A 57,671-nucleotide genomic window follows, 5' to 3' on the forward strand; every position below is an offset into this window, starting at 1 on the left:
TGCATTGTTTCAATATCACCACGCATGAGCGTTAATTGTTGCTCATGACGTTCCACGGCTTGAAATAGCTCCATAAGTTTTTGGTTATTGAGTCGACTTTCTAATTCATTGAGGCGCTTTGTAGTGTTAAAGTTAATCTGTTCGACTTCACCGCTAGTTGCGCAAGCAGTAAGTAATAAACAAAAAAATAAGGAGAAAATAGTTTTCATGAGCGTATCATAGGACGAGTTGCGCTTAAGGTAAAGCCACTTTCTGATGATTGAGCGTGAGCTTACCATTTTTTAATATGATTTGCGTGATTAACTGTTCATTGTTTTCTTCAATAAAACCTCTTGCGTTCAACATTTGAATTTGTAAGCCAAATAAGCTTCTCGTGAGATTTTCTACTTCAATCAATGCGGCCCTGGAAGGGTTTTTTGTTTGCATTAAAAATAAGTGATTGGCTTGTGCGACCACTAGGTCTTCAAGTGTTTTGCGTGGCATTTTGATATCAACTTGGATTGCTAAACGCTTAAATAACTGTGTGCTATTAAATTGAAGCGGTAATTTGGGTATTAAGATATAACCTGTTATGGTAGTTACGCCATCTTTCCTTTTTACGGTAAGGGTATTGAGCGTAATTTTTGGTTCATGTAGCAGTAACGTTGAACCATGTTTTTTGAGGGCAGCAAGATAAATTGTGCCTATTTCATCGTATTCTGTAAACGGCGTTAGCGTTTCCTTTAGTGCCGCCCATATTTTCGATAGAGCTGGTGCGTAAAGATGGCTTGCTGTTACATCTAGCTTCATTGCACCGCATGCTTTGTCATCTAGTACCAATTGATCAAATTGTAAAATACCTCTTGTATCGACGAATTGATGGATCGTTTTGGTGTCTAGGCGATACCGAAAATTTTTTAAAGAAACGGCAGATGGATAAGCGGAGTGCTGCAAATCGATAAAATCAACTATCTTTTTGGCATAATTAAGCCAAGGCATCCACTTATTGAACTGATCATGTTCTGTAATATGGAGCTTCCATTTTGTGTTGGCTTGTTGAATGTTCAATTCAGATTTGAGTAATGTAGCGTCGTTAGGCAAGTTTTCCTTTTGGATAAGGTGGCGTAACTGATCAATTTGTATATTGCCAATGTTAGGGATAGTTAATGCTGCATGAGGCAGAGTAATCGTTGCGCTGTAAGTCGAAAAGTCTTTCTTATGATCCACTGCAATATGCATGCCATGCCATATTATATTGATACCAGACAAAATTTCGTTGTAACTAAAAGCAGGAATTCGAATAGAAAGTTGTCCATTTTGCGAAAAGCGAATGAGATGTTTGATGACAATCGGTTCTACTTTATTAAATAGATGTTTGAGTGCTGCTTGAGTTTGAGCACTCATCTTAAAGCGAACCGTTGCCAAAGCTTGCCCAAAGTGAAAGCGCAGGCCGCTTTCATACAAAATAGGTCCATGCTGAATAGTTTGTGAACAACGAATAGTTTGTTGGAATAATGTGCGCAAATGGCTGGGTAATAAATCTTTGTAAGGCTTTAGCGCATGTGGTTTTATGCCTAATTCCATCTGAGCATAGGAACGTAAGAGACCACGCTGATAAGCGTAACTCTTAACTTCAAAAAATGGTGAATCTTTAACAAGATGGTACTGGTGCCAAAAAGTTTCTTCTGCTTTTTTGCCAAACCAGTAGGTAGCTCCCCCGTATAAAACGAAAATAATGGCAATAATTGCTACCAAAAGCCTCGCATTTTTTTTGAAGAAAGGCTGCCTGATCTGTTTTTTGATTTTCAGAATGGGCAATTTTTTTTTACGTGCATTGTCCATACAGGTTTTATATCTTGCCTACATATCTAGGTAATAAATATTACTGAGCCATTTTACCTTGATTTTGCGACAGCTTGATAACAAAAAATTAGCGTCTTTTGATAACTTAATGCTATACACTAATACCCAATGCTAAGATTGAACTGGGGTTTGCCCAATATTATCTACCCACTTACCCATTAAACATAAAAAATTTTGACTTATCATAAAAATGTTACGTCCTCATTAGTATGAAACCAACTAAGTGGATAGGAAAAACATTGGTTAATAAAACGATATACCGTGTAGTTGGTATGGAATGCCCGATGGAAGAAATGCTTATTCGCGATAAGCTGAGACGATTGTCGGGCATCGAAAACCTGGTATTTGATTTAGCAAAAAGTGAACTTACTGTTTATCACCGTCTTGCTAATACTGATGTGTTGGTGAAAGAAATAGCGGCACTAGGTCTTCGGGCAGAAATGCCATCTCAATCCAACAAATGGAAATGGCATAGTGGTTGGTTGCGATTAATTGTGGCTGGCATTTTAGCGCTTAGTGCGGAAATTTTGGAATGGACTCCAACATCAATACCTTGGTTGGGCGCTTCGTTATCTATCATAGCATTACTCATGGGTGGGCTAACTACCTATCAAAGAGGGTGGATAGCTTTATTGCATGGAAACATCAGTATTAATGCGTTAGTTAGTGTGGCAGCAACGGGTGCATTCTTGATACAAGAATGGTCAGAAGCGGCGATGACCGTGATTTTATATGTTGTAGCGGAGCAAATTGAAACAAGATCGGTTGTGCGCACTCGACACACTATACATTCGCTCATGGCGCTTGCTCCTAAACAAGCTGAAGTTATGCAACCTTCTGGCTGCTGGCAACTGATTGCTGTTTCTGACATTAAAATAAAAAACAAAATACGCTTGAAAGCTGGTGAGTGTGTACCGTTGGACGGTGTTATAGATACCGGATTCTCCACGGTGAATCTTGCTTCGATTAGCGGAGAAAGCGCCCCAGTAGGTGTCAAGCCGGGCGATAAATTATTTGCGGGATCTATCAACCAAGAAAATGAGTTGGAATATACGGTTACCGCCGATGAGCGTCATTCAACGCTAGCGCGTATGGTGAATAGTGCTGAATCTTGGCAAGTTAATCGCGCGCCAACTGAACGCTGGATTGAACGTTTTGCGTGTATTTATACACCTGTTATTTTTTGTTTTGCAGCATTACTTGCTATTGTCCCACCCATTTTTGATCACAAATGGTTAGATTGGTTATACCGCTCGCTTGTTCTATTAGTTACAGCTTGCCCTTGTGCACTGGTTATTGCTATTCCTGCGACGATTGTAAGTGGTCTAACGCTTGCTATGCGGAAGGGCATTTTGATCAAAGGGGGTGTATTTTTGGAACAGGGAAGATTACTTGATTACTTAGTTTTTGATAAAACGGGTACCCTTACTCTTGGCAAACCTGTTGTTAATGAATTTGTTTGTGTTCAGTCGGATAAAACAGTGATATTAAATATTGCAAGCTCTTTAGCGAAACGTTCTGTTCACCCATTTTCCAGGGCAGTTGTTGCTTACCAACAACAGTATAAGGAGCTGCCCATTGAGCTTAAGATACATAGCGTTTCTGCCAAGCCTGGTTGTGGTGTTGCGGGTCATTTTGATAAAAAATGTTATTACTTGGGTAGTGAGCGATGGATCCGATCTCTTCATATATCTACCCAGCGCCTTGATGACAAACTTAATGCCTTCAACAAAGCAGGGGAAAGCACTGTGCTTTTGGCAGACAACAACACTATTTTAGCGATATTTAGCATTACTGACCCGATTTGCCCAACCAGCAAATCAGTTGTTAATGGGTTACGCAACATGGGCTTAAAAACCTTGATGTTATCAGGAGATAATGCCGCTATTTCCAAAAATATTGCCAGCCAAGTGGGCGTTACGCAGTTTAAAAGTGACCTTTTACCAGCTCAAAAAGCAGAAGTTATTGCTGATCTGATACGGCAACATCACCATGTAGGCATGGTTGGAGATGGCGTAAATGATGTACCGGCACTTGCTTGTGCAAATGTTGGTTTTGCTATGGCAAAAGAAGGTGCTGACGCGACAATCGGTGCGGCAGATGTGGTGTTTATGGATAACGATTTACGTAAAATTCCGACTTTTATATTGTTATCTCGTTATACGATGTTTGTGCTAAAACAAAATATTGCGTTAGCGCTGGGCGCCAAATTGTTGTTTATCATCGCTACAATTTTTGGTTATAGTGCTATGTGGATGGCGGTTATAGCAGATATGGGAACCAACTTGTTGGTTGCTGCAAACGGCCTAAAAATATTACGCAAGACACTACCTTGTGATAGACATTGACAGTTTTTTTCGTAAAATAGTGAGGCGGCCTAATGTTGCTAGACAAAGAAAATGAATGAATAGTTTGCTATTTCCTTATTAAGGAAATGTTACTGATCAACCGCCAGATTTTATAATAAGGCAAACTAATTAATATGCGGTTGTGATAAAAGTTGGATTGCCATTAAGGCGGCAAATATATATCCATAGTCAGTTTTGAAATTTCTAGCCAACCCTAGAAATGTTGCCTTAATTTTATGTTATACGTGATGTGCGAGTCTTGAAACATTATTCCTTATACATCATCAATTAATGATAGTGTTTTTCTCTTCTATGCTCAATGGTTGTATTATTCGACTACGCTATTTAGTGCGCAATTAAATTAAGGGTTTTTTACTCAAAAACACAGTCATTTAATTTGAATTATTTGAACGATAAATAGCTTCGTGATTACAATCGCTAGGCCATATTCATCTACTGATGATCCTAAAGTGTTTTAAAGGGATAGCGGTTACTTCGAAATATACATTGCTTAATGGAAGAAAAAACTACTATGATAGCACCCACATTTCTTTGAAGCATAAAACTATGTCACAACTTCCTGTGGAGCTTATTAAGCAACGCCCTATTCGATTTGCGCTTGTGGGGTGTGGTCGTATCGCAGCCAATCATATTAAAGCACTAACAGCATTTCCTAATGAAGCAGATTTGGTGGATATTTGTGATGTGAATCGAGATGCTTTACAAGCTGTACAGCAGCAGATGCCAGTTAATATATATGCTGATTTGGAGGCATTACTAGAACGAACTACAGCTGACGTTGCGATTCTTGCTACACCATCAGGGCTGCATGCACCACAAGCGATACGATGCTTGAGTCGTGGATTACATGTGGTCAGCGAAAAACCGATGGCCACATTGTGGCAGGATGGTTTAGCAATGGTCAAAGCGGCAGATGATGCTCAGCGACTGCTTTTTGTTGTTAAACAAAATCGTCACAATGCTACCTTACAATTGCTCAAACAAGCTTTAGAAACCGGGCGTTTTGGGCGCATATTTATGGTAACTATCAATGTATTTTGGTATCGTCCCCAGTCTTATTATGATTTAGCAAGTTGGCGTGGAACATGGCAGTTGGATGGGGGCGCCTTGATGAACCAAGCCAGTCATTATGTTGATTTATTAACATGGTTATTGGGTCCTGTTGAGAGTGTGCAGGCTTATACAGCAACATTGGCACGAGATATTGAGGCCGAAGATACGGGTGCAGTGAGTATCAGGTGGTGCTCTGGTGCTTTGGGTAGCATCAATGTGACGATGTTAACGTACCCTAAAAATTTTGAAGGATCTATTACCGTCATCGGAGAAAAAGGCACGGTTCGCATAGGTGGTGTTGCTGTTAATAGGATACAACACTGGGAGTTTAGTGAGCCGAGCCTGATGGATGAACAAGCAAAAGCGGCAAGCTATGATACAAACAGTGTCTATGGATTTGGCCATACTTGTTACTATAAAAATGTGATAGATGTTTTTAAAGGTCGAACACAACCTTACACAGATGGCAAAGAAGGACTAAAATCCCTGGAATTGCTCACAGCTATGTATCGCTCTGCAAAAATGGGGCAAAAAATTAGTTTGCCGCTGGAGCGCTGATGTTTTATAAAGATTTATAAGGGTTGGTCAGTATTTTGCGATATCAAAACTTTTAATCGTTGAAATCATTGAAGTTAAGGCGCATGAGAGCATTAGTAACAATACATCCAACAGCTATTATTGATTCAGGTGCCCACATTGGTGCTGGAAGTTGCGTTTGGCACTGGGCGCATATCTGTGGCGGGGCTGTGATTGGTGAGCATTGTTCTTTCGGGCAGAATGTCTATGTTGGTAATGACGTTGTCATTGGCAACCATGTTAAGGTACAAAACAATGTTTCCATTTACGATGCAGTGACTTTGGAAGATCAGGTTTTTTGCGGACCATCAATGGTTTTTACGAATGTGCTGAATCCACGCAGTCATATAAGTCGCAAGCATGTCTATCGGCATACTCTCGTTAAAAAAGGCGCTTCTATTGGTGCTAATGCCACAATCGTATGTGGTTATACTATCGGAGAATACGCTTTTATAGGTGCAGGAGCTGTTGTAACACATGATGTGCCATCTTATGCGGTTATGTTGGGTGTACCTGCAAGATTAGTCGGCTGGATATGTCAGTGTGGAGAAAGACTGGTTAATCAAACAGGCCAGCAACAATGTGCACAATGCCAAAAGACATATCGGCTAACTGACTTGTCCTGTCAGCTTATGACTGCTGGATAAGTTTGTGCATAAAAAAAACAGCAAACCTTTAATGGATTTGCTGTTTTCAAAAATAATACCAATTAAGCCGTACCCGCTAACTCAAGCACTGCATGTAATAACACATTGCCACCCGCTGTGACTTCTTCTGGTTTGGTTTCTTCGATCTCATTATGACTAATACCATCTTTACAAGGAATAAAGACCATACCAGTTGGTACCATATGTGCCATATATACTGCATCATGACCTGCACCAGAGACCGCGTCCATATGTGAGTAACCAAATTTTTCAGCGGCCTTCCGCACCGCTTTAGTGCAACTTTCATGGAATGGGGTAGGAGCAAAGTAAGATACTTCGGTTAGTGTAATGGTAAGTCCCGTTTGTATGCTGACTTGATCAATAAATGCGCGAATGTCCTTATCCATTTTATTGAGTAGGTCATCATTGATGTTGCGCAAATCTACTGAAAACTTCACTTGCCCAGGAATGACATTACGGCTGTTGGGAAACATCTGCACAAACCCTACTGTACCACGGCCATGTGGTGGATACCGATTGGCGACAGTAATGACTTCTTGCATAATGCGTGTTGCAGCTTGCAGGGCATCTTTGCGCTGATTCATCGGGGTTGGGCCTGCGTGAGCTTCTTGACCTTGTACGATGCAATCGTACCAGCGCAAACCTAACACAGCTTGAACGACGCCGATGGTTTTATTTTCTGCTTCTAAGACGGGACCTTGCTCAATATGTGCTTCAAAGTAAGCGCCAATCGGATGATTTCCCGGTTCTTGATCACCAATATAACCGATCCGTTTGAGTTCCTCGCCAACGCTTTTCCCATCAACATCTTTTGCAGCGTAAGCATGTTCCAATGTAAACGCTTTCCTAAATACACCAGAACCCATCATCACCGGCACAAAGCGTGATCCTTCCTCGTTTGTCCAAGCCGCTACTTCAAGTGGTGCCTTTGTTTTAATGCCTTTGTCATTAAGAGTGCGAATGACTTCCAATCCAGACAATACACCGAAGTTCCCATCAAATTTGCCACCCGATGGTTGCGTATCAATATGACTACCCATCACAACAGGCGGTAAACTGGGGTTTTCTCCTTGGCGACGCATGAAGATATTCCCAATTTTATCAATGGTAATTGTTAAACCCGCTTCGCGTCCCCAAGCGATCAGTTGATCGCGGGCTTGCTTATCAAAATCAGTTAACGCTAGACGACATACACCACCTTTTTGTGTGGCACCAAATTTGGCCAAATCCATCAAAGATTGCCATAAACGGTTGCCGTCAATTTTTATTGAACTATCAATCTGCATGGTAACTCCTAAAATTTATGTGCAAAAACGATCAATCTTGCCAACTAAATAATAGAACGAAGCACGCTTTATTTTCTAAACTTGGGTATCACATGTTTGCCGTAATTAAAGACAATGTTTTCTTCATCGCCACTGTCTAAGTAAATGTTAAATTGTGTGACACCTGCTTCTTCAAGTTGTTTAATTTTCTTAACATGCTGTTCGGGTTCACCCAATATACAGAAACTTTCGACAACATCTGGTGTGATAAAATCAAGGAAAGGATTGTCGCTTTGTCCATGTTTGGAGTAATCGTATCCACGACGTTTTTCAATATAGCTGGTTAGACTTTTTGGTACCAAGGCTGTGTCTTTACCGTATTTATCAACGATGTCAGCAACATGGTTACCAACCATTGCTGGGAACCATTTTGTTGCTTCAAGACACTTGTCTAGAGAGCCAAAGTAAGCGGGTGCTGCTGACATCACCTGGTATTGAGACATGTTTCTACCCGCTGCTTTTCCTGCAGCGATAGCTTGTTCAGCAAACCATTTACACAACCCAACGTCAGCAATCTGTAGAACGACTCCATCTGCATGTTCGCCTGCACATTTGAGTGCTTGAGGTCCATAAGCACCGATCCAAGCTGGCATATCGTAGCCTACTGACCAAGGAAATTTAACTGGGTTAGGGCATTCTGGATAAGTAACTTCTTCGCCGCGCACCATTGCCTTGACTTTATGTACAAACTCTGCAACGCGCTCTAAGGAGGCAGGTTTATTACCCATAACTCGACGGGAACTATCTCCGCGACCTACTGCAATTTCAAAACGACCACCACTTTGCTTTGCTAATGAACCAAAAAGCGAAGCGGCAAGAGACCAGTCTCTGACATCTGGATTTGTAACAAGCGGCCCAAAGCGCAATTTAGTGGTGTGTTCCATACACATGGCGATTGCAGGATAGCATTCTCGCCAAAGAATGTGCGAATCATAAAACCAGCAATATTCAAATCCCGCATACTCTGCCATACGCGCTAAATAACGTGCACGATCAGCTTCAATGAAGCCTTTAAAACAGATACCAAATTTCATAATATTACTCCAATAAGATTACTCCAATAAGTTACAATCAATTTAACAGGACAACAACGATAGAACAGCGCATTATTGTCGATGTGTAAAGATGCTATTTACTCGGTGCCCATATTTTAATACCAGCATGTGAAAAAGGGACTTTTTTGGATATGTTTAAGCGAATCAAAATAGGCGTGATAGCCTCAATACATCTTGCGTTAACTGAAGATCCACCATCGTAAGCTTGGACATTTAATTTGCTAACCAATGCGATCGTTTCGTCCTTAGCGAATTGATCATCTCCGCATACTAACACATCGCAATTTATCAATGTTGCTAAATTATTTAGTGTATGAGCAGAGACATTGTGTAGCGCACCAACGACTTTTATGTTTTCGCCGAGGAGATTTTGTGCTTGTTCAGTTGCTGATCCTGCTTTAGGTGGTGCGTAAACACGTGGATTGCCCTCTGCGAGCGGCACAACAACATCTACCAATATTTTACCTGATAATGCTTGTTGTACGGTTTTGAGGGTTACGTCATGCCCACTAAAAGGAACGGCCAGCAAAACAAATTGTTCTGAAGTTTTTGTGGCGCTGATATTATCCATACCTTGGATAGCCTGATAAGCTTTTTGGTGTTGCTGCAAGGTTTGATTTAAATGGTTGGCAATTTCTTGAGCACGCAGCGTGTCTCGAGAGCCTAGAGCAACTTCAACGCCAGCCAAAGCAAAACGCATGGCCAATCCCTGTCCTTGTGGACCTGTTCCGCCCAAAATAGCGATTTTCATGTAAATAACTCCTCTTCGATTGATCTGATAAAATCATTTGCAGAAGCTTTTGTTGTGCTTTGCCATTTAAGGCCACGTATCACTACAACAGGGGTGCTTGATGCTTTTTGCATCAGTAGTCCAGCTGCTGCTGCTAACTCATCAGCAAAAGCAGGTTGTGTAACTGTCAAGAGTCTACCATAAGCATCGTACTTGCCTATTAAATCAATAATTGCTGGTATTCCCGACAAGCCAAGCGCAACATTCACTTGACCTTTTCGCCACGCACGACCAAAAGTATCGCTGATGACAACACCAATCGGTGTGCCATATATTTTTTCAATCGCATTTTGTAAATGTTGCGCTGAAGCATTAGGATCTTTCGGCAGTAGAAGTGCTGTATCTTCATTTGAGAACGGACCAAGATTTGATTCATCAATGCCAGCATTAGCACAAACCCAACCTTGTTTATGGCGCACGATAATTGTGCCGTTAGGGGGCGAATTGGTAACCCGCATGACACAAGCGCTTTCTTCCAAGATAGCCTGTACTTTATGTGGATTTTTACCACTTGTTTCTGCTATTTCTTGGGCATTTTTAGAAATAGGGAACGTTGATAACTTAACAAAACGCCCTTCGCTTTTTGAAACAATTTTTTGTGCCACAACGATGATATCATATGGCGCAAGATGTAGCTTAGCGTTGAAGAGCGATTGCTTGATCAATGCTGATAGCGAATCGTTGGGACGCACCTCTGGAAAATCAGGTATGGCAAACAGGGTAAAAGATGGATATGTGTTATGCATGTCAACTATGCCATATGATTATTCTGTGGTATGCAAGAAGGTAGGTGCGTTGTATGCCAAGCACAATCATTTGGCAGTACACTGCTAAGTGCTATTAGATCAGGCAGTGTATCAATATCGCGGCTTAGGTGACGGCATTGCAACTGGTAGTAATCTAATTGAGTGCGTTTTGCTAGGGTTGCATGGGCTTTGGCAGAGTTTTTACCATATTGGAACACTAAACTATTCGGCGGTGAAATAAGTAGCGCGTTGGTTCCGCCGTGAACAGACTCTACTATCACAACAGCATAACGTTTGCTCAGCTGGAAAAGGTTATCCATTTCTGATTTTTGCAGTACAGGAATGTCTGCTGGGACGATCAATAGCGCTTGGAATTTGTTTTGCATTGCCCAATTTTTTGCAAGGTTTGCAGCATTATTAAGCCCATTTTCTACTTTTTCATCTAATACATATGCCGCCAACGATGTGGCGATCTGTGCAACCTGTTGTGAGGCCGTCACAACAATAGTTGGGAATTCGGGGTAAGTTTGTCGAAAAAAAGCAACGGTATGTTCGAATAAACCGATGGCTAACTGTTGTCGTTGCATCACGGATAAATTTTCTGCCAACCTTGTTTTAGCCAAAACTGGACTTTTCATCGGTATGGCTATGATCAGTTCGTGATTCATTGTTATATATGCTGTGTGTTTGGTAGTTCAATCAGCTGTTTGGCTAATTTTATCGCTTGGCGAATAGTTGGTATCACAATGTCTGTTACCAGTACTTGTAGCCCCATGTCTTGTAGTACTTTTTTTTCTTGTTGATCGCAACGATCAATAACTATCCAGTCAATCATGGACTGATATTGTTTTGCAATGGACTGAATAGTCACGGGTAATGCTAGGTCTGTCATCAGTTTTACTAATGGACCCTTAATAGCTCGTTGGCCAACGAGTGGGGATACTGCCACGCAAGGCACCTTTCTATTATGTAAGCGATCACGCAACATAGGTATGTTCAAAATTGGCTCAATGGATAACCAAGGGTTGCTCGGTGCTAAAATAATAAGGTGCGCAGCCTCCAAGGCTGACAATATCTGTAAGCTTGGTTGTGCGTCGGTAATACCTATGTAATCAATCTTTAATACGCTCGGTAGGCAACGTTCACGTACAAACCATTCTTGGAAACATAATGAACCGTTTGCTGTAGTAAGGGTTGTTGTGATTTTATCATTGGTAGCTGGCAGCACCTTCGCTTTTGCCTGTAAATATTGTGCGGCTTCTAGAGTCACCTCAGTTAAATTTTTGCCTTGAGATAACTGTAAGCTGCGCCAAATATGCATACCCAAATCACTGTCACCTAGCTCCATCCATACTGGTAATCCAAGCTGTTTAAGCATGTTTTGGGCGCGATACCGATCTCCTGAAATGCCCCAACCCTGTTTATTAATGCGATTACAAAGCGTATACAACAAAGAATCAGTATCGGGAGAAACATATAAACCATAAAACGTCTCATCATCTGCTACATTGCTAATAACAGTCAAATATTCCGCTGGCAATGTATGCGCAAGACCTTTGGCCATGCGTGCCCCACCACTGCCACCTGCTAGTAACACAACATGGGGCATATCTACATTCATCATTAAGCTCGCATAACAAAACATCACTCAAAACTAACCAGCCCACTTGCTATAATGCACAGTGGGCTGGTTAGATAGACAATACCTAAATCACTTCTTAGCTTACGACCGACTTACTCTTTTTACTGCAACAGGCTTACTGTGCTGATTGGCGATTTTGACAGCATCAAACATCTGGCTAAAAGGTGGACGTTTGAGATATTGACCAGCACCTGATTCGGCACGCAAATCTCCTTTTTCGAAAACCACCCTACCGTGACTGATTGTATAGGTAGGTATGCCTTTTACTATTCTGCCTTCAAATAAGTTAAAGTCGCCTTTACTGTGATGGGTTTTGGTTGAGATCGTTTTTGTGCCTTCTGGATCCCAAATAACCAAATCGGCGTCTGCGCCGACAACCACAGCTCCTTTACGTGGATAGAGATTAAATATCTGTGCAGCATTGGTTGAAGTAATTTTTACAAATTCTGAAGGCGTTAGTCGACCCGTATTAACACCAGCATCCCATATGACGGTCATTCTTTCTTCAACACCGCCACAACCATTTGGGATTTTTGTGAAGTCATTTTGCCCCATTGCTTTTTGTTCAGCGCAAAACACACAGTGGTCTGTGGCTGTGGTATGTAAATTACCACCTGTTAAGCCTGACCACAGTGCTTCTTTATGCTCTGGAGCACGAAATGGTGGACTCATGACATGAGCAGCTGCGAAAGTGAAATCTGGGTTACGATAAACGCTATCATCAATCACAAGATGCCCTACAACCACTTCTCCGAAAATGCGTTGCCCGGCTAAGCGTGCACGAGCAATGACCTCCATGGCCTCGCGACAAGAGACATGCACGATATAAAGTGGAACGCCAAAAACTTTAGCAATGGTTGCAGCACGATGTACTGCTTCACTTTCTACAATAGGCGGGCGGGACAATGGGTGACCTTCCGGTCCCGTAATGCCTTGTTTGAGTAATTCTTTTTGTAGCCGAAATACCAGTTCACCATTTTCAGCATGCACGGTAGGTACAGCACCAAGCTCCAAACAACGACGGAAACTGTTAACCAATGTTTCGTCGTCAGCCATAATGGCATTTTTATAGGCCATGAAATGTTTAAAGCTGTTGACACCCTCTTCTTTGACGAGGGTGCCCATATCCGTATGTACGCTATCATCCCACCAAGTAATTGCAACGTGAAAACTATAGTCTCCCGCTGATTTTTTTGCCCAGTCACGCCAAGTATGGTAAGCCTCCATTAGTGGCTGTTTAACGCCTGGAATCACAAAGTCAATGATAGTTGTCGTACCACCCGCTAGTCCTGCTGCGGTGCCCGTGAAAAAATCATCCTTTGTTACGGTGCCCATAAACGGTAATTGCATATGGGTATGTGGATCAATACCACCTGGCATAACATACTGTCCTGATGCATCAATAACTTGCGTGTCAGCAGGTACGGCTATATCCGTACCAATGGCATGGATATGCTGTCCGACACATAATACGTCGGCACGTGCGGTACAGTCAGCATTAACAACTATTCCGCCTTGGATTAAAATATTTTTCATCATCTCACCCCATTCAAACATTAGGCAGCGCGATTCACCAATTATCCCAACCAGCTAAATCAAATTATATCTAGCTGGTTGGGGGAATCTTACGACATCTGCGGGAAGGCAAATTCCACGCCTTTCGCAATGCTATCAGGCCAACGCTGCATGACAGCTTTATGTTTCGTGTAGAAACGTACACCTTCTGGACCATAGGCATGGTGATCACCAAACAAGCTCCGTTTCCATCCTCCGAAGCTATTAAAAGCCATTGGTACAGGCAGTGGTACATTGATACCAACCATACCGACATGAACATTGCGGGCAAACTCACGTGCTACACCACCGTCACGTGTGAAAATAGCAGTACCGTTTGCATACTCATTACTTGCAATGAGCTTTAATGCGCTCGCTAAATCAGGGGTACGCATGATACATAGTACGGGTCCAAAAATTTCTTCTTTGTACACACACATATCGGTACTGACATGATCTAGCAGGGTTCCCCCTACAAAGAATCCTTTTTCAAAACCAGGAACTTTGTATTGACGACCGTCAACAACGACCTTAGCACCCTCTTGGATCCCTTGAGTAATTAAGTTTTCGATGCGTTGCTTGTCGTTTGCTGTGACAATCGGACCCATCTCAATGCCTGATTGGAAGCCTTCACCAACCTTTAATGTACGAACTCGGTTCTCTAGTCGTTTGACGAGTTTATCCCCCACATCGCCAACCGCTACAGCTACAGCAATTGCCATACAGCGCTCGCCAGCTGATCCATAGGCTGCGCCCATTAGAGCATCACATACTTGATCCATATCTGCGTCTGGCATGATGATCGCATGATTTTTTGCGCCTCCCAAAGCCTGAACGCGTTTTGTTTTGGCAGCCCCTGTTGCGTAAATATACTCTGCAACAGGTGTTGATCCTACAAAGCTAATCGCTTCAATATGTGGGTTTTGCAAGATTGCCTCAACGATTACTTTATCTCCTTGCACAACATTAAATACACCATCTGGTAAGCCTGCTTTTTTAAGTAGATCCGCTATGATCAAACTAGCAGAAGGGTTACACTTGGCAGGTTTTAATACAAAAGTATTGCCACATGCAAGCGCAAGTGGGAACATCCACATAGGTACCATAGCCGGGAAATTAAATGGCGTAATGCCGGCAACAACACCCAAAGGTTGACGGATTGACCAAGCATCTATGCCACCAGAAATTTGTTCAGTGTATTCCCCCTTTAAAAGTTGAGGGATACCTGTTGCGAATTCAACAACATCAATCCCACGAGCTACTTCGCCCAGTGCATCGGGCAGCGTTTTACCATGTTCTTTGACAATTGCTTTGGCAATGGATTCGGATGATTCTTGAATCAGTTGCAAAAATTTGAACAACACCCTTGCTCGCTTAAGGGGCGGTTCACCAGCCCAAGCTGGGAAAGCGGCACGTGCTACTTCTACTGCTTTATCCAATTCGCTCGCTGTGCCAAGATGTGTTTGGCCTTGTACTTCACCCGTTGCTGGGTTGAAGATACTCGCAAATTTTCCGGAGGCAGAAGGGATGCGTTTACCGCCGATATAATGTTCAACTTCATAAATGCTCATTTTATAATTAACTCCAAAATATAAATGATTAAATAATTTAATAGGTTCCGCGTTTTAAGCAGCAGGTACCGCTCGAATAACTTGGCGTAGTACTTCTGCCATATCTTCCAATTCTTGCTTTGTTGAAATGAAGGGCGGACCAACAGCAATTGCATCACCTGCGATACGTATCAAGAATCCTTTTTTAATCGCTTCTTGAAATATAGTAAAGCCACGAAGACCGGGTTTGCCAGCAATGGGTTTTAAATCAATGGCAGCAGCCAAACCAATATTTCTAATATCGGTAATGCTCTCTTCGCCCTTCAAGCTATGCATGGCTTCCTCTAAAATGGGCTCCAGTTTTCGAGCTTGTTCAATAAGTCCTTCGTCGCGCATAATTTCAAACGTAGCGTTACCGACTGCTGCGGCCATTGGGTGACCGGAGTAAGTATAACCATGGAAGAATTCAGGAGCATATTCTGATGCTTGGATGCCCATGAACGTTTCATAGATATCATTTTTGACCAATACGCCACCCATTGGGATAACAGCATTGGTTACGGCTTTAGCAAAGGTGATCATATCAGGCGTTACATTGAATCGCTGAGCACCAAAATAATGACCCATTCTGCCGAAACCTGTGATGATCTCATCAAAAATTAACAAAATGCCATGGGCTGTACAAATTTCCCGCAGACGCTCTAAATAACCAATGGGCGGTACCAATACACCAGTAGAACCAGCGACGGGCTCTACAATAACAGCAGCAATGGTCGAAGCATCATGCAGAGCCACTAATTTTTCCAGTTCATTAGCTAGGTGAGCGCCCCATTTAGGTTGGCCACGCGAAAAGGCCATTTCACTGGCGTTATGAGTATGTGGCAAGTGGTCTACACCAGGTAACATGACTGTTGAAAACATCTTACGATTAGCTACCATACCGCCTACCGAAAGACCGCCAAATCCAACGCCGTGATAACCCCGCTCCCGCCCAATCATCCGACACCGTTGACCTTCTCCACGAATACGATGGTAGCCTACAGCAATTTTCAATGCTGTATCGACCGCCTCAGATCCAGAGTTGGTAAAAAATACTTTATTTAAATTTTTAGGGGCAACACTGGTAATTCGACCAGCAAGCTTGATTGCATCAGGATTGGCAGCTAAAAATGCTGTGGTATAGTCCAGGTTTTTGGCTTGGTGTGCAATAACTTCAGCAATTTTAGGGTGACCATGTCCCAGTGGACAACACCACAATCCAGATAGACAATCAAATAACTTTTGACCCTCTTCAGTGTAATAGTAAGCGCCTTTAGCAGAAGCAAGAATAGTTGGCGACTTCTTAAAAAAACGATTGGAGGTAAAGGGTAGCCAATAAGCATCCAGTCCTGCTTTATCGTGCTGAGCCATCATATGTTCCTTATGTAAATAGAATTAATTCTTTGCCAAAAAAGTTTATCAAGTTGGATATTGTTGCAAAGCCTCTTTAGGTGCTACAAATTGATACTTCAGTGCTTCTGCAACAGTTCTACTGGTGACCAGGCCGCGATGTATATTTAGGCCATTCAATAAGTGTGGGTCATGATGCAATGCCTGCAAACCTTTATCAGCAAGAGCGAGTTGATAAGGTAGCGTTGCGTTACTCAGGGCGTAAGCTGAAGTACGTGGTACAGCACCTGGCATGTTAGCAACGCAATAATGTATGACACCACACACATCAAAAACAGGATCATCATGTGTAGTTGCACGAGAAGTTTCACAGCAGCCACCTTGGTCAATAGCTACGTCTACGATGACAGAACCGGGACGCATTTTTTCGACAATGGTACGCGTGACTAACTTAGGTGCAGCAGCACCAGGAATTAGTACGCCACCGATAACAAGATCTGCCTCAACACAATGATGCTCAACAGCATCTTGCGTCGAATAAGCAGTCAACAAATGATTGCCAAATTGTTTCCATAGATTTTTTAATGCATTGATATTGCGATCAATAATGGTGACTTGTGCACCTAATCCCAATGCCATGGTTGCTGCGTGAGAGCCGACCACACCGCCGCCTATAATTGTTACTTTGGCTGGTAAAACGCCTGGTACACCGCCCAATAAAATGCCAGAACCGCCATATGGTTTGCCTAAAAAATAAGCGCCTGCCAATACAGATAAACGCCCCGCTACTTCAGACATGGGCGCAAGAAGTGGCAAACTACCATCGGGTGCCGTGACACATTCGTAGGCAATGCAAGTAGCGCCCGACTTCACTAAGTCAGCTGTTTGCTCTGGATCAGGGGCAAGGTGTAAGTAAGTAAACAGAATCTGATCACCGCGTAGCATTTTTCTTTCAACAGCTTGTGGCTCTTTAACTTTGATGATCATATTGGATTGATCAAATACTGACTGAGCAGAATTTGCTATGGTTGCACCAGCTATTTCATAGTCTTTGTCGGTCGCACCAATACCCAGCCCAGCACCCTTTTCCACAATGACTTTGTGACCACGCTTAACCAACTCCCGAACACTAGTTGGCACGGCACCAACCCTGTACTCTTTTGTTTTAATTTCTTTTGGAATACCTATTAACATGCCTGTTCCCCTGTAGCCACTTTAAATTTGAAGATTGTCATGATGACGAAGGTTATGTTGCGATAAAAGCAGGATACTTGCACATTGTTTGCTTGTGGAAGATATAAGCCGCCAATGTGTTATGCCGCTACGCTCAACAAGATCCTTTCAAGTTAATGGACATTGTAAGGATAAAAACGGCAAAAATAAATATAACTTGGGTTGGATTGGCAAATATTTTTTGATTTTTTCTAAGGATATTGATGGGCTCTTTATTTTGTATGTTCCCAGCGAGCTTGGGATCGGTTGATTTAAGTGATTCGATTAGCCGAATCAAACCAGCTGGCAAGGGTTAATTCGACTTGTTCAATACCTTGCTTTTTTAGGCTAGAGAATAATTGGACAGTGATTTGAGGGGGACGAGGATAGGCAGATAAAGTTTGATGAACAGTTTTGAGGACTTGATTTTGTTGCTGATGGGATAATTTATCGGACTTTGATAAAAGAATATGGATGGGTTGCTGACGTATAGAAAAGAAATTCAGCATCGCTACATCTAGTGGTTTCATCGGATGTCTGCAATCCATAATTAAAACTAGCCCTATTAATCCCTTTCTTGTTTGTAAGTAGTCACCCAGTAAATGTACCCAATGTTCACGTACTGATCGTAAGGCTTTGGCAAATCCGTAGCCTGGCATATCGACGATATAACAACGTTTCGCATCAAGCAGATTACCCAGTTCAAAAAAATTAATATGCTGTGTCCGCCCAGGTGTTTTGGAAACGAAAGCTAGGCGAGTTTGTCGAGTCAGTGTGTTAATAACACTTGATTTACCAGCATTAGAGCGCCCAACAAATACAACTTCCGCATCACTATTGGGCAAATCTTTCAAATGGTTAACGGTCGTATAAAATGTGGTGCGATCAAATAATTTCATAGCAGTTTTAACCATTTTAAGCGATAATCGCAATTGATAAAATATTCATTTTTGAATGTAAACAGATACTTCCTATCCATATCCTACGACGTGGCACTTCAATATCAAATTATTCCCGTGACTGCCTTTTTGCAAAATAGCACGGTTTTGTGGTGCGATGCTACAAAACACGCGGCAGTGGTTGATCCAGGCGGTGACATAGAACGCTTACAATCTTTTATTCAAAGCCATGCGTTGCAGGTGCAGCATATATTATTGACTCATGGCCATGTGGATCATGCTGGTGCAGCCGAAGCATTAGCGCTTTACTATCATGTATCAATTGCGGGACCTCATGAGGCAGATCATTTTTTGCTCAGCATGCTCTCAGAGCAAGCTCGTCTATTTCATTTTCCCGATCCTGTACCGGAAAAGATAACTTTACCCATTGGTTGGCTTACCCATCAAGCTCATATCGTATTGGGCGATGAAATATTGGAAGTCTTGCATTGCCCTGGTCATACTCCAGGGCATATTGTGTTTTACAATCAGCAAGCCTGCTTAGTGGTAGTAGGTGATGTGCTGTTCAAAAATTCAATTGGTCGAACTGATTTACCCGGAGGCGATGGGCGTGTATTGCGCCAATCGATTCGTCGCCAACTTTTTACGCTACCTGATGCGACACGTGTCATTCCTGGCCATGGATCCATGACGACAATCGGCGATGAAAAACATCACAACCCGCATTTTGTGCCGAATGACAATGAAAATATGGCGTCTCTGACAGGAATCGAACCTGTAATTGCTCCTTAGGAGGGAGCTGTTATATCCATTTAACTACAAGGACAAAGTTAAGCATTGCGTGCATAAGCAAAGTGCGCCAACTGAACTAGAGCTGTTTTTGCTAGCCCATTGGGTAGATGTTGGATAGCGTCCATAGCTTTTTTTGACATAGCTTTGGCTTTGTCGGTTGCGTAACGCAACGCACCGGATTGCTCCATGATACGACGTACATGGTTAAAATGGCTTTTATTTTGATCAAAGAGAGCTTGTTGAGCAATGTTTGTGGTGCTTGCATCATTTTGGCTTATTAGGAAAATTAAAGGCAGTGTTAATTTGCCCTCCGCAAGATCGCTACCCAACTTCTTGCCAGTTATATTTGGATCGCCTACATAATCTAGCACATCATCCATCAACTGAAAGGCTGTGCCAAGATGTATGCCATAACTCATGAGGGACTGTTCTATTGATGAATCAGCCTTACCGACAATCGCGCCAATTTGTGCTGCCGTTTCAAACAGTTGTGCCGTTTTTTTTTGAATGATTAATAAATAGGTTGTTTCGTCCATCGCCATGTTGCCGATATTAGCCATTTGCATCATCTCTCCTTCTGCAATGAGGATCGTGGCGTTGGACAGTGCTTTGAGAATACGTAAATTATCGGTGCTGACCATCATTTGAAAAGCACGAGAATAAAGAAAATCACCAACCAAGACAGAGGCTGCATTACCAAATAAAGTGTTTGCTGAGGCTTGACCACGGCGCAACGATGAGTTATCAATTACATCATCATGTAACAAGGTAGCCGTATGGATACATTCAACCATGGCTGCCATCTTTACCAGCTCTGGTTCTTGACACGCCAAAACAATACCGCTTAGCAAGGTAACAAGAGGTCTTAATCTTTTTCCGCCAGCTTGAATAACATGTTCAGCAGTTTGTGCAATAAGCGGTATTTCGGATCGGAGTTGTTCGGTAATGATACGATCAACATCCTGCATGGGCTGATGTAGGAGTGTGTGAAACGGCTCATCATCAAACATGCTAGGTTGTAAAATAGTCATACCTGAAATAGAGCACATATAAAGCGCTCATCATATCAGAAATGACTTCGTATTCACATTCTTGACGATGCATATTGGCTTAAGAATTGACAGTTTTGTCTCATTTACGTTAGAATGCGAGGATTGGATTATTGTGGGTAGTTCGGTGGCTTGTCGGAGTGATGTGGTATGTATGCAATTGTAGAAGCGGGTGGTAAGCAGCATAAGGTAGCTGTGGGGGATCGGCTAAAAATTGAGCAAATGACCGATCCAATTGATAGCCAAATTAGCCTCAAAGTACTGATGATAGGGGATGATGGTGCAATCAAGGTAGGTAACCCATTCATTGAAAATGCTTCTGTTATTGCAACGGTCGTGAGCAAGGGTCGGCATGACAAAGTGCACATTTTTAAAATGCGGCGACGCAAACATTACCAAAAGCATGCAGGACATCGCCAGCATTTTACAGAAATTGAAGTCAAAGAAATTGCAAGATAGAGCTATAGTTAACCATGGCACATAAAAAAGCAGGCGGAAGTTCCCGTAACGGACGAGATTCTGAATCAAAACGACTCGGCGTGAAGGCTTACGGTGGCCAATTGGTTTTGGCGGGCTCAATTATTGTACGCCAGCGTGGTACTTGTTTTCACCCAGGAAACAATGTTGGTATGGGACGTGATCACACTTTATTTGCCAAAACGACCGGTTATCTGGAGTTTGCTGTGAAGGGAGCCTTACGCCGTAAGACGGTTCATGTGAAAGCCGTAGCAAACTGATTAATTGAATGTTTTCGAAAGTATGATTTGGAGCTCTGTGTTATAGCAGGGCTTTATTTTTTGGTGGGCAGTATGAAATTTATTGACGAAGCGCAAATTGAAGTTATTGCTGGCAATGGTGGCCATGGTTTGGCGAGTTTTCGGCGCGAAAAATTTGTGCCAAGAGGGGGACCAGATGGTGGTGATGGTGGTGATGGTGGAAGTATTTACGCAACGGCCAGCAGACACCTTAATGCCTTAATTGACTACCAATTTATCAAAACATACCGTGCTAAAAATGGCCAAAATGGTCGAAGCAAAGCCTGCCATGGAAAATCTGCTCCAGATATTACGTTGTCTGTACCAATTGGCACGATCATTATGGATGCGACAACGCAGCAAGTTATGGCAGACCTTAAATGCCCTGGTGACAGCGTTTGTTTATTGCGAGGTGGCAAGGGCGGATTAGGTAATTTGCACTTTAAAAGCTCTACCAATCGCGCCCCCCGTCAACATACGCTAGGAGAGGCAGGTGGGAGATTACACCTGAAATTAGAGCTTAGGGTGTTAGCGGATGTTGGGTTGTTAGGTTTTCCTAATGCGGGTAAATCCACACTGATTGGAGCTATTTCCTCCGCAAAATCTAAGGTGGATAGCTATCCGTTTACGACTTTGCACCCCTATTTGGGTGTAGTCAATACGACAAACAGACGACCATTTGTGGTTGCGGATATTCCTGGATTAATTGAGGGCGCTGCAGAAGGTGCCGGATTAGGCCATCGTTTTCTTAAACATTTGTCGCGTACGCACTTACTATGGCATATAGTTGATATATCGCCAACTAGCAAAGACCCTGTTCATGAAATGCTAGCCGTAGAAGCGGAGCTAAAAAAATATGACCAAGCGTTATACGAAAAACCGCGGTGGTTAATCCTCAACAAGGTGGATACATTATCGCCTGCACAGTGCAAAAAAATAGTTGCACAATTTACCCAGTGTCATGGCTGGGCAGAACCAAACATAGAAGACCTGCGTCGCAGCTTTTCTTTTGGGCGCTGGCTATTTATTGTTTCTGGCATGACCAAAACAGGTTTAAGTGCCTTGCTTGAGGCAACTGCTCAATATTGCCAAGCATCACAATAGTTGATCGCTGGAACAATCCATGAACTGTTGATTAGGTTTTATATAAGTAGTTACCAACTATTTTTTTCATGATTGATAGCCACTATGGATCACGTACAAACAAGAACAGGGTTATATATTGAAAGATTTGGCACATCTTTTGCGATGGGGCTATTTTTAATTTTACCGCTGCATTTTAAAAATTTAGGCTGGGACGAGACTTTTTTTGGGCAGGTATATGCGGTAGGCGCTCTGGGTACCATTTTGAGCGTTGGTGGGAGTGCACAACTGATCCGCCGATGGAGTTTTAGTAAAGTAGCTCCAGTAGGAAGCTTGCTATATACCATAGGTTGCTTACTTTATTGCGTATTCGATCATTTTCATAGTATCAATGGCTATTACTTGGCCTCTCTTTTACAAGGAGCAGGATGGGGTTTAACGTTTACAGTCGGTCCAATTGGTATTGCGAGCACCTTGTCTGAAAAAAATGATACCGATCGGGCTTATTACTTTACAGTCCATTCTGCCTATACGGCACTAGGAGCTGGTTCTGCGCCGTTTGTGATCCGCTTTTGCTCAACCTATCTACATTGGACATCTGAGCATCTATTTATGCTTGCCATCCTTACTAGTGCCATAGCTTACATTGTGTCAGCAAAAGTAGCGATCAATAACAAAGCCTATCAATCAATTCGTGTGTCCAATATATCCGGATTATCAGAATTTGTTGCTGTACTAAAACAGCCGAGCCTTTACTTTTGCATCATGATATTTTTTGGTTCCTGCATCTATACTGCTGTCATCAGTTTACAGATGACTTTTGCAGATCTTAAGCAAATTGATTATATTATTTTTTACGGTTTTTATTCTTTGGCGATCATTGCATCGCGATTCACATTGAGTAGAATGCTTTCCAAAATTGCGGTCAATAAAAGTATCCCTTGCCTTATTTTGATACTTACTTTGGGTGTTTGGTTTTTATTTTTTGCAGATGATTCATCCATTTGTTATGCATTAAGTGCATCATTACTGGGAGCAGGCTATGGTCTAGCGTACTCTTTGGTGCAATCCGAAGCGGTGCGTTATGTGCCGGCTACTTTACGTCCACCCGTATTGATTTATTTTAGTTTGTCCTATTTTTTAGGAGTGTACCTTTTCCCTTATTTTGCTGCACTGATCGCGACAACGCTAAGCTATGAAGCGCTTTGGTTTGTACTCATTATTTTGGGCCTTGCCTATTTTTCTGTTGCTGTTTATTTTTATCAGATCATTCTTAAGAAGCTTGGGCTGTATAGTTGAGGTGCTATTTTAACGCCGGGATATTTTTTGATTAAACAGAACTGGCATTGTACTATTTAAGGCAACTGCTTACTTGGCTAAGCAAGACTTGTAGCAAACAATGTAAAAATGCTCGCTTATTTTTTTGGTACAGCATTTTTGGTTCAGGGATCTATACAAAACGACATCTAAAGATTGCTAATCAGTCTATTTTTTGGGCGCTCTACTTTGCGAGTTGAAGCAACATGTTTTCTAAGCCCTGCCAAGTATCACCTTCCTCAAGCCCCTTAACTTGACTATCGAGTTCTGCGCAGGCGATCAGTGCTTGACCAAGACGATGCATGCGAATTCTTTTGGAGGCAGCGTGGACTAATATTTTTTTTGAGCCCCATAAACGTAATGTATGATCTGTTTGATGGGATAAGTTGCCTTCTTGCCAAGCGTTTCGAATTTTCATCAGTTTGCGAATATCCTCTGCAATAACCCATAAAATAAGAGTAAGTGGTTCCCCAGCTACTTTAAGAGCGCTTAATATCTGTAAAAGTCGCTCCTTATTTTTACTCATCCATGCTTCGCCCAAATCAAATACAGTAAATTTTGCATTGCCACTCATACTTGTTTTGAGTATGTCAAAGGTAATTTGAGTATTTTGACTATGCGATAGTGCTAATCTTTCGATGATCTGCTTGGTAGCTAAAAGATTGCCTTCGGTTTGCGTGACCATGACATGCAAGGCTTCTTCAGTGATTGATTGTTGCTGATTAGCTAGACGCCGAGTAATCCACTGTGGCAAATGGTTTTTGCTTATTGATTTGGCTTCTATGACCATGGCGGTTTGACGCAGAGCACGCAATGGTGCAATTTGTTGTTGCGCACGATCCAGCGTTGCAAAGGTTAATAAAAAGATCGTATCAGCAAATTTTGTTGTTGATAAAAAATTGCAAACTTCGCCATTTTTTGCGCTTAACTTTGCCGACGTAAAATGAATGTCCAAAAATTGATTGGCTGAAAATAAGGAAAGATGGCAAACAGCCTCCTTTAAAGCGTTGATATCAAATTGGCTATCTGCTTCAATATACCGCCTATCCACATAACCTGCTTGATGGACTGCTTGACGAATTTGATCAACGGCCTCCATCACTAAGACGACTTCATCGCCATACACTAGGTAAATGGATGAAAGTTGTTTTTGAAGCGAGGCGATGAGTTCAGAGGGGTCAAGGATAGGCATATGTCAAAAGATTATGTGACGATATTAATTAATTTATTGGGCACAAATACGATACGTTGGATAACAGCATCAGCAAGCGTTGCGTGAATTAATTTGTCTGCTAATGCGATGTGCTCAATGGTTTGCTGGTTGGTATCGGGAGCAACCGTAATTTTGCTGCGCAATTTACCGTTAATTTGTACAATCAAAGTGATATGAGCCACTTTAAGAGCAGCCTCGTCAACGATGGGCCAACCTGCTTCTAGTATGTCACCATTGGGTTGTAGCGTTTGCCAGAGTATGTGGCAAACATGGGGGATGACAGGAGATAAAGTTAACACGATGGTTTCAAGCGTTTCTTGTCCGATGGATCGCTCTAATGGATTATTGAATGGCGTTTTTTCATAAAGGTTGAAAAGCTCCATGATCGATGCGATCGCTGTGTTGAATTGTTGGCGCTTCCCATAATCTTCGGTTACCTTTTTAAGGGTTAGATGACATTTTTGGCGAAGTTGTTGGTGGATAGTACTTTGAATCATTCCCGCCTTGTAAGGGTCTACAACACCCTTTTTTGCAAAATCATGCACAGCTTTCCAAAGCCGTTTAATGAAACGCGAAGCACCAACAATACCAGCTTCGGTCCATTCTAATGATTGATTGGGTGGTGCGGCAAACATAATGAATAATCGAGCAGCATCAGCACCGTGTTCATCGAGTAGCTGTTGTAAATTGATGCCGTTATTCTTAGATTTGGACATTTTAGACACGCCACCAACTTGGACAGGTAACCCATCTTTTTGATGCGTGGCTGATATGATTTGCCCTTTTTTATTGCGTGTCACGACGACATCGCTTGGTGCGATCCATTCCGTGCTATGTGATTGACTGCGAAAAAAAGTCTCATGCAGTACCATGCCTTGGGTGAGCAGTTTTTGAAAAGGTTCATCATCCTTTAACAGATGGTGGTCGCGCATGATTTTTTGAAAGAATCGAGCGTATAGTAAATGTAAAATAGCATGCTCAATGCCGCCGACATATTGATCAACATTCATCCAATAATGTGCACGTTCATCAACTAAACCTGTTTGGCAATCAGGCGAAGCAAAACGTGCAAAATACCACGAAGATTCTACGAAGGTATCTAGAGTATCGGTTTCTCTTCGAGCGGGTTTAGCACATTGCGGACAAGTTGTTTGATAAAACGCTGCAGAAGTTGCTAACGGATTAGAGCGGCCATCGGGCACAAGATCAACAGGTAATATTACAGGCAACTCGGATTCTGGTACGGGTAAAGCACCGCATGTATCGCAGTGGATAATAGGGATTGGACAACCCCAGTAACGTTGGCGGCTAATACCCCAGTCACGCAAGCGGAATTGTGTGCGCGCTTTGCCACAGTTTTTTGCAGCCAGTGCTTTGATGATTTGGGGGTTTGCTTGAGCGATGGTTAACCCATCATATTGACCTGTATTAACGAGAACGGACTGATTGGTTTCAGCATACATGTTTTGCCATGTTGTTTTATCATATGCTGGATCGTTTGGTGATCTCAAAATAGGTTTAATCGGTAACTGGTATTGGCAAGCAAATTCAAAATCCTGTTTATCATGAGCAGGCGTTACCAAGACCATACCTTCATTCTCATCAAGTGCTAGATAATTGGTTACCCAAATTGGCAGTGTTGCTCCTGTTAAAGGGTGTCGTGCGATCCATCCTGTTGGCATACCTTGTCTTTTTTGTGTATCCATACTGGCTGTAGCAACACTGCCATAGCGACAGGTATTCAGAAAAATAGCCAGAGCCTCATTCGTTTTGGCAGCCTCAATGGCTACAGGATGTTTAGCAGATAAAGCAATATAGGTTGCTCCCATGATGCGATACGGATGCGGAGCATAAAGTTGTATAGATAAAGCAGGTTGTGCAGAGGGCGCCATACAATCTAACTGTATGACAACACCTGTTGTTTTACCGATCCAGTTTTTTTGCATAGCAATGACTTGCGGCGGCCAGTTTAGTGTATCAAGTTTTGCTAACAACTCTTCGGCGTAATCGGTGATACGCAGGTAGTACATGGGAACCGCTCGCTTTTCAACCGGTGCACCTGAACGCCAACCGCAACCGTTGATTACCTGTTCATTAGCTAAAACAGTTTGATCAACAGGATCCCAGTTGACGATGCCATCTTTTCGATAAATCAGACCTTTTTTGAAAAGTTGTATAAATAACCACTGCTCCCATCGATAATAACTCGGGTCGCATGTGGCTATTTCACGTGTCCAGTCAATAGCACAACCCAGTCTTTTAATTTGTTGGCGCATCGCTTGAATATTTTGTGCGATCCATTTTGCAGGTGCGATATGCTGCTTAATGGCCGCATTTTCTGCAGGCATACCAAAGGCATCCCATCCCATAGGCTGCAATACATTAAAGCCTTGCATGCGCATATAGCGGGACAATACATCAGTAATCGTATAGTTTTTAGCGTGGCCTGCATGCAAATGTCCCGATGGATAGGGAAACATTGATAAACAATAAAATTTTGGCTTGGTGGTGTTTTCACAACAATGAAATGCGCCAGTATGCTCCCAATGTTCTTGAGCAATGGTTTCAACTTGCTTTGGTGCGTAGTCCGGTTGCATAAAATTAATGGATCAATAAGAAGGTATTATGTGGCTTAATTTGAACCTTATTGATGTGTTGCTCGTTCTTTGTCATTTTTTCAGGGTCAACCAAGTTCAGTTTTTATAATGAATTCAGATCTGATTCGCTTCTTAGTTTGCTTTATTTTAAAAAGGCAGTGATTTTTCGTTATAGTGCTATGCTGCTAGCAGCATAGCTGTATCTAGCATGTCTCAATACAAATGATTTTGACTCGAATTGTAGCACATCAAAAGCCGATGCCTAGACTTGGTTGCTCATTGCTGCTATGCCAATACCATCAGCAAAGCGAAGGCTGTAAGCGACCAAGAAATAATAAGGCAGTGACATAAGTCAGCCGTCAGCATAAAGATTGACAAAGAGCCAATCAAGTTTCCACATCAAAAAAATAGCTACGACAAGAATCTTTTCTCAAGTTTAGCTGACTGATGTAATGCGAATGGCAAAAATGCACTAACTATAATCCATTGCATCTGCGATAGAAATATTGGTAGCATCACCATTTGCGTAAAAATTTTTTGCGTCACAAAAAGGACCATAAAACAGCTGAGTGTGGCCATAATTTTCGCTTTGTACTGAGCCTCTATTTTTGCTCCAAAATAGTGTTCCGCAACCACAAGGCCAAGCAATCCATAATAAGATCTCCATACATGAAATGCCACATCATAGACAACGGCAATATAAAATACCAACAATGTGCTGATGAGCAGCATTAAGAACGGTAAGCGTGCTTGTTGATTACTGTTTGATAAGGCGATATATCCGACGATGAGTAAGGTAGCAAAAAAGATTGACCCTACCACATCAAAATAATTGTGGTAATTGAAATGCACTAAGCTCGAAGCAATACCAAAAAGTATGACTATCATGATGGCTTGACCAAGCAGTTTTTTGATTTGTGTGATCAAATATCCGTACAGGGCAACTGAGAATTGCATGTGACCGCTGGGATAAGCAAGAACCGATGGTATGTGTGAAGGGATCATGAATGTGACTTTGAGGGCGTAGTTCAAGATAACGGCAGTCAGTGTTAGATAAGCTGTTCGCAAAACTAGTTTTTTATCCAACCAAATATATCCTATCATTAAACAGGGGACAACGACCTCAATGTGGCTGAATACCAAAAATAGATTGGCAACGTTGTCACTTAAAGAAGGGGATCATATCCATATTTCCAAAAAATTAAAAAGGAGACAATTAAGTTTTTTAACATTCTAAGCTACCCAAGAACAACTTTTGCATAATACTCTAATTATAGCATCGCTTTATTTTTTGAATTACTTGAGTTTTATGAAAAAAGTGTGAATTTTTTTTGGCTGACAAAGTGTGATGTTCTTGAATATCTCTCATGTTGTTGAGTGGAGCAATGGTTTTTTTGGAAAATATCAGGTGTTTTAGCTATAATGATGTGCTTACTTTGGCTGTTAGACTAGTTCATCGGATATTTTTACCGTAGGGGGCATAGCTCAGTTGGTAGAGCGCCTGCTTTGCAAGCAGGAGGTCGTCGGTTCAATTCCGACTGTCTCCACCAAATGGTTCATAGATTTTTATCTACTATGGCCAACGATGGCGTGTACTTAGCAAGTCACGTACCCGTGCAAATTCTAACAAATTTTTAAGCCAGTTTACGCCCAAAATAGGGCAGTATCAAATATTTAAGAATGCCCTCTACCAATGAGTTTTGATTGGTTAGAATATATTATTTATCCCAGCCCTGAGATTTGATTAACAGATTAATTATTAAAGAACGAACGCAATTATTTAAAAAAAGTCTACGCAAATAACCTATCTTTGAAAGCTTTTGAAAAATATGGATTCACTTATTGAGGTAAGAAGTTCAGATATTGAAGGACTTAAACCAGAAGAATTAACGCAATTGTTGAAGTGTCTACTAGAGTGTGAGACTCATCAGAACGGAATATCACCGTTGATTATTCGTGTTGGGCAAAATATTTATACTCCTGATGATGGGGTGGATGCTGAAATCAAGTGGGAAGGTAAGCCTAGTTCCACAGATTTTCTTTCGTCTCGGTTTACAATATTTCAGATTAAAGCAACAAAAGTTAAGCCTTCAAATTGTAAATCCGAAATTATCAAAAAATCTGTTATTGAAGCCTTGTCTAAAGGGGCCACTTATGTAGTCTTTGTCAATAAAAACTATAATAAAGTACAGCAAGACAAAATGTTGTCAGCCATGCAGGAAGCATTGAAGCAATTTAAAAAAAGCCAATTTAACAAGAAACAAATACAAATTTTCGACGCTTCGAAAATTGCTACTTGGGTGAATCATTATTTGGTAGCAATACATCAGGTGTCAACATGGCTGACATTGCCAAATCAGCACTATAAAGTTATTGATGAACTCGGTTACTATTCTAATTTTTCAATCCCATTTTTAGTCGATGCGAAACGTCAAGAAATCATTTCTAAACTAAACGCGGACTAATAAAGCGCAGAGGTCGTTATGCTCGTGTCGCACCTAAAGCTCTTGCTATTAGGTTAGCAAATGAATTTTTGGACGAGATGGATAGGGAGAGTTTAAAGAAACTGTTTCAATCAGGTATGTCAGACTCTTTATTTAAAAGTTTTTGCACTCAAATCTCATATCTTAGTTTGTCTCCAGTTGTTCAAAATTTAGTCACCAATTTGTTTTCACAACATGGTTTTTTTCAACAAGCGGAAGTAATTTTTTCAGAAAGAGGTTCGCTTCTCTTCCGCTCATGCGTAACCGCGAACCCAATAATAACTTGTGAAGCATTGATGCGATTAGTTGAAAAAAGATCCGATCAAGAGATCTATGCAATTACTGGTTCAGTAAGACGAAATTTAATAAATGCCCTAGAATCTTTGTGTTTCCGGGAAGATTGTTTCCAAAAAGCTGCCTTTATTTTACTGAGGTTTGCACATCAAGAAAATGAAATTTGGAGCCATAATGCTACTAATTTGTTCAAGCAACTTTTCAGGGTTATTCTTTCGGGGACGCAAGCTATGCCGAAGATGAGGCTTGAATTCATTGACGGAATAATCCATGAAAATTTTGCAAAATACCATATTATTGCAGCCTTGGGCGAGATACTTGATACAGGCTCAAGATCCCGTCGATTGGGTGCAGAGTTTCAGGGTATATTCGTGACTCTTAAGGAATGGCTACCAAAAACCTATGGTGAAATTTTTGATTATCAAAAAGAAGCCATAAAAAGGTTGGTGAATTTCTCAGAACAGGAGGATGAGGTTGCGAAGCGAGCTAAAGAAACTTTGGCTCTCCATATTTGCGACCTATTACCCTATCCAGAGCTTCTTGATAGTCTTGATTCAGCAATCAAAAAAATTGTCAAAATACATGGTGGTTTATGGCATACAGCTCTTAAACAAATAAAACGCGCACTACAATCCAACTCGAAAGAATTGGAGGATCTTGCGAAGACGAAATTACTGGAATGGCAAGCACTTTTGATGCCTTGTCAGTTATCTGAAAAACTTGAACTATTTGTTACTAATCCTATTTATGAATCCAAAAAGGATGATACTGGATCCTATGCAGATATAGCAACGAAAAACGTTGTAGCTTTTGCCCAGGAATGCGCAATGGATATTGCGCCATTGATACCTTACATTAAGAAATTAAATGAGAAACGACATGCGCTAGCTAGTATTTTTGCTTGTGAGATTGTCAAGACTAGTAAGCAATGGCAGCCATTACTTGATCTGTCAGTAAAGGTACTTAAAAATAATCTAGAGGCTGATCCAGCATTTTTCCTTGGATTGTTAAGTGGTATATTTTGTGTGGATCCGGTAGCGTGGACAAAATTTGTGAAAAACATTGCCCAATGTAGTGAGTTAGAAAGGTACTTGGCAGGTATTTTTTCCACTGGTGAGGTGACAGAGAAAGATCTTAGCAAATTGTTAACGGTATTAGAGCAACATCCAGAGTGGTCTCACACTGTTTCTAGATTATCTGGCCATCAATCTTTAAAAAAATTAGATATTAAAAACGTATGTCATTTTGTTGAAAGCTTATCCAATATATCCAAAGCAAGTGCATGGCACGCATTGGATTTTTTATGCATGTACATGCTACGTTTTCCCTTCAAAAGGGATAGCTTCACACGATCAACAAGTAAGAAATTGATCCTGAAGCTAGACTTTGCCTTCTATACTTCCACTGATGGCTTTTCATTGCAGCATTGGAGCGACACAATAAAATCTATTTTAGGTAATCCTTCGGAACGGCAATTTGCTAAGCAATTACTGAGAATTTTTTTGATGGATATTAGCCTTTACAAAGCACCTTACGATACTTTATTTAACATTAAAGAAATAGTAGAAATATTACTAACTAGGTTTATTAAAGTTACTTGGAATGTGTTTCAAGAGATGATTAGAGAAATAACTGTTGATTCACGACGTGTTTTTGAAATGTTATTAGGAAAAGAGCTAAATGTTTTTGCAAAGCGTTCATTAACGATAATAGAGAGGTTGCCCATGGAACTCTTAGTGAGTTGGTGCCAAAAGGAACCGGATTTTGCACCTCAATTCATCGCAAGAACCATTGAAGTATTTCACGATAAAAATGATGAGGTTTATGTGTCCAAGCTAGCTGATTTTTTGTTGCAAAATTGTGCTCCTACCAATGAGGAAGTATTAAGAGCATTTGGTCACAATCTTTTTACTTATAGTGTTATTGACACACTGGTACCATATTACCAACGTGAGTTGAATGGTTGGAATTCATATAAATACAACGGAACACACAAAGTTAAAGATTGGATAGAGAAAAGAATATCGTATTTGAAGGGGGAACTTGATAGAGCAGAGCAAAATAATGAAGAAAGAGAATTCTGATCCTACCCCCCCAAAAAATAATCCACTCTTCAACATAAGTCTTGTAACATCTCTTCCACCCATCCCCATTTTTCTGTTATACTCTTTTCCCCCTTAACCAACCCTATGTGGTTTGAAACTAAACCATGTGGTCGGTTTAAGATTGCTCTTTAACAATTGAGAAGCCAAAAAAATAGTAATAATCAGCATAACGGGTTAGTTTAAACGTTATGTGAGGGTAGAGATTGTAGTTGTGATGTAGTTTGAAGCTTCAGAACATTGAAGTGATGATGTCAAGTAAGAAAGTGCATTTGGTGGATGCCTTGGCGATCACAGGCGACGAAGGACGTGTAAGTCTGCGAAAAGCGTAGGGGAGCTGACAATAGCGCATTGATCCTACGATGTCCGAATGGGGAAACCCACTCCTTTATAGGAGTATCCCACCCTGAATCTATAGGGGTGAGGAAGCGAACCTGGTGAACTGAAACATCTCAGTAACCAGAGGAAAAGAAATCAACCGAGATTGCGAAAGTAGTGGTGAGCGAAATCGCAACAGCCTGTACAGGTTAACCATAACGTTAGAAGAATGATCTGGAAAGATCAGCCAGAGTGGGTGATAGCCCCGTATTCGAAAACGCTGTGGCCAGACTAGCTGTACGACAAGTAGGACGGGACACGTGAAATCCTGTTTGAAGATGGGGGACCATCCTCCAAGGCTAAATACTCGTGATCGACCGATAGTGAACTAGTACCGTGAGGGAAAGGCGAAAAGCACCCCGGGAGGGGAGTGAAATAGATCCTGAAACCGAATGCATACAAACAGTAGGAGCTCCAGCCGCAATGGGATTGAAACCAGTGTCATTGCGGCTGGGGTGACTGCGTACCTTTTGTATAATGGGTCAGCGACTTACATTCCGTAGCAAGCTTAACCGAATAGGGGAGGCGTAGGGAAACCGAGTCCGAATAGGGCGTTTTGAGTTGCGGGGTGTAGACCCGAAACCGAGTGATCTATCCATGGCCAGGTTGAAGGTGCGGTAACACGCACTGGAGGACCGAACCCACTTATGTTGCAAAATAAGGGGATGAGCTGTGGATAGGAGTGAAAGGCTAATCAAACTCGGAGATAGCTGGTTCTCCCCGAAAACTATTTAGGTAGTGCCTTGCGATACACTGATGGGGGTAAAGCACTGTTATGGCTAGGGGATCATCATGATTTACCAAACCATGGCAAACTCAGAATACCATCAAGTGGTTTCGCAGGAGACAGACATCGGGTGCTAACGTCCGGTGTCAAGAGGGAAACAACCCAGACCGCCAGCTAAGGTCCCAAATATCCGCTCAGTGGTAAACGAAGTGGGAAGGCTAAGACAGCCAGGATGTTGGCTTAGAAGCAGCCATCATTTAAAGAAAGCGTAATAGCTCACTGGTTAAGTCGTCCTGCGCGGAAGATGTAACGGGGCTCAAGCGGATAACCGAAGCTGCGGATGACAACAGCAATGTTGTTGTGGTAGGGGAGCGTTCTGTAGGTCTGCGAAGGTGTGCTGTAAAGCATGCTGGAGATATCAGAAGTGCGAATGCTGACATGAGTAGCGATAAAGCGGGTGAAAAGCCCGCTCGCCGAAAGCCCAAGGTTTCCTACGCAACGTTCATCGGCGTAGGGTGAGTCGGCCCCTAAGGCGAGGCTGAAAAGCGTAGTCGATGGGAAACAGGTTAATATTCCTGTACTGTATCAAAGTGCGATGTGGGGACGAAGAACGTTAGGTCAGCGGCCTGTTGGATGGTCGTTCAAGCCTGTAGATGGATCGCCTTGGCAAATCCGGGCGGTTATTAACATCAAGGGGTGATAACGAGGATCTACGGATCTGAAGTGACTGATACGCAGCTTCCAGGAAAAGCCACTAAGCTTCAGCTTTGATGCAACCGTACCGCAAACCGACACAGGTGGGCAGGATGAGAATTCTAAGGCGCTTGAGAGAACTCAGGAGAAGGAACTCGGCAAATTGATACCGTAACTTCGGAAGAAGGTATGCCTCATTAGTGTAGCGGGGTTCGCCCCCAAAGCGCGAAGAGGCCGCAGAGAATCGGTGGCTGCGACTGTTTAATAAAAACATAGCACTGTGCTAACACGCAAGTGGACGTATACGGTGTGACGCCTGCCCGGTGCTGGAAGGTTAAATGAAGGGGTGTTAAGCTCCGGATTGAAGCCCCAGTAAACGGCGGCCGTAACTATAACGGTCCTAAGGTAGCGAAATTCCTTGTCGGGTAAGTTCCGACCCGCACGAATGGCGTAACGATGGCCATACTGTCTCCTTCTGAGACTCAGCGAAGTTGAAATGGTTGTGAAGATGCAATCTCCCCGCTGCTAGACGGAAAGACCCCGTGAACCTTTACTGTAGCTTTGCATGGGCGTTTGAACAAGCTTGTGTAGGATAGGTGGGAGGCTTCGATACCGAGGCGCTAGTTTCGGTTGAGCCAACGTTGAAATACCACCCTGGATTGTTTGGATGTCTAACCTTGGTCCGTTATCCGGATCGGGGACAGTGCATGGTAGGCAGTTTGACTGGGGCGGTCTCCTCCTAAATTGTAACGGAGGAGCTCGAAGGTTACCTAGATACGGTCGGAAATCGTATGGATTGTGCAATGGCATAAGGTAGCTTAACTGCGAGACTGACAAGTCGAGCAGATGCGAAAGCAGGACATAGTGATCCGGTGGTTCTGTATGGAAGGGCCATCGCTCAACGGATAAAAGGTACTCCGGGGATAACAGGCTAATTCCGCCCAAGAGTTCATATCGACGGCGGCGTTTGGCACCTCGATGTCGGCTCATCACATCCTGGGGCTGTAGCAGGTCCCAAGGGTATGGCTGTTCGCCATTTAAAGTGGTACGTGAGCTGGGTTTAAAACGTCGTGAGACAGTTTGGTCCCTATCTGCAGTGGGCGTTGGAAGTTTGACGGGATCTACTCCTAGTACGAGAGGACCGGAGTGGACGTACCGCTGGTGTACCGGTTGTAACGCCAGTTGCATCGCCGGGTAGCTAAGTACGGGAAAGATAACCGCTGAAAGCATCTAAGCGGGAAACTTGCCTGAAGATAAGACTTCCCTGGGGGCGTGACCCCCCTGAAGAGCCGTGGTAGACCACCACGTTGATAGGCTGGGTGTGTAAGCGCTGTAAAGCGTTCAGCTAACCAGTACTAATGGCTCGTGAGGCTTGGCATCATCATTTGAATGCTTTGAAGTAAAGCTCACCCTTTTTTGGCTTCTTAAATCCGTTATGTCTGGTAGCCATAGCGAGGTGGATCCACCCCTTCCCATCCCGAACAGGACGGTGAAACGCCTTTTGCGCCGATGATAGTGCGGTAGGTTATCGTGTGAAAGTAGGTGACTGCCAGACTTTTATTCAAGAACGAGGGGGCAAAACAAGCCCCCTCTGTTCTGATCCGGTAGGTGCTTGAGGGGTAGGAGGGAGTGGGGGAGTTGCTTTCACCTTAATTGTCTATTCATTTTACCATGCTTTCTGCTGATTCCTTGCTAGTTGGCCTTAATCCGCAGCAGGTTGAGGCAGTGACCGTATCGCGTGGTAGCACGCTCATTTTGGCGGGTGCAGGTAGCGGCAAAACGAGAGTGTTGACAACGCGCATTGCTTATTTACTTGCATCACAGCAAGCTCAGCCACATCAAATTCTTGCGGTAACCTTTACCAATAAGGCCGCCAAAGAGATTGATGCGCGTATTCGCACCATGGTAAGTGGTTCTATTAATACAATGTGGGCGGGTACTTTTCATGGTCTTTGTCACCGCCTATTACGTATCCATCACCTTGATGCACAGTTGCCCAAGTCATTTCAGATTCTAGATAGTGCTGACCAGTTATCCATTATTAAGCGTTTATTCAAGTCACAACAGTTACCTGCAACACTTTTACAACCTAAGCTTGTTCAGTATTTTATCAATCATCACAAAGAATCAGGAAAGCGTGCTCATCAGTTAACAGGCTCTAGTTACCAAGATCAGCAGCTGACCCAGCTATTCGGTCAATATGATGACTATTGTCGGCAAGCAGGCTTGGTAGATTTTGCAGAGCTCTTGTTAAGAAGCTACGAGTTACTCACCACCCACCCTGTTTTAGCGCAACATTATCAGCAGCGATTCTTGCATGTGCTCGTGGACGAATTTCAAGACACTAATATTCTGCAATACCAGTGGCTCAAACAGTTTATCGGCGAGCATGCCGCTTTGTTTGCTGTAGGCGATGACGATCAGAGTATCTATGGGTTCCGGGGAGCTGAGGTGGGCAACATGCGTGCTTTATTATCCGATTTTGGCGTTTCCGAACCTATTCGGTTAGAACAAAATTATCGCTCAATGGGTAATATTTTAGCAGCTGCCAATGCAGTGATTAAACAGAATGTTGGGCGTTTAGATAAAGCTTTGTGGACCGCTTCAGGAGAAGGTGAAGCTATTAAGTTATACGAAGCGATAACAGATCAAACCGAAGCGCGTTACATTGTTCAAACGGTTAAACAGTTACAAAAAACCAATATTCCCCTGCATGACATCGCTGTGCTGTATCGTAGTAATGCACAGTCGCGTGTATTTGAGCAAATCCTCTTTGATCAAAAAATACCTTACCGCATCTATGGTGGCATGCGTTTTTTTGAGCGCCAAGAAATTAAACATGCCATGGCTTACTTGCGCTTGATCGTGAATGCTAACGATAACGACGCCCTACTACGCATTATCAATATACCAGCTCGAGGCATCGGTTCTCGCACTGTAGAGGCTCTGATACAGGATGCTCATACCGAACAGATTTCGCTGTGGCAAGCAATCAAAAATCGCGCACAGCAATCGCCTGATAAATTAAAGCCCTTTATGGTACTCATCGAAACTTTGCAGTCGCTGATTGATCGGACGTTGCTTGCGCCATTGATCGGGCAAGCTATTGAGTTATCAGGCCTTAAAAAAATGTATGAAGCTAGCCCTAAAGAACATGGAGATCGGCTTGAAAATCTTGAAGAATTAGTCAATGCAGCGGTGAATTTTACAGCGGATGAAGACATGCCGCCACTTGTTGCTTTTTTAAATAATGCAGCACTGGAATCGGGTGAATATCAAGCCGAGCATGGGCAGTCTGCTTTACAGCTGATGACTATACATGCTGCTAAAGGACTAGAGTTTGATACGGTGTTTATTGCTGGCTTAGAGGAAGGTTTATTTCCTCATGAAAATAGTTTAACGAATGTTCAAGAGACCGAGGAAGAGCGCCGTTTGATGTATGTTGCCATAACGCGCGCAAAACGTCAGCTTTATGTGACCTACGCTAGACAGCGTACGTTACATGGTCGCTTGACTTATCCGATCTGCTCACGTTTTATTAAAGATATCCCTGAGCATTTGATGCGTAGGGTTTCAGCGGATTATGTTGCTGAAAGATATACCAAATCTACAGCACACCATGCTTTGTCAGCTGATACGGTACCTTGTGATATGCCCTATCGGATTGGTCAGAACGTGATACATAACAAGTTCGGCAGCGGAGTTATTGTGGGTGCTGAAAAAATGGGAACAGCATTGTGCATCCAGGTCAACTTCTTGCATAGCGGAACCAAATGGTTAGATATGACCTATGCCAAACTTCAAATAGTGAAAAATTAATAGTATGTTTTTTATGATGAGCATTGAAGCAATGGCGCACCTGACAGGAATCGAACCTGCGACCTTCGGTTTCGGAAACCGACACTCTATCCGGCTGAGCTACAGGTGCCTTGATTGATGTAGCTAAGAGCGAATATTATACAGGTTTATTAGTTCGCTTTATCAAACCCTGTTTTAAGTGGGAAATCAATGTTTTATATGGCAAGCCGGGCATGGGTTACTTTTGATCGCATGCTTACCGATAACCTTTGATGGCCATGAAACGGATCGCATCAGATTTACCTATCTTATCCATGCTTTACTTTATTGGGAAACAAAAAGGATCCAGTACTATTGATTAATACTAAATAGTTTGCAGTGGTACGTGGAGACGTGAGGATGTTGATGGCGTCATACAGAGTGCTTCAAAGGCATTTTGGGTGGTACATGCTGCTACGTTTTCAAGGGATTGTCCGCGTAAGGAAGCCAAGATGGCAGCATACTGTTGAATAGCTTGCAAAGCTGCTGGAGTCTGCTTGGTCCAAGCAGGTAGCCTATCTGGTGCGTCGGTTTCTAACACGATTGCCTCATCAGGCAATGCTTTTGCTAAGTGGCGAATGCGGTGTGCTCGGTCATATGTGATACTACTGCCGAATCCCAGTTTGAAGTTCAGATCCATCAATTGGTGAGCCTGCTGCATGCTGCCGCTAAAGGCATGTACGATACCACCTAGCACGGAGATAGTGCGCAACTGTTTTAGCGCTTGGTCGATTGCACGGCGTACATGCAAAATAACAGGCAAGTGATATTGCTTGGCAAGTTTTAGCTGTGCTACAAAGAATTTTTCTTGTTGGGCAAAATCAGGTGATCCTGGCCAGTTATCGAGGCCGATTTCACCAATAGCCACTGGTTTTTCGCGACTAATCCATGCTTCAAGCTCCACAAGATCAGTATGGTCAAAATGTTGTGTATAAAGTGGATGTAAACCTAGGGCCGTTAACGTGCCATAACGCTTTTTAAGCGCTGTTACTTTTGTCCAGTTCTTGGTCGTGCCGATGCTTGGTACTAACATATAGTTTAAGCCAGCTTGATTGGCTTTGGTAACCCATTGGTCGCGTGCGTTATCAAAGGCATCAGCGTCCAAATGACAGTGGGTATCAAATAAATCTATCTGCGCAACTTCCATATTTTTTGGGTGGTTATGTTCCAGTTTGCGTAGCCATCCCTTTAGATCAAATGGTTGGCTTCATAGCAAAATGCTTTTGCGCAATGGCTTGTTCTTGCTGTGTGATAACACCACATGGCTTACCATCTAGTCCGTAACGCTTACCACCTTTGGCGATGGTTTTAAGATAACGAGGGCGCTGACAATGGTTAGACAATACACGTCGGATCAAATGCTGATCGAACTGAGGATTAGATGCGATAATCACCTGGTCAATCCCAATGGCTAAGGGTCGAAACAACCTCAATACAGGATATTGACTGTATAGACGATCGGCAACAAACTGCACTTGTTTTTTCTTGCTGATGTTTTGTACGGCAGCTTGAAAGGCATTGGACAATGTTGTGTCGGCGATGATCATATTGTTGCTTTGAGTACATGTTGTATAAGCTATGCAATTTTAATTATAGCAGGGGTCAATATGCTTTTTTTATAACCCACACCGAATTCGATTTTCTTTAATAGAGTATGTTACACTCAAAAGCGAGAAGTCAGTTAGGCAGCCGCTGTTTGATTGTTAATCAACAGAGGAAAGTCCGGGCTCCGCAGAGCAAGATGCTGGCTAACGGCCAGACGCCGTGAGGCGATGGAAAGTGGCACAGAAAGCGATACCGCCGATGACCAGTGATGGTACAGGTAAGGGTGAAAAGGTGTGGTAAGAGCACACCGCGGGTGCGGTGACGCATCCGGCAGGCTAAACCCCATCTGGAGCAAGACCAAACAGAAAACTTGAGCGTGGCTCGCGCTGTTTTCGGGTAGGTCGCTTGAGTAAACGGGTAACGGTTTACCTAGAGGAATGGCTGCCCTAGACAGAACCCGGCTTATCGACTGGCTTCTTACTTGATGCTGGGCAGGCTCTTTGGGGTTGCGTATAAGCAATGCGGATTCATCAAGCCTTCCGGATCCAATAGTTTTTTGATTTGCCGCATCAAGGCTAAAGCGACGGGATTTTTATAGCGCTCAAGCCACAATACTTTAAGTTGTCCGATACCATGTTCGGCTGCAATAGTGCCTTGGTAAACTTCTACCCATTCATAAACAATGCGATTAATCGTTTCTTCATAAGGCGCTAAGTTCTTTTTATCGGACACATTAAAATGTAAACTGCCATCGCCAAGATGACCAAACACAATATATGAAAGCGTCGGTAGGGCTTGTTGCAATGCTTGCTGACAGGAGGCAAGGAATACGGGGATGTTTGAAATAGGCAAAGCAATGTCATGCTTGATGAGGTTACCAGCTTGACGCTCTGCTTCGGGGATATTTTTTCGCCATTGCCACAACCGGTGTTGTTCTCGCGTGGAGCATGCCACGATACTTTCTGTCAAACGCTGTGTTGATAACCATTGCGTTAGTTCTTCAGACAAGGGCTGAACGGTGTGATGGGTTAATTCAATGAGTAATAGCCAATTTGCATCAAGCGGTATAGCATGATCTAGTTGGTATGTTTTAACCAGAGTAAGACAAGAGCGCGACATGATTTCGCAAGTACTGATATAGTCTCCAAACTGATTCTTCAGTGACGCTAAGCAGCCAATTGCTTCTTCAATAGTTGCCATGCCGATCATGGCGGTGGCATAGGACAAAGGGAGGTAGCACAGTTTTAGCGTTGCACACGTAATGATACCAAGCGTGCCTTCCGCACCAATTAAAAGCTGCTTAAGATCTAACCCCGTCGTATTTTTTCGCAAAGCACCTTTTTCATTGAAGCAGATGCCACCGGGTAATACAGCTTCTATACCTAACACAAGATTACGCATTGTGCCATAACGCAATGTAGTCGTACCGCCTGCATTGGTGGAAAGATTACCACCAATTTGGCAAGAACCGCTACTGGCCAGCGCTAAAGGTAGCAAACGCTGATGTTGTTTAGCTGCTCGTTGAGCAGATTCGAGTGTGACGCCTGCCTCAACGGTCATGGTATCGGACACCGGGTCAACGCTTAAAATACGATTCATTCTTTTCATGCAAAGAACTAGCATTTGACCTGTCTCATCAGGCGTAGCGCCACCGCAAGTGCTTGTATTACCTCCTTGAGGGACGATAGGGATGTGATGTTCATAGCAGCAGGCTACGAGTGCGGCCACTTCTTCTTGACTCTTGGGCAATGCAATAGCCAATGGGCGACCATGGTAGCGTCCTCGCCAGTCTATCGCATAACCAGACATCGCTTGTTGATCAGTTAATAGATGAGCCGAACCAACGATGCTAGCTAGTTTTTGTAAGATAGATTGTGGGTATGTATCCATTATTTTTGCCAATATGTTTTGATATTGACAAATTCATATAACCCAAACGCCGATAATTCTCTGCCATAACCCGATGATTTGACGCCACCAAAGGGTAAATGAAGGTCTGAGCTGGTATAACGGTTAATAAATACACTGCCTGCTTCAAGGCATTTTGCGTAGTTTTTAGCGCGCGTCATATCTGAAGTATAAAGCGCAACGCCGAGCCCAAAAGGCGTGTCATTGGCAAGACGTATAGCGTCTTCCTCAGATGTGGCGCGCAAAATACTGGCAACCGGACCAAACACTTCTTCATGATAAACTCGGCAACGTGAATTGACATGATCTAAAACGGTTGCAGGATAAAAAAATCCGGTACCACCTGGTATGTTCCCTCCCATTAGCAATGCTGCACCCTGTGCTACAGCGTCTAACACTTGTTGATGCAAAGTAGCTCTTAAGTCGCAACGAGCAAGCGGTGAGAGGGTTTGACCACAACGCAATGGTTTAACAAGTTTTAGGAACTGCTCAATAAATGGTTCAGCAATTTCCGGGACGACAATGAAGCGTTTTGCCGCATTACAAGATTGACCAGCATCGCGAAAACGTGAAAGGCAAGCATCCTGGGCAGCTTCTTTAAGGTTGGCATCTGACAAAATAATGAAAGGGTTACTCCCACCCAATTCTAACACCGTTTTTTTTAGGTACTTGCCTGCTAATGCGGCAATATGTTGCCCAGTTTTTGTAGAACCTGTAAAAGCAACGGCTTGGGCATAACTGATAGCTTCTTCGACTTGTTGGTCAGGTAACCAAGCGACCTCCAATACATCTAATTGAATGGTTCGAATCATATCAAGCAAGGCTTGCGTTGATTGTGCAACAGATAAAGCTGGTTTAATTAAACAAGCATTGCCTGCTAGTAATGCGGGTACTGCAAAACGAAGTACCTGCCAAATGGGGTAATTCCATGGCATGATTGCCAGTACGATACCCAATGGCTCAAATTGTATTTGGCTACAGGTTGCCTGCGTAGCGACAGTTCTACTCGCTAATAATTTTGGGGCAGTTGCTGTATAGTAATCAATGAGTCGGATCGATTTATCAATCTCTGCTCGTGTTTCACTGAGTAAACGCCCTGTTTCTTGTGTAATGAGTGTGGATAACGCATCGCGATGATGATCCAGTGCGAGCGCTAATTGGCTTAGCTGTTTTGCACGAGACTTTGGCGGTTTTATTGCCCAGTGTTTTTGATGAGTGCGCAAAGCGGCTACTTGTGCGCTAAGCACGGATTGTTTTTGAGCGGGACGTTTTTGAATTACCTGACCCGTGGAAGGGTCGCAGCTGATGTAAGTAGTCATCTTCAGTCAAACGCCAAGCGATGCATTACCCTGAACAACACGGATCATCTGCTGTTGTTTAGGCAGGTTGGATTGCCTCAGCTGACAAATCACTTGGTTTTTCGCCCGTGAGTAAATAATGGATCGTTTCTTTTACCGAGCGCATAGCTTCCCCAAAAGGCAATGGTTCGCTTCCCCTAAAAAATAAGCCTTTACTGACTTCGCCGCGAAATGCTGCAGAGAGTTTCAAATCAATGCAAAATTGCCCAATGGTAGCTATCCCATCTCGCAGGCCACATACCGACAAGCAATTTAATCCTTGTGTACAGCGCCTTGGATCTGCTTTGGCATTGTCTTGCAGTATTTTTTCGCGTTTTAAATACTGTTTTAAAAATTGTGTGTTGACACCTCTGGCTGGTAGACCAGCTACTGACATGAATTCGGTAATATCTTGTTTATCAGCGCTTGCTAACACCTGTTTAAAATTGCTATGGGCATCCCCTTCTTTCGTGACAGCAAAAGCCGTGCCAATTTGAACAGCTGAAGCGCCCCACTCTGTTAGTGCTGTTTTGATTTTTTCAAATTTACTCATCCCGCCCGCAATGATCAACGGGATAATTTCGCTTTCCAGCTCCAGTTTTTTAAATAGTTCGAATGTTTCATCCAGCACACGGCGGAAACTAAACCTTTCATCATGTAAATCAGCTAATTGTGTTGCCCCCAAATGTCCTGCAGCGTAGGCAGGGTTTTCAATAACAATGGCATCAGGCAAACGGTTTTTTTTCATCCATCGCTTCAGAATGACGCCAATACCTCGGGATTCAGACAAGATAGGTATCAATCCCACTGTTGGGTAATCCTTTGCTAGATCTGGCAGATCTAAAGGCAACCCTGCTCCCGATACGATGGCGTGCGCACCTGATTCACAGGCTTGTCTGACAAGGTTTGGATAATCAGTTACTGCCTTCATGACATTTACAGCAATCAGTCCTTTTCCCTTGGCATATTGCAAGGCACCTTTGATTTCGCGATCCAGCGCAATGAGGTTTAGTTTTGTAAATACTGCGCTGTCTGTAGTTTTTTTGGATGCCGCTAATAAATCTTCATGCAAATGGCGAAGATCAACACTGGCAATTGTCCCAACAGCATTTTCTGCTGCCACAGCACCCGCTAGGCTTTTAGCAGAGATAGCAACGCCCATTCCCCCTTGTACGATAGGTAGGAGTTTTTTTCCTAAAAGATGCAAAGCGTCAAAGGCATGGGTAGGTAAGGGAGTCGTCACACTTTATCCTTGTTCATTAAGTATCCCATTATAGTCCGTAAAATGGTGCAACAGGACATTTTATCGCTAGGCATCTTGCAAGACACAAAATGCCTGATAGCCTAACATGCTAGGTTAGGGTCAGTTATACTGGCGATGCGGAAACAAAGGGGATGATGAAACCGTGATTTTAGTAACAGGCGGTGCAGGTTTTATTGGTAGCCATTTCATCTTAAGCTGGTTCGATCATGGTGATGAAGCAGTCGTTAATATAGACAAGCTTACCTATGCTGGCAATGTACAGCGCTTATCCGCACTTAACCATACGGCAAACTATATTTTTATCCAAGGTGATATTGCTGACGTTGTACAAGTTGAGGAAATTTTATATCGCTATCACCCTAGAGCGATTATTCATTTTGCTGCCGAATCCCATATTGACCGTGCCATTCATGAACCGAAACCATTTATGCAAACCAATATACTTGGCAGTTTCTACCTGTTGGAGGCTGCATGCCGCTATTGGCAGCGTCTTACACCACTTCAGCGTGCACAATTTCGGTTTTTGCATATTTCAACGGATGAAGTATATGGTGGGCTGGCCAAGCAGGAGGCACCCATTCAAGAAGGTCATCGCTATTTACCGGGTAACCCTTATGCGGCAAGCAAGGCGGCAAGCGATCACTTGGTATGGGCTTGGCATCACACTTATGGTCTACCAATCTTTATTACGCATGCTAGCAATAATTATGGCGCCTATCAGGATCATGAAAAATTGATTCCAGCTACCATCATGCGACTACTGAACCAACAGCCGGCGCAACTTTATGGCGACGGACAGCAAAAGCGGGATTGGCTTTATGTGGATGATCATTGTGCAGCCTTGCGGTGGATACTGGATCATGGGAAGGTTGGCGAAACTTACCATATTGGTGCTGGCCAAGAAAAAACCAATCTTGAAGTCGTTGATGCGCTTTGTGATGTTTTAGAGTGCTTGCAGCCAAATCGTATCGCAAAAAAGGTGCAATATATACCGGATCGGCTTGGTCATGATCAGCGTTATGCAATGGATACGACCAAATTACATAAACTGGGCTGGTACCCAAAAGAAACGTTTGAAACTGGTATTATTAAAACAGTGAAATGGTATATCAATCACGTTGATGATGAGCGAACCTAAGCATGAGACCCACGCCCTATAAAGGAATTTTGCTAGCAGGTGGGTTGGGTACTCGCTTTGATCCGATGACGAGGTTTTGCTCCAAGCAACTCTTGCCTGTTTATGACAAACCGATGATTTATTATCCGTTGTCCTTGCTGATGAAACAAGGTATTCGTGAGATATTGATCATCACAACAGCAACACATTTACCTCTTTTTACGCAACTGATGGGAGATGGTACCCAATGGGGCATGCGTTTGGTGTATCAAGCACAAGTATCGCCAGGAGGTATTGCGCAGGCCTTGATGATTGGTCAGCATTTTATTCAGAAGCAGCCTATTATATTGGTTTTGGGGGACAATATTTTTGGTGGCAAGTCATGGGATCAACTACTACACAATGCGTTAGCAGCAAAGCCCAAAGCGATGATTTTTCTTTATCCTGTCAACGATGTTAGTGCCTATGGGTCAGCAACCCTCGATAAAGCTGGACAAGTGATCTTTGTTGAGGAAAAAACACAGCGCACAAGAGCGGGTTATGCGATTACCGGACTTTATCTATATGATCACGAAGCGGTGGCTGTTGCGCAAGGAATACAACCCTCTTTTCGTGGTGAGTTAGAAATTACCACTATCAATCAGCATTATTTATCGATTAGTATGTTAACAGCCCAAGTGATTGATCCGACGCTTGCTTCTTGGTTTGATGCTGGCACGCCAGAGACTTTGTTGTCTGCTTCACAATATGTTGCCACTTGGCAACAGCAAAGCCGAGCGATCATGGCTTGTCCAGAAGCCATTGCTTACCAGAATCAATGGATTGCTTTAAGCCAATTTGCTGACCTTGCCAAGCGCGCAACCAACCACGCATATCGTGCTTATCTTCATGATTTATTAAGGCAATGGTCCTCATGAACTACAAAATTATGCCGACTCGATTGCCCGAAGTTTTAGTGATGACGCCACAGGTTCATCAAGATCATCGAGGGTACTTTTTTGAAAGTTTCCACCAAGCCTCGTTTACCAAAATAACAGGTATGAATGCTTGCTTTGTGCAGGATAACCAGTCACTATCTGATCAACATGTATTACGTGGCTTACATTTTCAAAAAAAGCATCCGCAAGGCAAATTGGTGCGCGTGATTGTGGGTAAGATTTTTGATGTTGCAGTAGATTTACGTTTTTCATCGCCTACTTTTGGTCAATGGGTTGGTGTTGTGCTATCCAGTCGCCAACAGCAGCAACTATGGATTCCACCTGGGTTTGCACATGGTTTTATGGTGCTTTCGCGCCGTGCTTTGTGTTTATATAAAACAACCACGTATTGGGATCCAGAAGATCAGCATTGTATTATTTGGAGCGACCCAGATATTAATATTGCTTGGCCACCTCACCGACCCTTATTATCCCTACAAGACCAATGTGGCTTAACACTTGAAGCTTGGATGAAACAGTATGGATGACATTTTTAGCTTGGCCAACTTGCGGCGTATTGAGCATGCTGCAGAAGTATCAGGTTTAGACTTGATGCAATCCGCATCGCAAACAGCTGCGGATTGGCTTAAAAATCACGCAACGACTGACCAAGCGATCCTTTGTGTAGCAGGTGTTGGAAACAATGGTGGTGATGCCTTATTGGTGGCTTACCATTTAGTTTGTGCGCATTATCCCGTGACTATTTTTATGCCAGAATTACCCAAAAGTAATGCGACGCAAGCTGCACTAGCGGCTTGCCAGCAATTGGGTATTCCATTGATCACTGACATGCCCCATCAAGCTACCCATTTTGCCTGGGTTATTGATGGCCTATTCGGTATTGGACTGAATCGTTTGCTCAGTGATAAATGGCAGCATATTATCCATACCATCAATATTTTGAATTGCCCTATATTGTCTTTAGATGTGCCCTCTGGTCTTGATGCTTGGCGTGGTACTGTTTATGGTGAAGCCATCAGAGCGACGGTAACGTTAACATTTTTATGTGCTAAACCTGGTTTATATATGGCAGACGGGCCTGATTGCGCTGGCGTTGTATTGGTCAAGCGGTTGATTTTACCCAAATCGCTTAGCGTTAAGCCAGCAGGAACTATTCGTCGTCCATCAGCCCGTCCTTTAGTGCGCAAAATGAATAGCCATAAAGGCAGTTACGGTACTTTATGTGTTGTAGGAGGCGCTTTGGGAATGCGCGGAGCAGCATTTTTAGCTGGGCGAGCAGCGGCTAGTACCGGAGCAGGCAAAGTGTATGTGGCATTGCTTGAGCCTGATATGGTTACCTGCGATAGCCTCATGCCTGAATTGATGTTGCGTGATGCGAATACTGCTTATCAACTTGGGTGTGATGTGGATGTAATTGGTCCTGGTCTTTCAACCAGTCATTTGGCACATCAAGTGTTTTGTGAGTTGATGGCGCAAACCAGCGCCAAAGTGATTGATGCGGATGCTTTAAATTTGATTGCAAATAATGCGAAGCTTGCTCAACTCATTGAGCAGCATATACCTCCTTGTATTTTAACGCCACATCCTGCTGAAGCAGCACGCTTACTTAACATTTCTGTCAAAACAGTACAAGCAGATCGCATTAAAAGTGCGCAAACATTGGCCAGGCATTTTCGTGCAACGGTTGTATTAAAAGGAAGCGGCACCGTTATTGCCAATATGGATGGATTTTTTAGGGTGAATACGACAGGCAACCCAGCTCTTGCTAGCGCTGGGCAAGGCGATGTATTGGCGGGCTTTTGTGGGGCATTACTTGCGCAAGGGATGGCACCTTTTGATGCCGCTTCACTTGCCGTTTATGTCCATGGTTTAGTAGCCGATACATGGCGCAAGCAACATCAAGGTACTATCGGTTTGACAGCTTCAACAACTATCTTACACCTTGCTGATGCCTTAAATCGCTTGGTTGCCAAAGATAATAAATGCTAAAGCTTTGCAGCAAATCGCTGTATTGGTTGAATGGTTCCTTGAGCAAGGTTGAGACAGGTTTGTTCACCCCATACCGCGTCTTTCATGACCGCTAATGCTTCGTAAGTGGTTTGGTTAATCGGACAAATTTGCACAATTTGCCCGATTGCTTCTGCGGGGTGTGCCGGATGTGATAAAATTTCTCCTACTGCGAGGGGCATATCGCTTTGAATATGATACAAGTGCCGCTTGACTTGACCTAAATAACGGGCGCGTGCGACAACTTCTTGTCCTTTATAGCAGCCTTTATTAAAACTGACTGCTTCCCAAAGATCCATGCTTGCCATCTGTGGTAAAAAAGCTTCGGCTGTTTCATGACATAACCACGCGATACCAGAGCGAATTTGTGCAAGCTGCCAATACATAGCGTCAATAGATGGCGCAATAGTATCTAATGTGGCTAAAAACGCTTGCTTTATATGGCGTGGTATACCTACTATCCAAGTATGATTGGGTAAGCGTGTTGCAAAGCATGCATTTTGTTGAATGGTTTGATAGGTTTTACTAGTTTGTTTACTGAGCTGAAAAGTAGTTAAGGCAACCGATTCGCTCAGGCCAATGAACATATACTCGTCGCTTTGACAGGTGAGTGTGACCTGATGACGCAGAGTATGTTTTTGCAAGATTTTTTTTGTGTTATCGATCAAATCGCGTGACATAACGAGTCCATATTCTGCACCCTGCTGCCAAACTAGAAAATTAGCGATCATGCGACCTTGAATCGTGCAATATGCACCTAACCGAGCAGTGTTGTGATGAATACAGCGCATATCTAGTGTCAATTGCCCTTGCAAAAAAGGCAAAGCATCTTTACCGCCCACAACTAACATCCCGAATGCTTCAAGTGGCGCAAAATAATGTGCTTGTATGAAAGCCTCGGGCAAGGCAAACGAATCCCTATGCTGTTGCATCATGATGACTAACTTTAGCTAACTTGCATACCGGGTGTTGCGCCTTGATCAACATCCAATAAGAAGAGTTGATTGGTGTCATCAGGAGCACTTGCACAAAGAACCATGCCTTCCGAAATACCAAAGCGCATTTTTCGTGGAGCAAGATTTGCAATGACAATGACTTTGCGTCCGATGAGTTGTTGCGGATCCGGATAAGCCTGTTTAATACCAGAAAAAATATTGCGTTGAGTCGATCCAATATTGACTGTTAATTGCAGTAATTTATCCGAGCCTTCAACCGCTTGGCAGTGCTGTACTATACCAACTCGAAGATCCAGTTTTTCAAAGTCTGATAAGGTGATGGGTGTATCGGGCATTGTTATTGGTGTTGACATAGTTGATCCATTTACTTGAGTGAGTTGTTCCAATTGAGCCCATTCAACGCGCTGCATGATATGTTGATAAGGCTGAATGACGTGATGCGTTGGGAGTAATTGCTGTACTGATTGCCAAGTCAAAGCTGGGCAATTCAGAAAACCTTCAATTTTTTTTGCGGTATCGGGTAGAACAGGTTTAAGATAAACTGTGAGTAGGCGAAAAGCATTGATTAAGATAGTACAGACTTGATGTAATGCCTCCTGTTGTGCTGCTTGCTTAGCAAGTACCCAAGGCTGATGCTGGTCAACGTAACTATTAACCTGATCAGCAAGTGCCATAACGATACGAAGTGCCTTGGAGTATTCTCTTCTTTCATAAGCGTTTGCGATAGTTGCTGATGCATTTTGTAAGGTACGAAGTAGCGCTTCATCAGGACATTGGGTGGATAGTTGATAATTGAAATACCGCCCAAGGAGTCTCGCGCTACGGCTTGCGATATTGATAAATTTGCCGATCAAATCACTATTGACGCGTAGCATCAAATCATTGAGCGATAGATCGATATCTTCCACATGGGCATTTAATTTAGCAGCCATGTAATAGCGCAGCCACTCTGGATTGAGGCGTTGCTCTAAGTAAGATTTAGCTGTGATAAATGTGCCGCGCGACTTGGACATTTTTTTGCCATTGACTGTTAAAAAACCGTGCGCTAAAACCCCACTGGGTGTGCGATATCCAGCAGAATCTAGAACAGCTGGCCAAAATAGCGCATGAAAATACAAGATATCTTTGCCGATAAAATGGTAAAGCTCGGTTGTAGAATCAGCACAAAACCATGTGTCAAAATCTAAATGCAAGCGGTCGCATAACTCTTTGAAAGCAGCTAAGTAACCGATTGGCGCATCGAGCCACACATAAAAATATTTATCGATTTCTCCTGGTATCTGAAAGCCAAAATAAGGTGCATCGCGCGAGATATCCCAATCTATCAAACCTTGTTTGATCCACTCTTTCATTTTGTTGCGCGATTCGGTTTGCAGGCGAGTTTGCTTCTTATGGGTTGTTGTTGGGCAACTACCTGATATCCAATCATTAAGAAAGTCAGCACATTGACTGAGTTTAAAAAAACAATGCTCAGAAGATCGAAGTTCTGGGGCAGCAGAAGAGAGTGTGGAATAAGGATTTCTTAATTCGGTTGACGCATACGTTGCGCCACACTGCTCGCAGTTATCGCCATATTGATCGGATGCTCCACAGTTAGGGCAAGTGCCCTTAATAAAGCGATCGGATAAAAACATGTGGCGATCTGGATCAAAGAATTGCTTGATGGTACGCTTAACAATTTTATCGTTGCGTTGGAGTGCTAAGTAGATTGCTTCGGAAAATTGCTGGTTTTCTGGAGAATGGGTACTGCCGTAATGATCATATTGCACATGAAAGCTACCAAGATCTGCACGATGTGCTGCGTTGACTTGTTCAATCAACTTTTCTGGCGCCATCTTTTTTTGCTGTGCAGCAAGCATGACGGCTGTGCCATGGGTGTCATCGGCACAAACATAGTAACACTCATGACCCTGCATTTTTTGGAAGCGTACCCAAATGTCTGCTTGAATATGTTCTAAAAGATGGCCCAGATGAATGTTGCCATTAGCATAAGGTAAGGCAGCGGTAACCAGAATTTTTCGTTTAGTGGGCATGAGCGATTATGGTGTTGTTTTAACTGATTTAATCAACTACAGTGTCTTTTGATGCTACAACTATACCATGTAAAGGGATAGGCAAAACTAGCATTCTCGTCATATGATGAACACATTTTAACCTTGTACTCAATGATCATGAAACCACTGACAGAAAATGCTGTTTTATGTGCCGTTAAGACTTTAATTGACCCATTGACGGGCAAACCTTATATAGAACCCAATGCTGTACAAATCGTTGCTTTGAATGAACAGAACCTAGTTTTAAAAGTGGTGCTGGGTTACCCAGCACTTAGTCAGATATCATCTATTTATCAGATTTTTGAAACAGCATTAGTGCTTTTTGCCGGAGGCAGGAAAATCACGATTCAAATCAAGAGTCAAATTATGGCACATCAAGCCCAACGTGGCTTATCGCTGCTGCCAGCTATCAAAAATACGATAATTGTTGCATCTGGTAAGGGGGGTGTTGGTAAATCAACTGTGGCTGTTAATTTGGCGCTAGCGCTTCATCTAGAAGGTGCTAAAGTGGGGCTTTTGGATGCGGATATTTATGGTCCATCATTGCCCTTGATGCTGGGTTTATCTGGCAAAAACTTACCCGTTTCAGAGGGGCCACTTATGCAGCCTTTGATGGCACATGGCATCGAGATTGTGTCTATCGGATTGTTAGTAAAAAGTGACCAAGCCATGATTTGGCGTGGCCCTATGATTGCTCAAGCATTACAGCAGTTACTCCATAGTACCGCTTGGGGGAATTTAGATTACTTGGTGATTGATACGCCACCTGGCACGGGTGATATTTTACTGACGCTGGCGCAAAAGGTGCCAATTACTGGCGCTATCATTGTGACAACACCCCAAGAAATAGCTTTAAATATAACAGCCCGAGGTATGACGATGCTCAACAAGATGAATATTCCGCTATTGGGTTTTGTTGAAAACATGGCACAACATACTTGTTCGCAATGCGGACATGTGGAACATATTTTTGGCCAGTATCACGATCAAGGTTTGGCACAAGACGCCCATTTTGACAAATTAGGTTCATTGCCACTTGAAGCAGCTATTCAGGCAGCTTCTGACCAAGGTTGTCCGATGGTGGTTGCTAATCCAGACAGTCCCAGCGCAAATATTTATCGAGATATGGCTCTTCGAGTTGCAGCGAAAATTGCGCAAATGCCACGCGACTTTTCCAGTAAATTACCTAAGGTAACTGTACGTTATTAACTTATATTATTCATCATGCTATACACATCTTTTGTGATAGATTGCGGTATACTTAAGAAGCTGGATTTGAGTGTATCGGCTTTGAAGCAAGTGAGGGCTTAAAGTACTGATTTAGTATTTTTGTTCGGGGGTATAGCTCAGCTGGGAGAGCGCTTGCATGGCATGCAAGAGGTCGGCGGTTCGATCCCGCCTATCTCCACCAACTTTCAATAAATATCGTCACAAAAATAGTCAGCTCAGTTGCCTTTTTTATCGTGCAGGGTTTGTTTTTTTAGCTATCCTTCTTTCATTTTCAATTTATCGGTATACCTGTCCATTCTTATTTTTCCCAATATCCTTACAGGGTTTTTAAACAAAATTTTTGTCTCATGGACACACAAAAAATACGACTTGGTTTATACGCAGAGCGGCTGACTTTAGCGCTTGCTTATGGGCAGTTTTTTATGTTGCCACTTTACTTTAAATCCTTAGGTTTAAATGAGGAATTTTTTGGGCAAGTGTATGCAGTAGGTGCTGTCGGTACGGTTTTATCGGTTTCCTCTACTGCGTCCATGATACGAAAATTTGGACTTAATCGCATTGCGCCATTAGGTGGGCTGGTGTACTTCTTAGGTTGCATGACATTTTTTATAGCAAGCATTACGCATAGTATTTTTGGTTATTATTTGGCTTCCTTGATCAATGGTATTGGATGGGGATTGGCTTTTACGATAGGTCCTATTTGTATCGGCATGACGGCCACTAATGAAAATCGCATTTACCACTTTTCAATTTACGCTACCTTTACAACCATCGGTGTTGGGCTTGCGCCTGTATTAGCTGATTGCTTGACTAAATATGGCAATTTTGGCCATGCCAGTATGTTTGTCGTGGCTATTTTATTTAGTGCCTTAGCTTTCTTATTTTCTTATATTGTCTCTAAACATAATCAGCTCTACCAAAACATGCCTATTCGTCAGATGTCGTGGCTGATGGAATTTAAAGAAGTAATGAAAACACCCAGTGTTTATTTTTTTGCAATGGGGGCTTTTGGTGCTTGTATTTTGACAACTATTTTGTATTTACAAACAACCTTTGCTGCTGCTAAGGGTATTGATCACAAAATTTTTTATATTTTTTATACACTCTCAGTTGCTTCATCACGCATTTTGTTAAGTCGTTCCTTATCACATTTTGCACCACAAAAAACAATTACTTATTTGGTACTTTTAATGTTGGCTGGGATAGGATTACTTTTTTTTGCAGAGGCAGAAGTGGTGTGTTATGTGGGTGCTGCATTACTATTTGGTGCAGGTTATGGATTGTTATTTCCTATCATACAAGCCCAATCGGCAAACTATGCACCTATCCATTTACAAGCATCTGTGATCGTCTACTTCACCCTTTGCTTTTTTATAGCTAATTATTGTTTTCCTTATGTTGGAGCATTTATTGCTGTTCATTATAGTTACGATGCATTGCTGTGGGTATTAATCTTAGCTGGTTTAGCAGAACTAGTTACAGCGCTTTATTTTTATAGGTTTATACAAAACAAAACGAATTAATTTGACGGGTTAGTTTATAACTATCTAGGATGAGATAGAGAACTACAAACACGCTAGAGATAAAATAAAAACCGATAGATTAGTGCTTAGGGTTTATATAAGAAACAGCCTCGATGATTTAATTCGGACAACTGGCTCTAATTCTAATGATAGGGTGTTTGATTTAGGAAAATTAATTCAACCATGATTGAACACGCTAGTCTATTGATCTACATATTGCTTGTTATGATTGCTTCAGTTGCTGGGTTCATCGATACTTTGTCTGGTGGTGGTGGTGGATTAATTACGTTACCTGCTATGTTATTTACGGGTATGAACCCTGTTACAGCACTGGGTACGAATAAACTGCAATCAGCAATCGGCGAGTTTTCCGCAACGTTGCATTTTTTTCGAAAATCGCAAGTTAATTATCGTACTTTAACCGTAGCATTTGTTTATACCATAATTGGTGCATCGATTGGTACGATCCTCTTACAAATTATCTCAACAGATAAATTAGAAAAAGCCATCCCTTTTTTCTTTTAGCAGTGTTAATTTATTATGTATCCAATCTAAATCGGAAAAACAAATTTTATAATCAAACACTAGAGCCAAGTCATCACAAATTTTTAGCATTGGGTTCTTCAATTGGTTTTTATAATGGCTTTTTTGGTCCAGGTACGGGCTCTATTTGGGCTTTAGCATTAATGAAATGCTTTAAGTTAGATTTGCGACAAGCAACTATATACGCCAAACCACTTAATCTTGCTGGAAATTTAACAGCTTTATCTATTTTTATAGTAGGGAGCAGAGTGGACTATGTAGCCGCTGTTTTAATGGGCATTGGCTCATTTATTGGCGGAAGGTTTGGTACTCATTTTGTGATGTATAAACATGTCAAATGGTTAAAAATTATTTTCTTGTTGCTTATTACATTAAGTACACTGGGAACATTTATTAAGTATTATGGGTAAATTACTGATTCTCTATTGACAACTGTGGAATGGAGATACAACCCTGAATAGGTGCAGTTGACTAAAATAGTACTAAGTAAATGCTTTAAAAAGTTCGTAGTAGCAAGTTTTATGGGAAGATATCATCCGAATCATTTTCTTTACTTTCCCCCATTATCTTTTTCCAACTTGACTAGACTACAAAAAATTCCGTAATGTTTTCTAAATACTTGGGAAGTCCAAGCTTTTTCGACCCCATCAATTATTTCTAATATACTATGCTCCTTTGCGTGCAACCCGGAGCGTAAAATGGCATTTTGAGTTACCATACAAGCAATATTTAGTAATCTTATATCTTGCGCCGAAAAAGGAAAACAATCATGTAACCTTTGAAAGACGGGCACTAGAAAGAACGTAATTTTCATTCACCATTCTGCTTCCTTACGCAAAACAATTGGCGTAAATTCTACTTTGTATCCATTTGCCAGCTCTTTCTCCAATTCCTGCAATATTTCTATAAAAGTTTTTACATCAGATCCTCGAACTGCGTACTTCGCCAACTCACAATATGTATCCAATATAGTTTTATCAAGATCCTTCGATTGCACAAAAAATTCCTTAAAACAGTTCTTTGCGCTTCGTGCTGCCAGTTCAATCTTATCAACTTGTTCTGAAGTACCAAATAGTTTCTTTAGAAAGCTCACGATCATTTCTCTTTAAGGATCTATCCAATTGGATGACACTAACATAAAAATTCGCGATGTACCATAAAAATAAACATTTTGCAGTTTTAGTTTATCATCTCAATCATTGCTGCATATGATAGACAAAAAACACATCAAGACCAAAAAAAGCTATTTGCCATTTTGCATTGCTAATACCAAATCCTGCCAAGCCTTTGCTTTTTCAGGCGGATTGCGCAGTAAATAAGCCGGATGAAAAGTGACAATTAACGGAATGCCCTGATAATCATGCACTTTTCCTCTCAAAGCACTGATATTTTCTTTGGAATGTAATAGTGCTTGCACAGCAAAGCGACCCAAGGTGATAATCAAACTGGGTTTTAGCTTCGCAATTTGCATACTTAAAAAATCTTGGCAAGCGACTACTTCATTTTCTTCAGGGTTACGATTGCCGGGCGGGCGACATTTCAAGACGTTGGTCATAAAAACATCTGTATTACTATCCAAATGAATTGCTTTGAGCATGTTATCTAATAATTTACCAGCTCGCCCCACAAAAGCAAATCCTTGCTCATCTTCATTTTTACCGGGCGCTTCGCCAACAAGTAACCATTTGGCTTTTGTTGAACCTCTGCCAAACACGGTATGTAAACGTGTTTTGGCTAAATGGCAACGCTGGCATGTTTCAACGGTCTCACGTAAAACTTCCCAAGATGGTAAAGGTTGGTTTGGATCAAATATAGGTTGCTCGGCAAGAGCGCTTAAAGCAGGAGCTTGAGTCGGTATTATTGTTGGCACATGTTTTGGCGATTGGGTAGTTGGTGTAGCAGCTATAGCGAGGCTAGTCTGCAATCTATCACGACGAACCCACAAGGGCCCTAACCCCATGTTAGAGCTGTAGTAAGCTAATTTTTTAATTGGGTAAGCTATAGCGCTTTTTTCATCAGCCATGCGTCTTCGTATTCACCAGTTTGTGTTGGGTAATAATGTTTTCTTGTGCCGTATAGCACCAAACCACATCGCTGATACAGTCTGATAGCTTTGTCATTGCTTGCCCTGACTTCAAGAAACATATGTAAGGCACCTGCTTTTTTAGCAGCCTGCAAAGCATATTGCAACAAATAATAGCCAATTCCCTGTTTTTGATGTGTGGGTACCACAAAAAAATGTAATAGTTCCGCTTCATCAATAGCCATCATCCAAACCATCACTGCACTCTTATCTTGGGTCAACCAAACGTGGTGGTGGGCAGTTATAGAATCTTGATAATGTTTTAGACTCCATGCATCCAGGTTAGTACAAGCTTGATCAAGCTCCGACAAAGCTTTAGCCATTTCAAGCGATGCGGATATGGGCAACCCATATGTATTCAAGTGCGCAGCTTTCTTTGCTCATCAAGCGTGAGGGCAACGCGATTACGGATATACAACAAATTTGCCTGATCCGCGGATACTTTTGGATAGCATGATGTCTTGGCTAAGGTAATATAGGCTCGACCTGTTGGTTTGGCATGCGGATATTGTTCAGTCAAGCAAGCTAATAGGGTATCAGAGAACATAGCTTGATATGCCGCCAATCCGCTACCTACGCCAATGGATGGGCAGGAAAGTAGAATATCACTAGGTGAATTAACCGCAATCAACCCTTCTGGAATTAATCGTTGGTCTTGGGTTAAATAACAACGCCAATAAACTTGCTTCATTCTCGCGTCAACCGCAACGAAGATGGCTTGATGGGCGACATATTGTACGGCAATCGCATCTAAGGTTGGAATGGGTATGAGCGGTATATCACAGGGTAACGCAAGACCCTTTGCAATGCTGGCTCCAACCCGAATACCCGTGAAAGTGCCCGGTCCATTACCATAGATGATGGCATCTAGTTGTCCGATAGATTGTTGGGCGGTGCTTAACAGGTGTTGTATTGTTGGCAAGATGAATTCCGCATGCTGCTGACCGACTTGCTCGTGATACTCTAATATGGCTTCTTGATCGCACAGTGCTAGCGACAGATAATCATTAGAAGTATCAATAGCTAAGGCTTTCATGATGCCTCAGAGTTGAATTGCTCAGATACGTTGGAAGATGAGCGTACTATTTGTGCCACCAAACCCAAAAGAATTGGAAATACCCACTTGAATGGGCATATCTCGCGCGGTATTGGCAACATAGTCTAAATCACAACCGC

At 42.6% G+C, this 57,671-nt stretch carries 46 protein-coding genes, 4 tRNA genes, 2 rRNA genes, 1 other RNA gene and 1 pseudogene (2 of these 54 cut by a window edge); 23 read left to right on the plus strand and 31 right to left on the minus strand.

The window, feature by feature from the left end; genetic code table 11:
• Positions 1–209 carry the 5' portion of a tetratricopeptide repeat protein gene (locus IPK86_00580; GenBank protein ID QQS16743.1) on the minus strand. 478 nt of this gene lie to the left of the window's left edge, so only the first 209 of its 687 coding nucleotides appear in the window; its start codon is at positions 207–209; the stop codon falls past the left edge of the window.
• A gap of 25 nt (positions 210–234) precedes the next feature.
• A complete protein-coding gene (locus tag IPK86_00585) occupies positions 235–1,821 on the minus strand; it encodes a YdgA family protein (GenBank protein QQS16744.1) in 1,587 nt (528 codons plus the stop codon).
• Positions 1,822–2,051: 230 nt separating this feature from the next.
• On the opposite strand from IPK86_00585, the gene IPK86_00590 reads away from it, so the two are divergent.
• From IPK86_00590 to IPK86_00600, 3 genes are all read left to right on the plus strand, one after another.
• On the plus strand, positions 2,052–4,190 hold the full coding sequence (locus tag IPK86_00590) for a cation-translocating P-type ATPase (protein QQS16745.1): 2,139 nt from the start codon (positions 2,052–2,054) through the stop codon (positions 4,188–4,190).
• 567 nt (positions 4,191–4,757) lie between these two features.
• A complete protein-coding gene (locus IPK86_00595; GenBank protein ID QQS16746.1) occupies positions 4,758–5,822 on the plus strand; it encodes a Gfo/Idh/MocA family oxidoreductase in 1,065 nt (354 codons plus the stop codon).
• Positions 5,823–5,905: 83 nt separating this feature from the next.
• Positions 5,906–6,487 (plus strand): N-acetyltransferase, encoded by a 582-nt coding sequence (locus tag IPK86_00600; GenBank protein ID QQS16747.1) that lies wholly within the window; start codon positions 5,906–5,908, stop codon positions 6,485–6,487.
• A gap of 62 nt (positions 6,488–6,549) precedes the next feature.
• Here IPK86_00600 and IPK86_00605 read toward each other — a convergent pair whose 3' ends face one another.
• The 11 genes from IPK86_00605 to IPK86_00655 form a co-directional block, all read right to left on the minus strand.
• Complete coding sequence (locus IPK86_00605) at positions 6,550–7,794, minus strand: Zn-dependent hydrolase (GenBank protein ID QQS16748.1); 1,245 nt, start codon at positions 7,792–7,794, stop codon at positions 6,550–6,552.
• Between the two features lie 68 nt (positions 7,795–7,862).
• Positions 7,863–8,867, minus strand: a complete 1,005-nt coding sequence (locus tag IPK86_00610) for a TIGR03842 family LLM class F420-dependent oxidoreductase (protein QQS16749.1) — start codon at positions 8,865–8,867, stop codon at positions 7,863–7,865.
• A gap of 94 nt (positions 8,868–8,961) precedes the next feature.
• Positions 8,962–9,639, minus strand: coding sequence for an NADPH-dependent F420 reductase (gene npdG, locus IPK86_00615; protein QQS16750.1), 678 nt, complete (start codon positions 9,637–9,639; stop codon positions 8,962–8,964).
• On the minus strand, positions 9,636–10,424 hold the full coding sequence (gene cofE, locus IPK86_00620; GenBank protein QQS16751.1) for a coenzyme F420-0:L-glutamate ligase: 789 nt from the start codon (positions 10,422–10,424) through the stop codon (positions 9,636–9,638). Before cofE ends, npdG begins: the two co-directional genes overlap by 4 nt.
• 5 nt (positions 10,425–10,429) lie before the next feature.
• On the minus strand, positions 10,430–11,092 hold the full coding sequence (gene cofC, locus IPK86_00625; protein QQS16752.1) for a 2-phospho-L-lactate guanylyltransferase: 663 nt from the start codon (positions 11,090–11,092) through the stop codon (positions 10,430–10,432).
• A 2-nt stretch (positions 11,093–11,094) separates the two neighbouring features.
• Positions 11,095–12,069, minus strand: a complete 975-nt coding sequence (locus tag IPK86_00630; protein ID QQS16753.1) for a 2-phospho-L-lactate transferase — start codon at positions 12,067–12,069, stop codon at positions 11,095–11,097.
• A gap of 78 nt (positions 12,070–12,147) precedes the next feature.
• Entirely contained in the window at positions 12,148–13,602 is a 1,455-nt protein-coding gene (hydA, locus tag IPK86_00635) for a dihydropyrimidinase (protein QQS17010.1), read from the minus strand.
• 89 nt (positions 13,603–13,691) lie between these two features.
• Positions 13,692–15,185 (minus strand): CoA-acylating methylmalonate-semialdehyde dehydrogenase, encoded by a 1,494-nt coding sequence (locus IPK86_00640; protein ID QQS17011.1) that lies wholly within the window; start codon positions 15,183–15,185, stop codon positions 13,692–13,694.
• Positions 15,186–15,245: 60 nt separating this feature from the next.
• The gene (locus IPK86_00645; protein QQS17012.1) at positions 15,246–16,580 is read right to left on the minus strand and encodes an aspartate aminotransferase family protein; all 1,335 of its coding nucleotides are present in this window, start codon (positions 16,578–16,580) and stop codon (positions 15,246–15,248) included.
• Between the two features lie 48 nt (positions 16,581–16,628).
• Positions 16,629–17,753 carry an alanine dehydrogenase gene (ald, locus tag IPK86_00650; protein ID QQS16754.1) on the minus strand — a complete coding sequence of 375 codons (1,125 nt, stop codon included), beginning with the start codon at positions 17,751–17,753 and terminating at the stop codon, positions 16,629–16,631.
• A 290-nt stretch (positions 17,754–18,043) separates the two neighbouring features.
• Positions 18,044–18,670 (minus strand): YihA family ribosome biogenesis GTP-binding protein, encoded by a 627-nt coding sequence (locus IPK86_00655; protein ID QQS16755.1) that lies wholly within the window; start codon positions 18,668–18,670, stop codon positions 18,044–18,046.
• A 90-nt stretch (positions 18,671–18,760) separates the two neighbouring features.
• Here IPK86_00655 and IPK86_00660 point away from each other — a divergent pair, with 90 nt between their 5' ends.
• Complete coding sequence (locus IPK86_00660) at positions 18,761–19,462, plus strand: MBL fold metallo-hydrolase (protein ID QQS17013.1); 702 nt, start codon at positions 18,761–18,763, stop codon at positions 19,460–19,462.
• On the opposite strand, the gene IPK86_00665 is transcribed toward IPK86_00660, so the two are convergent.
• Both IPK86_00665 and IPK86_00670 read right to left on the minus strand, forming a co-directional pair.
• Positions 19,422–19,496, minus strand: a tRNA-Arg gene (locus IPK86_00665). The genes IPK86_00660 and IPK86_00665 overlap by 41 nt on opposite strands.
• Before the next feature lie 4 nt (positions 19,497–19,500).
• The gene (locus IPK86_00670; protein ID QQS17014.1) at positions 19,501–20,430 is read right to left on the minus strand and encodes a polyprenyl synthetase family protein; all 930 of its coding nucleotides are present in this window, start codon (positions 20,428–20,430) and stop codon (positions 19,501–19,503) included.
• A gap of 231 nt (positions 20,431–20,661) precedes the next feature.
• Here IPK86_00670 and rplU point away from each other — a divergent pair, with 231 nt between their 5' ends.
• The 4 genes from rplU (at position 20,662) to IPK86_00690 (ending at position 23,648) form a co-directional block, all read left to right on the plus strand.
• Entirely contained in the window at positions 20,662–20,970 is a 309-nt protein-coding gene (rplU, locus tag IPK86_00675) for a 50S ribosomal protein L21 (protein ID QQS16756.1), read from the plus strand.
• Between the two features lie 14 nt (positions 20,971–20,984).
• Positions 20,985–21,248: a 50S ribosomal protein L27 gene (gene rpmA / locus IPK86_00680; protein QQS16757.1), complete on the plus strand. Its 264-nt coding sequence runs from the start codon at positions 20,985–20,987 to the stop codon at positions 21,246–21,248.
• A gap of 72 nt (positions 21,249–21,320) precedes the next feature.
• Positions 21,321–22,370: a GTPase ObgE gene (gene obgE, locus IPK86_00685; GenBank protein ID QQS16758.1), complete on the plus strand. Its 1,050-nt coding sequence runs from the start codon at positions 21,321–21,323 to the stop codon at positions 22,368–22,370.
• An 84-nt stretch (positions 22,371–22,454) separates the two neighbouring features.
• A complete protein-coding gene (locus IPK86_00690; GenBank protein QQS16759.1) occupies positions 22,455–23,648 on the plus strand; it encodes an MFS transporter in 1,194 nt (397 codons plus the stop codon).
• Between the two features lie 202 nt (positions 23,649–23,850).
• Here the strand turns inward: IPK86_00690 and holA are convergent, their stop codons facing one another.
• The 3 genes from holA to IPK86_00705 form a co-directional block, all read right to left on the minus strand.
• Entirely contained in the window at positions 23,851–24,858 is a 1,008-nt protein-coding gene (holA, locus tag IPK86_00695; GenBank protein ID QQS16760.1) for a DNA polymerase III subunit delta, read from the minus strand.
• An 11-nt stretch (positions 24,859–24,869) separates the two neighbouring features.
• Entirely contained in the window at positions 24,870–27,476 is a 2,607-nt protein-coding gene (locus IPK86_00700) for a leucine--tRNA ligase (protein ID QQS16761.1), read from the minus strand.
• A 411-nt stretch (positions 27,477–27,887) separates the two neighbouring features.
• Complete coding sequence (locus tag IPK86_00705) at positions 27,888–28,562, minus strand: phosphatase PAP2 family protein (protein ID QQS16762.1); 675 nt, start codon at positions 28,560–28,562, stop codon at positions 27,888–27,890.
• A 388-nt stretch (positions 28,563–28,950) separates the two neighbouring features.
• On the opposite strand from IPK86_00705, the gene IPK86_00710 reads away from it, so the two are divergent.
• The 6 genes from IPK86_00710 (at position 28,951) to IPK86_00735 (ending at position 37,972) form a co-directional block, all read left to right on the plus strand.
• A tRNA-Ala gene (locus IPK86_00710) sits at positions 28,951–29,026 on the plus strand.
• A gap of 279 nt (positions 29,027–29,305) precedes the next feature.
• Positions 29,306–29,941 carry a hypothetical protein gene (locus IPK86_00715; protein QQS16763.1) on the plus strand — a complete coding sequence of 212 codons (636 nt, stop codon included), beginning with the start codon at positions 29,306–29,308 and terminating at the stop codon, positions 29,939–29,941.
• A 77-nt stretch (positions 29,942–30,018) separates the two neighbouring features.
• Positions 30,019–32,337 (plus strand): hypothetical protein, encoded by a 2,319-nt coding sequence (locus tag IPK86_00720; protein QQS16764.1) that lies wholly within the window; start codon positions 30,019–30,021, stop codon positions 32,335–32,337.
• A gap of 270 nt (positions 32,338–32,607) precedes the next feature.
• Positions 32,608–35,533: ribosomal RNA gene (locus IPK86_00725) — 23S ribosomal RNA — on the plus strand.
• A gap of 58 nt (positions 35,534–35,591) precedes the next feature.
• Positions 35,592–35,708 (plus strand): 5S ribosomal RNA (rrf, locus tag IPK86_00730).
• A gap of 116 nt (positions 35,709–35,824) precedes the next feature.
• A complete protein-coding gene (locus IPK86_00735) occupies positions 35,825–37,972 on the plus strand; it encodes a UvrD-helicase domain-containing protein (protein ID QQS16765.1) in 2,148 nt (715 codons plus the stop codon).
• Between the two features lie 32 nt (positions 37,973–38,004).
• Here the strand turns inward: IPK86_00735 and IPK86_00740 are convergent.
• The 3 genes from IPK86_00740 to IPK86_00750 all read right to left on the minus strand — a co-directional run bounded on the left by IPK86_00740 (position 38,005) and on the right by IPK86_00750 (position 39,537).
• Positions 38,005–38,081: transfer RNA gene (locus tag IPK86_00740), tRNA-Arg, on the minus strand.
• Positions 38,082–38,315: 234 nt separating this feature from the next.
• Positions 38,316–39,137: a TatD family hydrolase gene (locus IPK86_00745; protein QQS16766.1), complete on the minus strand. Its 822-nt coding sequence runs from the start codon at positions 39,135–39,137 to the stop codon at positions 38,316–38,318.
• A 46-nt stretch (positions 39,138–39,183) separates the two neighbouring features.
• The gene (locus tag IPK86_00750; GenBank protein QQS16767.1) at positions 39,184–39,537 is read right to left on the minus strand and encodes a ProQ/FinO family protein; all 354 of its coding nucleotides are present in this window, start codon (positions 39,535–39,537) and stop codon (positions 39,184–39,186) included.
• A 126-nt stretch (positions 39,538–39,663) separates the two neighbouring features.
• Here IPK86_00750 and rnpB point away from each other — a divergent pair.
• An RNA gene (rnpB, locus tag IPK86_00755) (RNase P RNA component class A) lies at positions 39,664–40,016 on the plus strand.
• Here the strand turns inward: rnpB and IPK86_00760 are convergent.
• The 3 genes from IPK86_00760 to IPK86_00770 are packed head-to-tail and all read right to left on the minus strand — an operon-like array spanning position 40,013 to position 43,942.
• Positions 40,013–41,425 (minus strand): FAD-binding oxidoreductase, encoded by a 1,413-nt coding sequence (locus tag IPK86_00760; GenBank protein QQS16768.1) that lies wholly within the window; start codon positions 41,423–41,425, stop codon positions 40,013–40,015. The two genes, rnpB and IPK86_00760, sit on opposite strands and share 4 nt — an antisense overlap.
• A complete protein-coding gene (locus tag IPK86_00765; protein ID QQS16769.1) occupies positions 41,425–42,762 on the minus strand; it encodes an aldehyde dehydrogenase family protein in 1,338 nt (445 codons plus the stop codon). Before IPK86_00765 ends, IPK86_00760 begins: the two co-directional genes overlap by 1 nt.
• A gap of 58 nt (positions 42,763–42,820) precedes the next feature.
• Entirely contained in the window at positions 42,821–43,942 is a 1,122-nt protein-coding gene (locus tag IPK86_00770) for a nitronate monooxygenase (GenBank protein ID QQS17015.1), read from the minus strand.
• A gap of 244 nt (positions 43,943–44,186) precedes the next feature.
• On the opposite strand from IPK86_00770, the gene rfbB reads away from it, so the two are divergent.
• From rfbB to IPK86_00790, 4 genes are read left to right on the plus strand one after another with little or no spacing between them, the layout of a single operon-like run.
• Positions 44,187–45,182 (plus strand): dTDP-glucose 4,6-dehydratase, encoded by a 996-nt coding sequence (rfbB, locus tag IPK86_00775; protein ID QQS16770.1) that lies wholly within the window; start codon positions 44,187–44,189, stop codon positions 45,180–45,182.
• Between the two features lie 2 nt (positions 45,183–45,184).
• The gene (locus IPK86_00780; protein ID QQS16771.1) at positions 45,185–46,078 is read left to right on the plus strand and encodes an NTP transferase domain-containing protein; all 894 of its coding nucleotides are present in this window, start codon (positions 45,185–45,187) and stop codon (positions 46,076–46,078) included.
• Positions 46,075–46,626: a dTDP-4-dehydrorhamnose 3,5-epimerase gene (gene rfbC, locus IPK86_00785; protein QQS16772.1), complete on the plus strand. Its 552-nt coding sequence runs from the start codon at positions 46,075–46,077 to the stop codon at positions 46,624–46,626. Before IPK86_00780 ends, rfbC begins: the two co-directional genes overlap by 4 nt.
• A complete protein-coding gene (locus IPK86_00790; GenBank protein ID QQS16773.1) occupies positions 46,619–48,088 on the plus strand; it encodes an NAD(P)H-hydrate dehydratase in 1,470 nt (489 codons plus the stop codon). The genes rfbC and IPK86_00790 overlap by 8 nt, the downstream gene beginning before the upstream one ends.
• On the opposite strand, the gene IPK86_00795 is transcribed toward IPK86_00790, so the two are convergent.
• Both IPK86_00795 and metG read right to left on the minus strand, forming a co-directional pair.
• A complete protein-coding gene (locus IPK86_00795) occupies positions 48,085–49,041 on the minus strand; it encodes a folate-binding protein YgfZ (protein ID QQS16774.1) in 957 nt (318 codons plus the stop codon). The genes IPK86_00790 and IPK86_00795 overlap by 4 nt on opposite strands.
• Before the next feature lie 11 nt (positions 49,042–49,052).
• On the minus strand, positions 49,053–51,095 hold the full coding sequence (gene metG, locus IPK86_00800; GenBank protein QQS16775.1) for a methionine--tRNA ligase: 2,043 nt from the start codon (positions 51,093–51,095) through the stop codon (positions 49,053–49,055).
• Positions 51,096–51,233: 138 nt separating this feature from the next.
• Between metG and apbC the strand changes: the two genes are divergently transcribed.
• The 4 genes and pseudogenes from apbC (at position 51,234) to IPK86_00820 (ending at position 54,822) form a co-directional block, all read left to right on the plus strand.
• Positions 51,234–52,325: an iron-sulfur cluster carrier protein ApbC gene (apbC, locus tag IPK86_00805; protein ID QQS16776.1), complete on the plus strand. Its 1,092-nt coding sequence runs from the start codon at positions 51,234–51,236 to the stop codon at positions 52,323–52,325.
• Between the two features lie 126 nt (positions 52,326–52,451).
• Positions 52,452–52,527 (plus strand) — tRNA-Ala (locus IPK86_00810).
• A gap of 166 nt (positions 52,528–52,693) precedes the next feature.
• Entirely contained in the window at positions 52,694–53,869 is a 1,176-nt protein-coding gene (locus IPK86_00815; protein QQS16777.1) for an MFS transporter, read from the plus strand.
• 183 nt (positions 53,870–54,052) lie between these two features.
• Positions 54,053–54,822: pseudogene (locus IPK86_00820) on the plus strand (TSUP family transporter).
• 404 nt (positions 54,823–55,226) lie between these two features.
• On the opposite strand, the gene IPK86_00825 reads toward IPK86_00820, so the two are convergent.
• The 5 genes from IPK86_00825 to fabF all read right to left on the minus strand — a co-directional run.
• Positions 55,227–55,511 carry a hypothetical protein gene (locus IPK86_00825; protein ID QQS16778.1) on the minus strand — a complete coding sequence of 95 codons (285 nt, stop codon included), beginning with the start codon at positions 55,509–55,511 and terminating at the stop codon, positions 55,227–55,229.
• Between the two features lie 144 nt (positions 55,512–55,655).
• A complete protein-coding gene (locus IPK86_00830) occupies positions 55,656–56,435 on the minus strand; it encodes a uracil-DNA glycosylase (protein QQS16779.1) in 780 nt (259 codons plus the stop codon).
• On the minus strand, positions 56,411–56,857 hold the full coding sequence (locus tag IPK86_00835) for a GNAT family N-acetyltransferase (protein ID QQS16780.1): 447 nt from the start codon (positions 56,855–56,857) through the stop codon (positions 56,411–56,413). Before IPK86_00835 ends, IPK86_00830 begins: the two co-directional genes overlap by 25 nt.
• A complete protein-coding gene (tsaB, locus tag IPK86_00840) occupies positions 56,854–57,531 on the minus strand; it encodes a tRNA (adenosine(37)-N6)-threonylcarbamoyltransferase complex dimerization subunit type 1 TsaB (protein ID QQS16781.1) in 678 nt (225 codons plus the stop codon). The genes IPK86_00835 and tsaB overlap by 4 nt, the downstream gene beginning before the upstream one ends.
• A gap of 21 nt (positions 57,532–57,552) precedes the next feature.
• On the minus strand, positions 57,553–57,671 hold the end of the coding sequence (fabF, locus tag IPK86_00845; GenBank protein QQS16782.1) for a beta-ketoacyl-ACP synthase II. Its footprint extends 1,123 nt past the window's final position; the window shows 119 of its 1,242 coding nt (coding positions 1,124–1,242); the start codon falls outside the window, past its right edge; the stop codon is at positions 57,553–57,555.

The organism is Neisseriales bacterium, assembly GCA_016699915.1.
In the GTDB taxonomy this organism is placed as follows: domain Bacteria; phylum Pseudomonadota; class Gammaproteobacteria; order Burkholderiales; family Q3-R57-64; genus Q3-R57-64.

Excerpts from the sequence above, each read along its gene's own strand:
- IPK86_00585 (QQS16744.1), bottom strand. The coding sequence starts at position 1,821 with ATGGACAATGCACGTAAAAAAAAATTGCCCATTCTGAAAATCAAAAAA.
- IPK86_00590 (QQS16745.1), top strand. The coding sequence starts at position 2,052 with ATGAAACCAACTAAGTGGATAGGAAAAACATTGGTTAATAAAACGATA.
- IPK86_00595 (QQS16746.1), top strand. The coding sequence starts at position 4,758 with ATGTCACAACTTCCTGTGGAGCTTATTAAGCAACGCCCTATTCGATTT.
- IPK86_00600 (QQS16747.1), top strand. The coding sequence starts at position 5,906 with ATGAGAGCATTAGTAACAATACATCCAACAGCTATTATTGATTCAGGT.
- IPK86_00605 (QQS16748.1), bottom strand. The coding sequence starts at position 7,794 with ATGCAGATTGATAGTTCAATAAAAATTGACGGCAACCGTTTATGGCAA.
- IPK86_00610 (QQS16749.1), bottom strand. The coding sequence starts at position 8,867 with ATGAAATTTGGTATCTGTTTTAAAGGCTTCATTGAAGCTGATCGTGCA.
- npdG (QQS16750.1), bottom strand. The coding sequence starts at position 9,639 with ATGAAAATCGCTATTTTGGGCGGAACAGGTCCACAAGGACAGGGATTG.
- cofE (QQS16751.1), bottom strand. The coding sequence starts at position 10,424 with ATGCATAACACATATCCATCTTTTACCCTGTTTGCCATACCTGATTTT.
- cofC (QQS16752.1), bottom strand. The coding sequence starts at position 11,092 with ATGAATCACGAACTGATCATAGCCATACCGATGAAAAGTCCAGTTTTG.
- IPK86_00630 (QQS16753.1), bottom strand. The coding sequence starts at position 12,069 with ATGTTTTGTTATGCGAGCTTAATGATGAATGTAGATATGCCCCATGTT.
- hydA (QQS17010.1), bottom strand. The coding sequence starts at position 13,602 with ATGAAAAATATTTTAATCCAAGGCGGAATAGTTGTTAATGCTGACTGT.
- IPK86_00645 (QQS17012.1), bottom strand. The coding sequence starts at position 16,580 with ATGGCTCAGCACGATAAAGCAGGACTGGATGCTTATTGGCTACCCTTT.
- ald (QQS16754.1), bottom strand. The coding sequence starts at position 17,753 with ATGTTAATAGGTATTCCAAAAGAAATTAAAACAAAAGAGTACAGGGTT.
- IPK86_00655 (QQS16755.1), bottom strand. The coding sequence starts at position 18,670 with ATGAAATTATTTGATCGCACCACATTTTATACGACCGTTAACCATTTG.
- IPK86_00670 (QQS17014.1), bottom strand. The coding sequence starts at position 20,430 with ATGCAGGATGTTGATCGTATCATTACCGAACAACTCCGATCCGAAATA.
- rplU (QQS16756.1), top strand. The coding sequence starts at position 20,662 with ATGTATGCAATTGTAGAAGCGGGTGGTAAGCAGCATAAGGTAGCTGTG.
- rpmA (QQS16757.1), top strand. The coding sequence starts at position 20,985 with ATGGCACATAAAAAAGCAGGCGGAAGTTCCCGTAACGGACGAGATTCT.
- obgE (QQS16758.1), top strand. The coding sequence starts at position 21,321 with ATGAAATTTATTGACGAAGCGCAAATTGAAGTTATTGCTGGCAATGGT.
- IPK86_00690 (QQS16759.1), top strand. The coding sequence starts at position 22,455 with ATGGATCACGTACAAACAAGAACAGGGTTATATATTGAAAGATTTGGC.
- holA (QQS16760.1), bottom strand. The coding sequence starts at position 24,858 with ATGCCTATCCTTGACCCCTCTGAACTCATCGCCTCGCTTCAAAAACAA.
- IPK86_00700 (QQS16761.1), bottom strand. The coding sequence starts at position 27,476 with ATGCAACCGGACTACGCACCAAAGCAAGTTGAAACCATTGCTCAAGAA.
- IPK86_00715 (QQS16763.1), top strand. The coding sequence starts at position 29,306 with ATGGATTCACTTATTGAGGTAAGAAGTTCAGATATTGAAGGACTTAAA.
- IPK86_00720 (QQS16764.1), top strand. The coding sequence starts at position 30,019 with ATGGATAGGGAGAGTTTAAAGAAACTGTTTCAATCAGGTATGTCAGAC.
- IPK86_00735 (QQS16765.1), top strand. The coding sequence starts at position 35,825 with ATGCTTTCTGCTGATTCCTTGCTAGTTGGCCTTAATCCGCAGCAGGTT.
- IPK86_00745 (QQS16766.1), bottom strand. The coding sequence starts at position 39,137 with ATGGAAGTTGCGCAGATAGATTTATTTGATACCCACTGTCATTTGGAC.
- IPK86_00750 (QQS16767.1), bottom strand. The coding sequence starts at position 39,537 with ATGATCATCGCCGACACAACATTGTCCAATGCCTTTCAAGCTGCCGTA.
- IPK86_00760 (QQS16768.1), bottom strand. The coding sequence starts at position 41,425 with ATGGATACATACCCACAATCTATCTTACAAAAACTAGCTAGCATCGTT.
- IPK86_00765 (QQS16769.1), bottom strand. The coding sequence starts at position 42,762 with ATGACTACTTACATCAGCTGCGACCCTTCCACGGGTCAGGTAATTCAA.
- IPK86_00770 (QQS17015.1), bottom strand. The coding sequence starts at position 43,942 with ATGGGCGTTGCTATCTCTGCTAAAAGCCTAGCGGGTGCTGTGGCAGCA.
- IPK86_00780 (QQS16771.1), top strand. The coding sequence starts at position 45,185 with ATGAGACCCACGCCCTATAAAGGAATTTTGCTAGCAGGTGGGTTGGGT.
- rfbC (QQS16772.1), top strand. The coding sequence starts at position 46,075 with ATGAACTACAAAATTATGCCGACTCGATTGCCCGAAGTTTTAGTGATG.
- IPK86_00790 (QQS16773.1), top strand. The coding sequence starts at position 46,619 with ATGGATGACATTTTTAGCTTGGCCAACTTGCGGCGTATTGAGCATGCT.
- IPK86_00795 (QQS16774.1), bottom strand. The coding sequence starts at position 49,041 with ATGATGCAACAGCATAGGGATTCGTTTGCCTTGCCCGAGGCTTTCATA.
- metG (QQS16775.1), bottom strand. The coding sequence starts at position 51,095 with ATGCCCACTAAACGAAAAATTCTGGTTACCGCTGCCTTACCTTATGCT.
- apbC (QQS16776.1), top strand. The coding sequence starts at position 51,234 with ATGAAACCACTGACAGAAAATGCTGTTTTATGTGCCGTTAAGACTTTA.
- IPK86_00815 (QQS16777.1), top strand. The coding sequence starts at position 52,694 with ATGGACACACAAAAAATACGACTTGGTTTATACGCAGAGCGGCTGACT.
- IPK86_00825 (QQS16778.1), bottom strand. The coding sequence starts at position 55,511 with ATGATCGTGAGCTTTCTAAAGAAACTATTTGGTACTTCAGAACAAGTT.
- IPK86_00830 (QQS16779.1), bottom strand. The coding sequence starts at position 56,435 with ATGGCTGATGAAAAAAGCGCTATAGCTTACCCAATTAAAAAATTAGCT.
- tsaB (QQS16781.1), bottom strand. The coding sequence starts at position 57,531 with ATGAAAGCCTTAGCTATTGATACTTCTAATGATTATCTGTCGCTAGCA.